The sequence below is a fragment of the Streptomyces sp. NBC_00872 genome, assembly GCF_045161915.1.
Taxonomy (GTDB): Bacteria; Actinomycetota; Actinomycetes; order Streptomycetales; family Streptomycetaceae; genus Streptomyces.
This window is the reverse complement of sequence record NZ_CP108806.1, coordinates 2585344-2643014: the sequence shown is the minus strand read 5'-3', so window position 1 is coordinate 2643014 and position 57671 is coordinate 2585344. Positions and strand designations below refer to the sequence as shown.

Genomic DNA, 57671 nt, shown 5'->3' with positions numbered 1-57671 from the left:
CTCGCCCGCGAGGACGAGGAGGTTCTCGCCGTTGCGGCGCATACGGGTCGCGAGATGGTCCAGCCGGAAGAGACTCTCCAGCTGGTCCGGATCGCCCTCGCTGTTCTCCAGCTCGGAGATGAGGGTCAACTGCCCCTCGATCAGCGACTGGTTGCGGCGGGAGAGATTGGTGAAGATCGCATTGACGTTTCCGCGGAGCATCGCCTGCTCGGCGGCGAGCCTGACCGCCTCGCGGTGGACCTGGTCGAAGGCGCGGGCGACCTCGCCGATCTCGTCGCGGGAGTCGATCGGGATCGGCTGCACCCGGGTGTCGACCCGGCCGGGCTCGGCACGGGAGAGCTGGTCGACCAGCATCGGCAGCCGCTGCTCGGCGATACCGAACGCGGCGGTGCGCAGCTCCCGCATCGAGCGGCTCATCTGCCGGGCCATCATCCCGGCCAGGATGAAGGCGGCCAGCAGGGCGATCACCACGATGGCGCCGTTGGTGACCGCGTCGTTCCTTGCGTTGTCCGAGATCTGGGCCGCGTCGGCCACGGCCTTGTCGACGAGGTCCTTCTCCAGGACCGTGTAGCCGTCGAACTTGGCGGTGGAGGCGGCCATCCAGGCCTGGGGCGTGACCCCGCGCTGCGCGAGCCGCTCGGGGCTGTCCCCGGTGGCGATCGCCGCCACCATGCCGTCCAGGACGGAGCCTTCCTGGCTCGGCGGGGCGGTGAAGTCCTCGCCCGCGGCGGCGGCCTGCTGCTGGGCCGCCGCGAGCTTTCTGGCTCCCTCGGCCGCCTTCTGCGTCATCACGTCCTGGAGCCTGACGGTGTCCTCCGACGTGCCGCCGGAGACGTACTCGCCGACGGCGATGTCCTCCAGATAGGCGTACGAGGAGAACGCGACCGTCTGGCCGTTCCTGACGTCTTCCTTCTGGCTGGGCCTGACCAGGAGGTGCATCCCGATGGAGCGCTGGAGCGACTCGGCGGCCTTCGCGAGCTGGATCGCGTAGACGGTACGTCCGTAGCTGGTGATGTTGCCGGTGCCGAGACCGAGCTCGTTGGCGAACTCCATGAGGGAGTGCTGCACCAGCACATAGCCCTCCTCGGTCGCCACGGGGCCGCCCTTGCCACCGCTCTTGTCGGCGGTCTCGACGGCCTCGATGTACGCGCTCTTCCTGATGGCGACGAGCTTCGGCTCCTCGGCCCTGAACAGGCTGAGACGGCGCTCCAGACCCTGCTTGGCGGGCATGTCCCGGACCGCCACGTCGAACTTCTTCTTCGCGGCGTCGGTGGCGGCGCGGGCCTGGACGACGACCGGTGCCTCGCCGTCGCCGGTCAGCAGCGGCTGAGCGGTGAGATCACGCTCGTTGAGCAGCGCCTGGCCGTACTCCGAGGCGGCCCGCACGACCAGCGCCGTGCGCTCGGCGTCCTGCGCCTCCTGCCAGGTGTCGATGGAGGCCTTGACCTGGAAGCCGCCCATCACCAGACCGACCAGCACGGGGATGAGGAGAATGGCGTTCAGCCGGGTGGGCACCCGCCAGTTCCGTGGCGAGAGCGCGCTGGTGCTGCCGGTGCTGCCGGGTGCCGGCGGCGAGCCGGTGGCGGCGGCGGCAGGCGGCACCGCTGCGCGCGGCGGCGGGGTGAAGTTGCCCCGCGCCTGCTGCTCCGCGGAGCTCGTCTTGCTTCGCCTCACTCGACCAACAACCTCTCGGCGTCGGCACCTACGTTTGTGCCGTGTTCTGTTCAGGGCCGTACTTCGGGAGTTGTCGAATTGCAGCACGAGGACAGGTCCCATTCCAAACAGCAGGAATCAGCCATTCCGAGTGGTCCAAGCCTCACATAAAACGGGCATAAAGAACGAGCCCCGCCAAAAGGCGGGGCTGACGTGAGCGCAGCGGCACCGGACGAGTGCGTCGGGTGTCCGGAGTCCGTGAATTCTCTGTCGAAATGTTATGAACATGGAGGCGGGCTGTGTCGAAGGACATAGCCCACCTCCAGTGGTGCCTACAGCAACTGCCGTACGCGGACGTCTACTTGAGTCGTGCCATGAGGGCGTGTTCGACGAGGGTGATGAGTCCGCTTTTGGCGTCGGCGCGGTGGCGTGCGTCGGTGGTGATGATGGGGGTGTCGGGGCCGATCTGGAGTGCTTCGCGTACTTCGTCGGGGGTGTAGGGCTGGTGTCCGTCGAAGCCGTTGAGGGCGATGACGAAGGGGAGTCCTGAGTTTTCGAAGTAGTCGACGGCGGGGAAGCAGTCGGCGAGGCGGCGGGTGTCGACGAGGACGACGGCGCCGATGGCGCCGCGGACGAGGTCGTCCCACATGAACCAGAAGCGGTCCTGTCCGGGGGTGCCGAAGAGGTAGAGGATGAGGTCTTGGTCGAGGGTGATGCGTCCGAAGTCCATGGCCACGGTGGTGGTGGTCTTGTCTCCGGTGTGGGTGAGGTCGTCGATGCCTGCGGAGGCGCTGGTCATGACGGCTTCGGTACGCAGCGGGTTGATCTCCGAGACGGCGCCGACGAACGTGGTCTTGCCCACGCCGAAGCCGCCCGCCACCACGATCTTCGCGCTGGTGGTTGAGCGGGCTGCACCGCCGCTAGAGCTTGCGAAGTCCACTGAGCACCCTTTCGAGCAGTGTCACATCCGGCGTGCCGCCGGCCTCTCCATTGCCCGGCTGATGGATCGCCACCATGCCGGCCTCCGCCAGGTCGGCCACGAGAATGCGGGCGACGCCGAGCGGCATCGTCAGCAGGGCCGACACCTCCGCCACCGACTTGACCTCACGGCACAGGTGGCAGATCCGCTGGTGCTCGGGGAGCAGGGTGGCGAGATGCGCCGGGTCTGCTGTCGTACTGACCAGCGCCTCGATGGCGAGCTGGTACCGCGGCCTCGTCCGGCCGCCGGTCATGGCGTACGGACGGACCAACGGCTGATCGCCCTCAGAACCGTACGACGCGTCCATTGAGGCGCCGTACGGATCGTGAGAGGCGGGTGGCGGGGTCATGAATCCTCCGGGCGTGACAGCAAGATGTCTGCGTGCCGTCTGACTTGGCCGGTGGGGGGCCGGTGTGGCGGCCTGACGGTGATGGAGCTGGGGCGGTGCCTGGGGAGCCTCAGTGCAGCAGGCTTCCCTGGAGCTCTGCGCGCAGGTCCGGCGTGAGGACCGTACCGGCGCGATCGACCAGGAGGGCCATCTCATACCCCACCAGGCCGATGTCGCACTCGGGGTGGGCGAGCACGGCCAGGGAGGAACCGTCCGAGACGGACATGAGGAAGAGGAAACCACGCTCCATCTCGACGACGGTCTGGTTGACCGGGCCGCCTTCGAAGATCCGGGACGCCCCCGCGGTCAGCGAGGTCAGACCGGACGCCACGGCCGCGAGCTGATCGGCGCGGTCACGGGGGAAGCCCTCGGACATGGCCAGCAGAAGTCCGTCCGCGGAGACCACCACCGTGTGGGACACCCCGGGGGTGTTGTCCACGAAGTTGGTGATCAACCAGTTCAGATTCTGCGCAGCCTGACTCATCGGACTCAACTAACGCTCCTGCTGGTGAGAGGTGCCGAGGTTGAAGCTGCCGGTCGCCGGGCCGGTGTTGCCCGCCTGACGACCCTGCTGAATACCCCGACGGAGATTGGTCAGCCGGCCGCGTACGTCAGCGGGCGCACGCGAAACCTGCGGACCGGCCTGGTTGTTCTGTTCCTGCGCGGTACCGGGCACCAGGTTGGCACGCGGCACCCGGCGCGGCAGGCCGGAGGTGGTGATACCGCCGGCCTGGGGCTTCTTGACCCGCTCGGCCTGGCGTACCAGCTCGTCGTTGGGTGACGTGCGCCAGGACGAGGTGACGCCCGCGCCGCCCCCGCCCGAACCGTTGGCACCGTCGAGACCGGGGAAGCCCGAACCGTTGGTGCCTGAGCCCTGGGAGGGCTCGCGCCGCGGGATCGGATCCCGCCGCGACTGCTGAGACTGCTGTGCGTGGGGTTGCTGTGTGTGCGGTGCCTGGTACTGCTGGCCGCCGCCCTGCTGCGAACCGTGACCGTGGAACCAGTTGGTCTCCAGGTTGTCGTACAGCGGGGTGCGGCCGTCACCGGGACCGGCCGGCGGCAGCGCCTCGGGCTGCGGCTGCGGTGGCAGACCCGGCGGACGGTAACCGCCCTGCGGAGCCGACGCCGGGGGCCGCGGAGCGTTGTAGTCCTGCTGACCGTTGTAGTCCCGCTGCGGGGCGTTGTACTCCGACGGGGTACGGAAGTCGGACTGGGCGCCGTAGTTCTGCGGGGAGTCGTACCCCGCGGGGGCGTTGAAGTCCGGACGGGGGAACTGGGCCGTGGCCGCCGCGTCCTGCGGGCCGCCGCGTCCCGTGTTCGGGTCGGGCCGGGGCCCGTCGAAGTCCGGGCGCTGGAACTCGGCCGTGGAGCCGGGTCCCTGCTGCTGCTCGCCCGGCGGCCGGACGTACAGACCGGAGGAGTCGTGCTCCTCGTGGCCGCGCGGGACGTCCAGCGAGGGGCGCTGACCGGACTGCTGGTCACTGCCCCAGCTGGTGGTCTGCGGGCGCTGCGGCTGCGGGTTGCCACCGGGCAGTTCGGCGCGCGGTCCGCCGGGCGGCGGGAGCTGCCGGCCGCGGTCGGGGGCACCGCCCTGCTGGAAGGCGTTCTGGGCACGTCCGCTGAAGCCGTTCTGGCCACCGCCCTGACCGGACCTGGCGCCCGGTGCGGGCTGGCCGTTCTGGCCGGCCGGGGCGCCGGGGTGGTCCGGCCAGCCCTGTCCCTGGCCCTGGCTGCCCTGAGCCTGACCGCCGGCCTGGCCCTGACCGCCGCCCTGTCCCTGGCCCTGGGACGGACCGTTGAACGCGTTCTGGCTGAAAATGCTGGACTGTCCCGAGCCTTGTCCCTGGCCCTGGCCCTGGCCCTGTCCCTGGCCTTGTCGCTGCGGGTCCTGCGGTCCGCCCTGCGGGCCGCCCGAGCCGTCACGGGACGGCAGCGCCGCACGCGGGCTCGCACCCGTGAGCAGACCGGCGCCACCGCCGGGGCCCGCGCCGATACCGGGACGGCCGCCACCGGCCGCACCGGGACCGCCGGTCAACTGGCCGCCCGCGGCGGGGGCCTGGCCCGCGCCGTTCTGGCCGCCGGGACCGCCGACCGCTCCGGGCCTGCCCGCGGGCGCCTTCTTGCCGCCGTGCGCGACATCGACCGGCAGCATGACCAGCGCGGTCGTACCACCCGAGTCGGAGGGACGGAGCTGAATCCTGATGCCGTGGCGCAGCGACAGCCGGCCGACCACGAACAGACCCATGCGGCGCGACACCGAGACATCCACGGTGGGCGGCGACGCGAGCCGCTCGTTGATCGCCGCGAGATCCTCGGGCGACAGACCGATACCGGTGTCGTGGATCTCGACGAGCACCCGTCCGTCGGGCAGCGCGTGACCGGTGACCCGGACCTTCGTCTGCGGCGAGGAGAACGACGTCGCGTTCTCCAGCAGCTCGGCGAGCAGGTGCACGAGGTCGTTGACGACACGTCCGGCGACCTCGGTCGCGGGGACCGAGGCCAGTTCGATGCGCTCGTACTGCTCCACCTCGGAGGCGGCGGCACGGAGGACGTCGACCAGCGGGACGGGCCTGGTCCAGCGGCGGCCCGGCTCCTCGCCCGCGAGGACGAGGAGGTTCTCGCCGTTACGGCGCATACGGGTCGCGAGGTGGTCCAGCTTGAACAGCGAGGAGAGCTGGTCCGGGTCGGCCTCACGGGACTCGAGTTCCGAGATCAGGGAGAGCTGACGCTGGATGAGGCCCTGGCTGCGGCGCGAGAGGTTGGTGAACATCGCGTTGACGTTGCCCCGCAGCAGAGCCTGCTCGGCGGCGAGGCGGACCGCCTCGCGGTGCACGTCGTCGAAGGCCGCGGCGACCTTTCCGATCTCGTCCCTGGAGTGCACACCGACCGACTCGACGGAGGTGTCGACATCCTGCGGGTCCGACTCGGAGAGCTGCTTGACCAGTTCGGGCAGCCGGTCCTGGGCGACCCTGGTCGCCGTGTCCTGGAGCCGGCGCAGCGAGCGGATCATGGACCGGGCCACCACGAAGGCGCCGACCAGCGAGACACCCAGCACCAGCAGGATGACCGCACCGTTGATGAACGCGTCGCGCTGCGACTGGTCACGCAGTTCGCGGGCCTTGCCCTCCATCTCGCCCAGCAGCGTGGCCTCGATGGTCTTCATCGCGTTGATCCGGGTGGACGCCTGGTCGGTCCAGTCCAGATACGAGCGGTTGGGCTGCTGCGCCATACCGTCCGGAGTGCCCAGCACCCGCTCGGCGTACTTCTTGGCCTGCGCGATCTCCGGGTTGCCGTTGCCGTTGAGCGGAGCCATCAGCTCCTCGGCGTCGCCGCCCATGGACTCGTACAGCGAGCTGAAGGAGGTGAGGGCGTTCTGCTCCTTGGTCGCCGCGGCCAGACCGTAGAGGCGGTCGCTGTCGGTGAGCTTGCCCTTGGTCCGCAGATCGGCCGGCAGCGCGGCGGCGATGATCGCCCGCTGGATGGAGGCGTACTCCTTGGCGGACGAGAAGGCGGCCAGCGCACGGGTCCGCTTGATCATGTCCGGGTTGCTGGTCGCCTGTGCCATGTCCTGGGAGAGGCTCAGCAGCGAGTCGATCAGTCCGCTGTACGCGTCGACGGTCAGCGAGTCCGACGCCGACGTGTACGCGCCCTTGCGGATGTCGTTGATCTTGTTGACCTGGGTGGCGATCTGGTTGACGTTGGAGCGGATGCTCTCCAGCGCCTCGTCGCCGTCGGTGTTGCCGATGTCGACCGTGGCGTCGAGGAATGCCTTCTTCGCGCGGTCGGTCTTGGTACGGCGGTCCTTGACCTTGTACTCGGTGGGCGACGTGCCGTTGGTGAGCGGACCTGCCGACTCGTCACGTTCCGCCTGGAGCGCGGCGGCGAGGCTGGTCGCCTCCTTGGTCATCTTCGTCAGCAGCTGCATGTGCTCCAGCTGCTGCATGTCGTTGAGCGACTGGTTGATACGGAGCCCGCCCAGCGAGGTCGCGGCGACCACCGGCAGCGTCAGCAGCGCCACCAGGCGAGTGCTGATGCGCCAGTTGCGCAGGGCCATCCGTGATCCGACGTCGCCCGGCACCGAGTTGGACAAGGCCGGGGGCACGGGCGAAGCCCCGCCACCACCGGCCTGTGCCGTTCCCGTGGACCCGCCTCTGCCGCCACTCTCGCCCGAGGGTGCCGGGCCCGGGTTCTGGGTGTGCTGGGGCGAGGAGCCGCGGTCGGTTCCGCCGCGGGGCTCCTGCTCCGCCGCAGCACTGCTATCCCTCTTGAAACGTCCCTGCACTAGCGTCGCAACCTCTGGACCAGGCGCCCCTCCGCGAACGGCGGGGCGGTGTCGGCGTCTTGGGGGCAGAACGCTCCCCATGGTGGTCGTGAGTGACCGGCGCTGCTCCCCTTCCCCGCCGCCACTCGGCGCTGCGTTGCGCCCCTGCGCGCCGGCTTGTAAACCCGCGGCGGTGGGGGGAATTCCAGCACAGTGCAGGATCTCCAACAAGGGCCGTGGGGTGGCGAGTGGCTTGAATGACGCGGTGTGAGCGCCGTATCACCAGCCGTAGAAATGGTTCACGGAGGAAACGGACTTTTATTGACGAGCCGCTTACGGGTGGGGGGTGTCCCAGTCCTGATGATCAGGAGCGGAATGTAACGTTCAGTAACGCAATGTCCGTTTCCATGACCATCGTATGATCGTTGCTCGCTGACCGTAATGGGGGAAATGCCCGGCGAGTCGTGAGCAAACTCACATGGAGATCGCTGATGGATCCCGGCTTCGGCGGGGAATCGGATGTTTAGCCTGGCGCTTTACAGAGACGGCACATCCGACAAGTGGCGCCCCGGCGCCCGTACTCCCGACAAGGTCTGAAACCACAGATGAAGACGACGATGATGTTCCGCACCACCGCCAACCCCCGGCGCACCACGCTGGCGCATCTGAAGGACGCCGAGGAACTGGCTCCCGCGGAGCAGCAGGAACACCCCGTCGCCCTGCCGAACCGGACCGCCAACCCCCGTCGTACGACTCTCATGGACGCACCCACCGCGCCGTAGGTTCCCGAGCGGCGCGATCGTTGATCCACTTCTGCCCGCACTGTAGTACGTGAGGTGGCCGCCCCCGGTACACGAGGCGGCCACCTCACGCGTGAGAGGGCCGGCGGCCGTCGCGGGACGGCCACCACGCGCCCCGCGCTAGCCTGGAGCGTCAGTCTCCAGCAGTACGAGCAAGCAAGCAGAGGGGCGGCAGCATCCCGTGCGCATCGCCAGATTCTCCATCGACGGCAATGTCGCCTTCGGCGCGGTCGAGGGCGAAGGCACCGACCCCGCCGGCCTTGTCCTCGACATCATCAAGGGCATCCCGTACGCCGACTTCGAACTCTCCGGCACCAAGGTCCCGCTGAGCAAGGTGCGCCTCCTGCCGCCCGTGATCGGCAACAAGATCCTGGGCCTCGGCCGCAACTACGCGGACCACGCCAAGGAACTGGGCAACGCGGTCCCCGAGGTCCCCGTGGTCTTCCTCAAGCCCACCACCTCGCTGATCGGCACCGGCGACGCGATCGAGTACCCCGCCTTCTCCGACGAGGTGCACTACGAGGCCGAACTGGCCGTCGTCATCGGCCGGATGTGCCGCGAGGTCCCGCGCGAGCGCGTCAAGGACGTGATCTTCGGCTACACCTGCGCCAATGACGTCACGGCCCGCGACGCCCAGCGCGCCGAGAACCAGTGGGCACGGGCCAAGGGCTTCGACACCTCGTGCCCGCTCGGCCCCTGGGTGGAGACCGAGCTCGATCCCTCGGACCTCACCATCCAGTGCACGGTCAACGGCGAACAGCGCCAACTCGGCCGTACGAGCGACATGATCCGCTCCGTCGAGGACATGATCGTGCACATCACCGAGGCCATGACGCTGCTCCCGGGCGATGTCATCCTCACGGGCACCCCCGCCGGGGTCGGCCCCCTCAGCGTCGGCGACGAGGTCGCCGTCACCATCGAAGGCATCGGCACTCTCACCAACAAGGTGATCAAGCGTGGCTAACGGACCCGTCCGTGTACGTTTCTGTCCCTCGCCGACCGGCAACCCCCATGTGGGCCTGGTCCGCACCGCCCTGTTCAACTGGGCGTTCGCCCGGCACAGCGGCGGCACCCTGGTCTTCCGTATCGAGGACACCGACGCGGCGCGCGACTCCGAGGAGTCGTACGTGCAGCTCCTCGACTCGATGCGCTGGCTCGGGCTCGACTGGGACGAGGGCCCCGAGGTGGGCGGGCCGCACGCGCCGTACCGGCAGTCGCAGCGGATGGATCTCTACCGCGACACCGCGGAGAGGCTGCTCGCGGCGGGGCACGCGTACCACTGCTACTGCACCACCGAGGAGCTGGACGCCCGCCGCGACGCGGCCCGCGCGGCGGGTCGCCCGTCGGGGTACGACGGCCACTGCCGCGATCTGACCGAGGAGCGGAAGGCGGCGTACGAGGCGGAGGGGCGCACCTCCATCGTCCGCTTCCGGATGCCCGACGAGCCGATCACCTTCACGGACCTGGTCCGCGGCGAGCTGACCTTCACCCCGGAGAACGTCCCGGACTACGGCATCGTCCGCGCCAACGGCGCCCCGCTCTACACGCTCGTCAACCCGGTCGACGACGCGCTGATGGAGATCACCCACGTCCTGCGCGGTGAGGACCTGCTCTCCTCCACCCCGCGCCAGATCGCGCTCTACAAGGCGCTGATCGAGCTGGGCATCGCCAAGGACATCCCGGCGTTCGGGCATCTCCCCTATGTGATGGGCGAGGGCAACAAGAAGCTCTCCAAGCGTGACCCGCAGTCGTCGCTGAACCTCTACCGGGAGCGCGGGTTCCTCCCCGAGGGTCTGCTCAACTACCTGTCCCTGCTGGGCTGGTCGCTCGCCGCGGACCGCGACATCTTCACGATGGACGAGATGGTCGCCGCGTTCGACATCGCGGACGTCAACGCCAATCCGGCCCGCTTCGACCTGAAGAAGGCCGAGGCGATCAACGCGGACCACATCCGGCTGCTGGACGTGAAGACGTTCACCGAGGCGTGCGGACCCTGGCTGAAGGCGCCGTACGCGCCGTGGCCGCCGGAGTCCTTCGACGCGGCGGCCTTCGAGGCGCTGGCCCCACTGGCCCAGACCCGGCTCACGGTGCTCTCGGACATCACCGCCAATGTCGACTTCCTCTTCCTGGCCGAGCCGGTGGCGGACGAGGCGTCCTGGGCGAAGGCGATGAAGCCGGGCACGGACGCCCTGCTGGAGACCGCCCGTACGAAGATCGCCGAGGCGGAGTGGAACACGGAGTCCCTCAAGAACGCGGTGCTCGCGGCCGGTGAGGAGCACGGCCTCAAACTGGGCAAGGCCCAGGCCCCGGTCCGGGTCGCGGTCACGGGCCGCACGGTGGGCCTGCCGCTCTTCGAGTCGCTGGAACTCCTGGGCCGCGACCGCACCCTGTCCCGTATCGACACGGCCCTGACGAAACTGCGGGCCTGACGGCCGGGGGCCAGGGGCCGGGAGCCGGGGGGCCGGGGGCGAAGACGCCCCGGGCCCCCCGGCCCGCGGCCGGCGCGGGTACCGTCTTCGGTATGCCTATTCGTGCCGTGGTCTGGGACATCGACGACACGCTCTTCGACTACACCGGCGCGGACCGCGTCGCCCTGCGGGGCCATCTCGCCGCCGAAGGACTGGGCGAGCGCTACGGCTCCGTCGACCAGGCACTCGCGCGCTGGCGGGAGATCACCGATCAGCACTGGGGGCGGTTCGCCGCGGGGGAGACGGACTTCCAGGGGCAGCGGCGCGACCGGGTCCGGTCCTTTCTCGGCGCGGAGGTGAGCGACACCGAGGCGGACGGCTGGTTCCAGCGGTACGCCGTTCACTTCGAAGCCGCCTGGACGCTGTTTCCCGACAGTGTCGCCGTGCTCGACCGGCTCGCGCCCGACTACCGGCAGGCCGTCCTGTCGAATTCCAGCCTCCGCAACCAGGACCGGAAGCTGCGCGCCCTGGGGGTGCGCGATCACTTCGAGACGGTCCTCTGCGCCGCTGAGCTGGGCGTTTCCAAGCCCGACGCCGCGGCCTTCCATGCCGCCTGCGACGCCCTCGCGCTGGATCCGCGCGAAGTGGCGTACGTGGGCAACGAGCCGGACATCGACGCGGGCGGCGCCGTCGCCGCGGGACTCGCCGGGGTCTGGCTGGACCGGGACGGCCGCGGGGGGCGTCCTGAGCTGGTACGGATCACCGATCTCGGCCAGCTTCCGGGCCTGCTGCGCGGCGATACCCGTTTTGGAGCCATGTCCGCGATCGGGTAATGTTCTTCCTGCGCCGCCCGGGAGGGCCGAGAGGTCCGGCCGGAGAGCGCAAGCCAAATAAGCCCCCGTACGGGGGTTGAGTTTTGGTGGGCTATGGTGTAATTGGCAGCACGACGGTTTCTGGTTCCGTTAGTCTAGGTTCGAGTCCTGGTAGCCCAGCGCAGATGTTCTCTGCAACGCCCCCGTTGTGTAGCGGCCTAGCACGCTGCCCTCTCACGGCAGTAGCGCCGGTTCGAATCCGGTCGGGGGTACAGATCCTTCTCTCCGATGTCTTCGGGTCGCACCCGGACACGTCGATGCAGGATCGCTAGGGCCCCCGTTGTGTAGCGGCCTAGCACGCCGCCCTCTCAAGGCGGTAGCGCCGGTTCGAATCCGGTCGGGGGTACGGGTCCGCAAGGACTGAACCACCATGGGCTATGGTGTAATTGGCAACACGACGGTTTCTGGTTCCGTTGTTCTAGGTTCGAGTCCTGGTAGCCCAGCGCAGATGTTCTCTGCAATGCCCCCGTTGTGTAGCGGCCTAGCACGCTGCCCTCTCACGGCAGTAGCGCCGGTTCGAATCCGGTCGGGGGTACAGACAAGGAAGGGCCCTTCGTACGTGAAGGGCCCTTTCCGTGTTCTCTCCCTCAACCGCCGCGCTCGATCAACCGCCGCCACCGAAGGGCCTGTTGGACCCCTCCGTCCCGCCTTCGCCATCGCCGCCGCGTCGATCCGTCCGTTCGCTCCCCGGCTCGGACCGCTCCACCATGTCCAGGTCCTCGACGCCGAGTTCACCGGCGGGACGGGATCCGGCGTGCGACCTGGACGCGGGGAGGGGGCTTCAGCCCGTGCGGCGCAGCGCCTCGCTCAGCCGGCCCGCGGCGTCGATGACGGCCTGGGCGTGCATACGGCCCGGATGCCGGGTGAGCCGCTCGATCGGTCCGGATACGGAGACGGCCGCGACCACCCGGTTCGACGGACCGCGCACGGGCGCCGAGACCGAGGCCACGCCCGGCTCGCGCTCACCGATCGACTGGGCCCAGCCCCTGCGCCGTACGCCCGAGAGCGCCGTCGCCGTGAAACGGGCCCCCTGAAGACCGCGGTGCAACCGCTCCGGTTCTTCCCAGGCCATCAGGATCTGGGCGGAGGAACCCGCCTTCATCGTCAGGGTGGAGCCGACCGGGACCGTGTCCCGCAGCCCCGAGAGACGCTCGGCGGCGGCCACGCATATCCGCATGTCACCCTGCCTGCGGTAGAGCTGCGCGCTCTCGCCGGTCACATCCCGTAGATGGGTGAGTACAGGTCCCGCCGTGGCCAGCAGCCGGTCCTCGCCGGCGGCGGCGGCCAGCTCCGCCAGCCGCGGGCCCAGAATGAACCTGCCCTGCATGTCCCTCGCCACCATCCGGTGGTGTTCCAGTGCCACGGCCAGCCGGTGGGCCGTGGGACGTGCGAGCCCGGTCGCCGCGACCAGTCCGGCGAGGGTGGCCGGACCGGACTCCAGAGCGCTCAGTACCAGAGCAGCCTTGTCGAGAACGCCGACGCCGCTAGAGTTGTCCATGAAACGATACTTGCGTCTCACTCTGTGAAACGCAAGTTCAATTTCCCGAGGAACTTGCCAACCTGTATGTACGGCCCGCGGACCACGGGTCTTCAGCCGGCGTCCGGATACGTGGGGACCGGACGCGGGTCGATATATCTCTAGGAGCGCCGGACACGACGGACCGGCCGGAGGGAAAGCGATGGGTAGGACACTCGCGGAGAAGGTCTGGGACGACCATGTCGTCCGGCGCGCAGAGGGCGAGCCCGACCTCCTCTTCATCGATCTGCACCTGCTGCACGAGGTGACCAGTCCCCAGGCGTTCGACGGCCTCCGGAAGAGCGGCCGGCCGGTCCGGCGGCTCGACCTCACCATCGCGACCGAGGACCACAACACCCCGACCATCGACATCGACAAGCCCATCGCCGACCCGGTCTCGCGGGTCCAGCTGGAGACGCTCCGCAAGAACTGCGCCGACTTCGGCGTGCGGCTGCACCCGCTGGGCGATGTCGAGCAGGGCGTCGTCCATGTCGTGGGTCCGCAGCTCGGGCTGACCCAGCCCGGCACCACCGTCGTCTGCGGTGACAGCCACACCTCCACGCACGGCGCCTTCGGCGCGCTGGCGTTCGGGATCGGCACCAGCCAGGTCGAGCATGTCCTGGCCACCCAGACCCTGCCGCTGGCCCGCCCCAAGACCATGGCCATCACGATCGAGGGCGAACTCCCCGACGGCGTCACCGCCAAGGACCTGATCCTCGCCATCATCGCCAGGATCGGCACCGGCGGCGGCCAAGGCTACATCCTCGAATACCGCGGCTCCGCCGTCGAGAAGCTCTCGATGGAAGCCCGGATGACCATCTGCAACATGTCCATCGAGGCCGGGGCACGGGCGGGCATGATCGCCCCCGACGAGACCACCTTCGCCTATCTCAAGGGCCGCGACCACGCGCCCGAGGGCGAGGACTGGGACGCGGCGGTCGCCTACTGGAAGACGCTGCGCACCGACGACGACGCGGTCTTCGACGCCGAGGTCTTCATCCAGGCCGCGGAACTGGCTCCCTTCGTCACCTGGGGCACCAACCCGGGCCAGGGCGCGCCGCTCTCCGCACACGTCCCCGACCCGGCTTCGTACGAGGACGCCTCGGAGCGCCACGCCGCGGAAAAAGCCCTGGAGTACATGGGGTTGACCGCGGGACAGGCGCTGCGCGACATCAATGTCGACACCGTCTTCGTAGGTTCCTGCACCAACGGGCGTATCGAGGACCTGCGCTCGGCGGCCTCGGTCCTGGGCGGCCGCAAAGTCGCCGACGGCGTACGGATGCTGGTGGTCCCCGGTTCGGTACGGGTCGCCCTCCAGGCCGTCGAGGAGGGCCTGGACAAGGTCTTCACCGCCGCCGGCGCGGAGTGGCGGCACGCGGGCTGCTCGATGTGCCTGGGTATGAACCCCGACCAACTCGCACCCGGCGAGCGCTCGGCGTCCACGTCCAACCGTAACTTCGAGGGCAGGCAGGGCAAGGGCGGGCGTACCCATCTGGTCTCCCCCCAGGTCGCCGCCGCCACCGCCGTGCTGGGCCATCTCGCCTCGCCGGCCGATCTGTCCGACGCCGATGCCGGCGCCCGTACGCCCGCTGGAGCGCGATAACCATGGAAGCCTTCACCACCCACACCGGCCGCGCCGTACCGCTGCGCCGCGGCAATGTCGACACCGACCAGATCATCCCGGCGCACTGGCTCAAGAAGGTCACCCGCGACGGGTTCGAGGACGGGCTGTTCGAGGCCTGGCGCAAGGACCCGGCGTTCGTCCTCAACCAGTCCGAGTACACCGGAGCGACCGTGCTGGTCGCGGGCCCCGACTTCGGTACCGGCTCCTCCCGTGAACACGCCGTCTGGGCGCTCCAGAACTACGGTTTCAAGGCCGTCATCTCCTCCCGGTTCGCCGATATCTTCCGCGGCAACTCGCTCAAGAACGGTCTGCTGACCGTGGTTCTGGAGCAGCCGGTCGTCGACGCCCTCTGGGAGATCGCGGAGAGCGACCCCAAGGCCGAGATCACCGTGGATCTCCAGACGCGCCAGGTCAGGGCCCCCGGTTCCGACGGGGCCGGACTGACGGCCGATTTCGAGCTGGACGAGAACGCCCGCTGGCGGCTGCTGAACGGTCTCGACGACATCAGCCTCACCCTTCAGAACGAAGCGGACATCGCCGCCTACGAGGCCGCCAGGCCGTCCTTCAAACCACGCACAATTACCGCCTGAGCAGCGCTTTTCCCCTACTGCACCCCCTGCCTCCCGGCAGGGGGTGCAGTTGCTTGTTGAGCCCCCCTCGGGCGACAACTCGCCCCAGATGGCACAATCGGTGCATGGAACGCGACAGCCAACTCAAGCTCTACGGGTTAGTCGCCGAACAACTGAAGGAAGCGCACACAAGGGTGCGCGCGCTGCAAGTCCCGGAGGGCGTACGGATGGCGCTCTCGCGGAAGCTGCTGGTCATCACGGCCGCGGCGAAACACGATCTCCCGGACGCGGCAAGGCGTCTGGAGCGCTTGATGAAGGACCTCGACGAGGGTCGTTTCCCCGAAGGTGAGTGACCTCCGCGGATCTCCGCCAGGTCGACTTCGTTGCGGCACTAGGGTGATTAGCCCGTTTCGTGTTTGATTTGCGGTATATATCTGCCTAACGTGCGAAAAAGCTTGAACACTTTCGTTCTGGCAATGTCTCCGAAGGGGAAGACGTGAACAAGGCGCAGCTCGTAGAAGCGATTGCGGACAAGGTCGGCGGCCGTCAGCAGGCCGCGGACGCGGTCGACGCGGTACTGGACGCCATCGTCCGCGCGGTCGTCGCAGGCGACCGGGTCTCGGTCACCGGGTTCGGCTCGTTCGAGAAGGTCGACCGCCCGGCGCGCTACGCCCGTAACCCGCAGACGGGTGAGCGCGTACGGGTCAAGAAGACCTCGGTGCCGCGCTTCCGCGCCGGTCAGGGCTTCAAGGACCTGGTCAGCGGCTCGAAGAAGCTTCCCAAGAACGACGTGGCCGTCAAGAAGGCCCCCAAGGGCAGCCTCTCGGGCGGTGTTTCCGCCCGTACGACCGTGAAGGCCGCGGCCAAGAAGGCCACCGCCAAGACGGCCGCCGCCCGCAAGACAGCGGCCAAGAAGACCACGGCGGTGAAGAAGACGGCCGCGAAGAAGACCACGGCCGCCAAGAAGACGACCGCGAAGAAGACCACGGCGGCGAAGAAGACCGCCAAGAAGGCCACGGCCACGGCCAAGAAGGCCACCGCGAAGAAGACCGCGCCGGCCAAGAAGGCGACGGCCAAGAAGGCCCCCGCCAGGAAGGCCGCCTCGCGGACCACCACCGCGAAGAAGACCGTCGCCAGGGGGCAGTGAGCGGTACAGGGTCACACGCGCCGGGCCGGGCTCCTTCCGGGGAGCCCGGCCCGCGGCGTTGTACAAGATCACTGAGATGTACGGGCCGTTCAGGACCCGGGCGGAACGGGTCCCGGCCGGGGCTCAGAACGTATACAGCGTCACCAGCGAGACGCGGCGGTCGGCGCCCTCGCCCTCGGTCTCGATCCGTACGCGCTGACCGGCACGGAGCATCCGCAGCCCGCCCGCGTCGAACGCCGAGGAGTCGAACTCCAGCGGGGTGCCGTCGTCCAGCAGCACGCTCCCGCTGCGGGTTTCGGAGTCGAAGGTGTACGAAGTGGCCTGCATGGCGGCAGCGTATCGGTCGCCGGCGCGGCTCAATGCCCCGGCCGCCGTGCGGGGAGCGGCCCGTGCGCCGCGTACCGCGGGGCCGTGTACGGGCCGAGACCCAGCTCCGCGGCCACCCGCAGATCGGCACCCGTATCCACATCCCGCCGTACGGAATCCACCCCGGCCAGGACAATTTCCACCGCCCCCGAGGACAAATGCCGGAGCCGGGACGGACCGCCGAAAGCCGGATTCAATTCCGTGCCCGGCGCCGCCGCCAGCAATGTCGTACCGATTTCGGCGGCATCCGTCAGAAAAGCACGGGGAAATGGTTCCGCCGCCGCCAGCACCCGGGCCAGCTCCGCGGGCCGCAGCGCCGGCAGATCCGCGTTGAGCGCGGCCACCGCGGCCCGGGGTCTGTGTGTCCTGACCACCCGCGCGCCATGCGCCAGCGCCGCGTTGAGACCGTCCCCCGGCGAATCCGGCACAATGCGCGCTCCCAGCGCTGCCAGCTCGGCCGCCGCCGTGGGATCGTCCGTGACGACCGCCACATCCCGGACGGCGGCGCAGGCCAGCGCCGCGGCCACGGTGTCCTGCGCGAAGGCGAGAGCGAGCCGGGGCCGCAGCGCGTCGCCCGCGGTTCCGGCGAGCCTGCTCTTGGCCAGCCGCAGCGGTTTCAGCGGAACGACCAGCGACCAGCGCCCGGTCGGGTCGGTGTCCGTGGCGAACTCTCCGTCCATGTGTATCGGCCCTCTATTGTGGCCCGGCACCGTGACGACCCGCAGGGCCGCTCCAGGAACCGGGGCGTACGGTGTTCTCGACAGAGCAGGGGCCCGGGGCGACACTTGACCCCCGGCAGCCGGGCAAAGAGCCAGGCGCGAAAAGGAAGGTGTCCGAGTGTCCCGCCGCAGAATCGGCTTCTGGTACCGCCTGGCGGCCGTCATCGCAAAACCGCCGCTGGTCGTTCTGTTCAAGCGGGACTGGCAGGGCCTGGAGCACATTCCGGCCGACGGTGGATTCATCACCGCGGTCAACCACAACTCCTATCTGGACCCCCTCTCCTACGCGCACTTCCAGTACAACACCGGACGCGTCCCACGATTCCTGGCCAAGGCGGGCCTCTTCCAGGGCTCCTTTGTCGGCATGATGCTCCGCGGCACCGGACAGATTCCCGTCTACCGCGAGACGACCGACGCGATGAACGCCTTCCGGGCCGCCGTCGCCGCCATCGAGCGCGGCGAATGCGTGGCCTTCTACCCCGAGGGCACCCTCACCCGTGATCCCGACATGTGGCCGATGACCGGCAAGACCGGTGCCGCCCGCGTCGCGCTGCTCACCAAGGCTCCCGTCATCCCCGTCGCCCAGTGGGGCGCCAATCTGGCGATGCCGCCGTACGCCAAGGAGAACCGCCTCCGGCTCTTTCCGCGCAAGACGCTGAAGGTGCTGGCCGGACCGCCGGTGGATCTCTCCCGGTTCGAGGGCCAGGAGCCCACCCCTGAACTGCTCCGTGAGGCGACCGAGGTCATCATGGCCGCCATCACGGAACTGCTCTCCGAGGTACGCGGAGAGCCGGTGCCCACGGCCCTGTACGACCATCGCAGGGTGAGGGCGGAACAGCGGCGCAAGGCCGCGGAAGAGGGGTCCAAGTGACGCGGGTCGCGGTCTTCGCAGCGGGTTCATGGGGTACGGCGTTCGCCATGATCCTCGCCGACGCGGGATGCGAGGTGACGCTCTGGGGCCGCCGCCGTGAAGTCGTGGACGCGATCAACACCACCCGGACCAACCCCGACTATCTGCCGGGCTTCGAACTCCCCGCGGGGGTACGGGCGACGACCGACCCCGCGGAGGCCGCCGACGGCGCCGACTTCACCGTACTCACCGTGCCCTCGCAGACACTGCGCGGAAATCTCGCCGTGTGGGCGCCCGTCCTGCCCTCGGACACCGTGCTCGTCTCCCTGATGAAGGGAGTCGAACTCGGCACGGCGAAGCGGATGAGCGAGGTGATCGAAGAGGTCGCCAAGGCGCCCGCCGAGCGGGTCGCGGTGGTCACGGGCCCCAATCTCGCCAAGGAGATCGCCGGCCGCATGCCGGCCGCGGCCGTTGTCGCCTGCCAGGACGAGAGCGTCGCCCAGCGGCTCCAGGCCGCCTGCCACACCTCGTACTTCCGCCCGTACACCAACACCGATGTCGTCGGCTGCGAACTCGGCGGAGCGGTCAAGAACGTGATCGGGCTCGCCGTCGGGATCGCCGACGGCATGGGCCTCGGCGACAACACCAAGGCCTCCCTGATGACCCGGGGGCTCGCCGAGACCACCCGGCTCGGCCTCGCCATGGGCGCCGACCCGCACACCTTCTCCGGTCTGGCCGGCATGGGCGATCTGATCGCCACCTGCTCCTCGCCGCTCTCCCGCAACCACACCTTCGGCACCAATCTCGGCCGGGGGATGACCCTCCAGGAGACCATCGCGGTCACCAAGCAGACCGCGGAGGGCGTCAAGTCCTGCGAGTCCGTGCTCGATCTGGCCCGGCGCCACGCCGTCGACATGCCGCTCACGGAAACGGTCGTGGACATCGTCCACAACGGGAAACCGCCGCTTGTCGCGCTGAAGGAGCTGATGTCGCGCAGCGCCAAGCCCGAGCGGCTCTGACTCGGCCGCGGCCCACGCTGACTCGGGCGCTACCAACAGGTACGCTCATCGCGATATGAGCAGCGAGAACTCCTCCCAGAGCCCTGAGCAGCAGCTCCGTAAGCCGCGCGTGGCCGTCGTCTTCGGCGGCCGTAGCTCCGAGCACGCCATTTCGGTGGTCACGGCCGGAGCCGTACTGCGGTCCATCGACCGTACGAAGTACGACGTCCTGCCCATCGGTATCACCACCGACGGGCGCTGGGCGCTGACCGCCGACGACCCCGAGCGGATGTCCATCGCCGACCGGGCGCTGCCGAGCGTCGACCAGATCGCCGAATCCACGGACGGCGGTGTCGTCCTCTCCGTCGACCCGGGCAACCGCGAGGTCGTCTACAGCGAGCCGGGCTCCGTGCCCAAGGCGCTGGGCGAGGTCGATGTCGTCTTCCCCGTACTGCACGGTCCCTACGGTGAGGACGGCACTCTCCAGGGTCTGCTGGAACTCTCCGGTGTGCCGTATGTCGGCGCGGGTGTGCTCGCCTCGGCCGTCGGACAGGACAAGGAGTACATGAAGCGGGTGTTCACCTCGTTCGGGCTGCCCGTCGGCCCGTATCTGGTGATCAGGCCCCGCGAATGGGAGCAGGTCTCCGGCGAGCGGGTCTCCGGCGAGCAGGTCTCCGGTGACGGAACCGCCGCCAAGGGCGCCGCCGCCCGCGCGAAGATCGTGGACTTCGCCGCCGAGCACGGCTGGCCGCTCTTCGTGAAGCCCGCCCGCGCCGGCTCCTCCATGGGCATCACCAAGGTCGACGGCCCCTCGGGTCTCGACGAGGCGATCGCCGAGGCGCGGCGCCACGACCCCAAGATCCTGGTCGAGTCGCTGCTGCGCGGGCGCGAGATCGAGTGCGGGGTGCTGGAGTTCGAGGACGGGCCGCGGGCCAGCGTGCCCGCCGAGATCCCGCCGGTCACGGCGCACGACTTCTACGACTTCGAGGCCAAGTACATCGACTCGGCCACCGGACTGGTGCCCGCGCCGCTCACCGAGGAGCAGACGGCCGAGGTGCGGCGGCTCGCGGTAGAGGCGTTCGAGGCCGCGTCCTGCGAGGGGCTGGTCCGCGCGGACTTCTTCCTCACCGAGGACGGCGAGTTCGTCATCAACGAGATCAACACGATGCCCGGCTTCACCCCGATCTCCATGTACCCGCGGATGTGGCAGGAGAGCGGTGTGGGCTACCCGGAGCTGATCGACCGGCTGATCCAGGCGGCGCTGCGCCGTCCGACGGGTCTGCGCTGAGCCCCGTCTCCGCGCGCCGCTCCGTTACGACCGGTTCCGGATCCTGTCTCCCGCCGTCCGTCCAGTGGGCGGACGGCGGGAGACAGGATCTACGCGTCTAGAGACTTGACGGGATCGTCTTCGCGACCGGTGCGGCGAGCCGTGCGAGCGGGGTGGAGTCATGCGCGAACCGCGCGTCCAGGGTGACTTCCACATAGGTGTCGCGGTACGTGGTGGTGAAGCGCGGTCCCGAGTCGCGTTCCTCCAGCATCCAGTTGACGCCGTCCGCCTCCACCGCCTTCGCCTGGGGATCACTCATCCCATCGGGCCGGGGGACGCCGCAGCGCAGTACGATCGCGGCGTCCCCCCACCCGGCGGTCAGTTCGGAACGCGGCTCGGGATCGTTCCTGTCGAGGTCACCGATGCTCTCCGGCAGCTCCTTGTGCAGCGCACGGCACAGCACGGTCTCTCCCGGGGACGGGGTGGGGACCGCGACCGACACCGACGCGTTCGTGGCGGAACAGCCCGCCGCTGCCGACAACAGGACGACGGCGGACGCGCGGGCGAGCAGACGGCCGGATAGCCTGCGGCGGGAACGTGTCACCGGCCAAGGGTAAACGGGGGCCAGGGCCTTTCGTTTGGATCAGGCTGGATCAGGGACTTCGGTCTGGTGCCGTGGATCGCAAGGCGGAGGAGGGAGTCCACGCGGAGCGTAGGCGACCGACGACAACGCGGCGAGGCGCGGTGCCAGGGCACGCGAGCCCAGCCAGACCCAAACGAGAGGCCCTAGAGATGCACGACCGGGCAGGTCAGGGTGCGGGTGATGCCGTCCACTTGCTGGATCTTGGCCACCACCATGCGGCCCAGCTCATCGACGGTGTCCGCCTGAGCGCGCACGATCACATCGTAGGGACCGGTGACGTCCTCGGCCTGGGTCACTCCCGGAATCTTGGCGATGGTCTCGGCGACGGTCGTCGCCTTGCCCACCTCGGTCTGAATAAGGATGTACGCCTGTACCACGGAACCTCCAGGGCGGCCACGAGGATCATGTGGGGAGAAGAGACGCCACGGTATCGCGTCGTCGCGGGCCACGGGGAGACCTGGGTGTCCGGCGGCGCGCGGGGGGGTGGCGCGTGGCAGACAGAAGTTGACGTATCTCATGACGCTACGGACAGCAGTGAGGGACCGCGAGCGCAGACGCGGCCCGACGACGAGAGGGGAGTCCCGGTGAAGGGAACCGTGGGCGAGTTGGGGGAGTTCGGACTCATCAGAGAGCTCACGTCCCGGCTCACCACCACCCCGGCGGTCCGGCTCGGGCCGGGCGACGACGCCGCGGTCGTGGCCGCGCCCGACCGCAGGGTGGTGGCGAGTACGGACCTGCTGCTGGAGGGGCGGCACTTCCGCCGTGACTGGTCGACGGCGTACGACGTGGGCCGTAAGGCCGCCGCGCAGAACCTCGCCGACATCGCGGCGATGGGCGCGGTCCCCACCGCGCTGCTGCTCGGTCTGGTCGTCCCGGCCGAACTCCCGGTCACCTGGCCCACCGAGCTGATGGACGGTATCCGTGACGAGTGCCAGGTCGCGGGCGCGGCCGTGGTCGGCGGCGATGTCGTACGCGGTGACACCATCACCATCGCCATCACCGCCCTCGGTGATCTGCGCAACCACGAGCCCGTGACCAGATCCGGCGCCCGGCCCGGCGATGTCGTCGCCTACACCGGCTGGTTGGGCTGGTCGGCGGCCGGACACGCGGTGCTCTCCCGGGGTTTCCGCTCACCGCGCGCCTTCGTCGAGGCACACCGCAGGCCGGAGCCGCCGTATCACGCGGGCCCCGCGGCGGCCGGGCTCGGCGCCACCGCCATGACCGACGTCAGTGACGGACTCGTCGCCGACCTCGGACATATCGCGGACGCCAGCAAGGTCCGTATCGATCTGCGCTCCGGACTGATCGACATCCCCTCGCAGATGAACGACATCGGCCAGGCGGTCGGGATCGATCCGCTCCAGTGGGTGCTGACCGGGGGCGAGGACCACGCGATCGTCGCCACCTTCCCGCCCGACACGAAGCTGCCGGCCCGCTGGAAGGTGATCGGCGAGGTCCTCGGCCTCTCGGCGCTTCCCCAGGTGACGGTCGACGGGGCGCCCTGGACCAGCAAGGGCGGCTGGGACCACTTCGGCGACATCGAGGATCACCAGTAGAGGCGCCCTCCGGCGGATCCGGGTCCCACCAGTAGATTCGGGTCATGGCGATATCCGAATCCCGGCCCGTGTCCCCGCCCGCGCCCGTGCCTCCCCGTGTGCTGACCGTCGCCGGATCCGACTCCGGCGGCGGGGCCGGTGTCCAGGCGGATCTGAAGACCATGCTGGCGTTCGGTGTCCACGGTATGAGTGTGATCACCGCCGTCACCGCGCAGAACTCGCTGGGTGTGCGGGGTACCTGGGAACTGCCCGTCGAGGCGGTACGGGCCCAGTACCGCGCGGTGGTCGACGACATCGGTGTGCGGGCCGTGAAGACCGGCATGCTCTCCTCCGCCGGACTGGTCGAGGCCGTCGCCGGGCTGCTCGCGGACACCGACGCCCCCGTGGTGGTCGACCCGGTCGGGGTCTCCAAGCACGGTGATCCGCTGCTGGCCGCCTCCGCGCTGGACGGCGTACGGAACCGGCTGCTGCCGGTGGCGACCGTCGCCACCCCCAATCTGGACGAGGTGGCCCAGCTCACCGGCGTACGGGTGGAGGACGAGACGGGTCTGCGGCGCGCGGCCGACGCCGTTCTCGCCTTCGGGCCCAGTTGGGCGCTGATCAAGGGCGGACATCTGCCGGGTGACGCGGTGGATCTGCTGACCGACGGCCGCGAGGAGCACTGGCTGCGGGCACCGCGCCAGGACAACCGTCATACCCATGGGACGGGCTGCACCCTCGCCTCGGCGATCGCCGCGGGGCTCGCGGGCGGGCAGGGCGTGGTGGAGGCCGTCGTGGCGGCCAAGGAGTATGTGACGGGTGCGATCGGGCACGGCTTCCCGCTGGGCGCGGGCATCGGTCCGGTGGACCACGCCTGGCGCTTCCGCCGGACGCTGACCGGGCCGACCGGACCGGCCGGGCTTACCGGGGGATGATGTCCCCGGTACGGGCGGCGGCAGGGACGGCAAAAGCCGGTCCACCGAGGTGGACCGGCTTTCAAGGCAACCGCAGGGGCTGCGCTACGACGCAGGCGTCAGCGCGAGACCTTGCCGGCCTTGATGCACGAGGTGCAGACGTTGAGCCGCTTCGGCGTCCGACCGACCACTGCACGCACGCGCTGGATGTTCGGGTTCCAGCGACGGGACGTACGGCGGTGCGAGTGCGAAATGTTGTTGCCGAAGCCCGGCCCCTTGCCGCAGACGTCGCAGTTGGCAGCCACGGGTCACTCCAAAGACTTCAGATGCACGTACAGAGATATCCGGCGTGCCGGAATCAGTGACTGATGTGGCGTTGCCGGGGGAATGGCCCGACTCTCATCGGGCAACCGCAGCAGCATACAACGCCTGCCTCGGTACAACGAAACTACCATGAGCGGGACCGGCCTCCGCCCGGCCCCGGCCCCACGGCCGTCCCACGGCTGCCGCGCCGCCCGCCCGTGGCACGCGGGCTACCCTGCGTGCAGCCCGCTTCCAGGCCGCTCAAGGAGGAGCATCAGGTGCCGCAGACCCTCGACGCCGCAGAGGTGCGGAACTGGTGCTCACTGGCGCTGGAGGCCCTCGGCCGCGAGCGTGAGGAGATCGACGCGATCAATGTCTATCCGGTCGCGGACGGTGACACCGGTACCAATCTCTATCTGACCGTGGAGTCCGCGGCGCAGGCGGTCGAGGCGGTCTTCGCCGCGCATGAGACCGGTACGTCCGAGCCCGGCCCGGCCGACGCGGTACGGGCCATGGCGCATGGCGCGCTGCTCGGCGCCCGGGGGAACTCGGGCACGATCCTGGCGCAGCTGCTGCGCGGGATGGCCGAGGTGCTGGCCGCCCCGGCGCCCGGCGGCGGGACGCGTGACGGCGGGAAGGGCGGCGGGGAGAAGGGCGGCGACGGCGGCGGGAACCGGCTCGCACCGGCGCTGCGGCGGGCCGCCGCGCTGGCCAGGGAGGCCGTCGCCCACCCCGTCGAGGGCACCATCCTCAGCGTGGCGTCCGCAGCGGCGGACGCGGCGGAACGAGCCGCGGCCGACGGCGCGGCCGACGACCGCGCGGCCACCGTACGAGCCGCGTACGCCGGAGCGCGCGCCGCGCTCGACGCGACCCCGGACCAGCTCGCCGTACTGGGCAGGGCGGGGGTCGTGGACGCCGGCGGGCGCGGACTGCTGGCGGTCCTCGGCGCCCTCGCGCAGTCCCTCACGGGCGTGGCTCCGGCCGCCTACCCGGTGCGCCCCCGCCGATACGAGGAGCCCGCGGCGCACGCGGCACCAGCGGCGCACGCACCGTCCGCCTCGGCCGCCCCGGCCGGGTCCTGCGCCGTCGAGGACGGGCCCGCCTTCGAGGTGATCTATCTGCTGGAGGCGGACGACACCGCCGTGGCCCGGCTGCGGAAGCGGCTCGACCGGCTGGGAGACTCCCTGGTCGTCGTCGGGGGCGACGGGCTGTGGAACGTCCACGTACATGTCGACGACGCGGGCGCCGCCGTCGAGGCCGGGGTCGAGGCGGGACGTCCGTACCGGATCCGTATCAGCCACTTCGGCGCCGCCGAGGAGCCGCCCGAGCGGATCCAGCGGGCCGTCGTCGCGGTGGTGCCCGGCGAAGGGCTCGCGGGACTGTGCGCCGAGGCCGGCGCGACGACCGTGCTCGCGCGCCCCGGGGAGCCGCCCGCCAGCGGTGAGCTGGTCGAGGCGATCCGGCGGGCGCACGCCCGTGAGGTGGTGCTGCTGCCGAACGACTCGGAGCTGCGCCACACCGCCGCCGCCGCCGCGGAACAGGCGCGTACCGAAGGGGTACGGGTCGCCCTGATCCCGACCCGGGCCGCCGTGCAGGGCCTCGCCGCGCTCGCCGTCCACCAGCCCGACCGCCGTTTCGACGAGGACGTGGTCGCGATGACCACGGCGGCCGGCGCCACCCGCTACGCCGAACTGGCCGTCGCCGAGCGGCAGTCCTGGACCATGGCCGGGATCTGCCAGGCCGGCGACGTTCTCGGGCTGATCGACGGGGATGTGGCGGTGATCGGCGCCGATCTCGCCGCGACGGCCGAGGCGGTGCTCTCCCGGATGCTGGCGGCCGGCGGCGAACTGGTGACCCTGGTGCTCGGCGAGGATGTGCCCGGCACCCTCGCCGACCGCCTGGAGAGATACGTACGGGACGGACACCTCGCCGTCGACACGGTGGTCTACCGGGGCGGCAGGCAGTCCGCGCCGCTGCTGGTGGGGGTGGAGTAGCGGCGCCCTCGGCACGGCCACGACCTGCGCGAACGCCGGGGTGCGCGACGTCTGTCAGTGGTTTGGTGTGCAATGGATCGCGTGTCCGCGCTGGATGAACCCCTCAAGAAGACGCTCGGCCCCGCCACCGCGAAGGTGATGGCCGAACAGCTCGACCTGCACACGGTCGGTGATCTCCTGCACCACTACCCCCGGCGGTACGAGGAGCGGGGGCAGCTCACCACGCTCGCCGATCTGCCGCTGGACGAGGACGTCACGGTCGTCGCCCAGGTCGCCGACTCCCGGATCCTGACGTTCAACCACGGCAGGGGCCAGCGTCTGGAGATCACCCTCACCGACGGCAGCGGCCGGCTCCAACTGGTCTTCTTCGGCAGGGGCATCCACAAGCCGCACAAGGAACTGCCGCCGGGCAGCCGCGGGATGTTCGCCGGCAAGGTGTCCGTCTTCAACCGCAAGCTCCAGCTCGCGCACCCCACCTATGTGCCGCTGGGCAGGGAGGGCGGGGAGGGCGGGGAGTCCGTGGAGGACACGGCGAGCGCCGTGGACGGGTTCGCGGGCAAGCTGATCCCCATCTATCCGGCCTGCAAGGGTCTGGAGTCCTGGAAGATCACCAAAGCGGTCGACGCGGTGCTGCCGAGGGCCGTGGAGGCCGCCGATCCGCTGCCGCCCGCGCTGCGGGAGGGCCGTGGCTTCGTCCCGCTGCCCGAGGCGCTGTACAAGGTCCACCGGCCCGAGACCAAGGCGGACATCGAGGACGCCCGGCAGCGGCTGAAGTGGGACGAGGCCTTCGTCCTCCAGGTCGCCCTCGCCCGGCGGCGGCACGCCGACGCGCAACTGCCCGCCGTGGCGCGCGAGCCCGTGGCGGACGGTGTGCTCGACGCCTTCGACGCGAAGCTGCCCTTCACCCTCACCGACGGCCAGCGGAAGGTCACCGCCGAGATCTTCGCGGATCTCGCCACCGAACACCCCATGCACCGGCTGCTCCAGGGAGAGGTCGGCTCGGGCAAGACACTGGTCGCGCTGCGGGCGATGCTCACGGTCGTCGACGCGGGCGGGCAGGCCGCCATGCTGGCGCCCACCGAGGTGCTCGCCCAGCAGCACCACCGCTCGGTCACCGAGATGATGGGTGAGCTCGCCCAGGGCGGGATGCTGGGCGGCGCCGAGCACGGCACCAAGGTCGTGCTGCTCACCGGCTCCATGGGCGCCGCCGCGCGCCGTCAGGCGCTGCTCGACCTGGTCACCGGCGAGGCCGGGATCGTGATCGGTACGCATGCCCTGATCGAGGACAAGGTGCGCTTCCACGATCTCGGTCTGGTCGTCGTGGACGAGCAGCACCGCTTCGGGGTGGAGCAGCGCGACGCGCTCCGCTCCAAGGGCAAGCAGCCGCCGCATCTGCTGGTCATGACGGCCACACCCATTCCCCGCACGGTCGCGATGACCGTCTTCGGTGATCTGGAGACCTCCGTCCTGGACCAGCTCCCGGCCGGGCGGTCGCCGATCGCCAGCCATGTCGTACCGGCCCAGGACAAGCCGCATTTCCTCGCCCGCGCCTGGGAGCGGGTGCGCGAGGAGGTCGGCAAGGGCCATCAGGCGTATGTCGTCTGTCCGCGGATCGGCGATGACGACGACGATGCCGGGAAGAGCGGGAAGGGCAAGCAGAAGTCCGCTCCGGGGAAGGACGCCGACGACGCGGAGAAGCGGCCGCCGCTGGCCGTGGTCGAGGTCGCCGAGCAGCTCACCCGGGGGCCGCTGGCCGGGCTGCGTATCGAGGTCCTGCACGGGCGGATGCAGCCGGACGACAAGGACGCCGTGATGCGCCGCTTCGCCGCGGGCGAGGTGGATGTGCTGGTCGCGACCACGGTCATCGAGGTCGGGGTGAACGTGCCCAATGCCACCGCGATGGTGATCATGGACGCGGACCGGTTCGGTGTCTCCCAGCTCCATCAGCTCCGCGGACGGGTCGGCCGCGGCTCGGCGCCCGGTCTCTGTCTGCTGGTGACCGACATGCCGGAGGCGAGCCCCGCCAGGGCCAGGCTCGGCGCGGTCGCCGCCACCCTCGACGGCTTCGAGCTGTCCCGTATCGACCTCGAACAGCGCCGTGAGGGCGATGTCCTCGGCCAGGCCCAGTCCGGGGCGCGCTCCTCGCTGCGGATGCTCGCGGTCATCGAGGACGAGGAGGTCATCGCGGCGGCGCGCGAGGAGGCCGTCGCGGTGGTCGCCCGGGACCCGGAGCTGACGGGCTCGCCCGAGCTGCGTACGGCGCTGGACGCGCTGCTGGACACCGAACGCGAGCAGTACCTCGACAAGGGCTGACGAGGACGGACGAGGGCTGACGGGCGACGGCGAGGGCCGACGACGGCCGACGAGCGCCGGGCCGGGGGGCACCGGCCGGGCCCGTCCGGGGCGTACGCCATATCGTGGGTGCGGAGCCGCCCCTCCGCACCACCCCGGCCCCGAGGACCTCCGCACTCCGTACTTCCGTGCCTCCCCGGAACCGCCCGCCCACGACCCGAGGACCCGACACCCATGACCCGCGTGATCGCCGGTGCCGCCGGCGGACGCCGCCTCGCCGTCCCGCCCGGCCACGGCACCCGCCCCACCTCCGACCGTGCGCGTGAAGGCCTCTTCTCCAGCTGGCAGTCGCTCCTCGGCACCCTCGACGGCATCCGCATCGCCGATCTGTACGCCGGCTCCGGCGCCGTCGGCCTGGAGGCGCTCTCGCGCGGCGCCGCGCACGCCCTGCTGGTCGAGGCCGACAGCCGCGCCGTCCGTACCGTCCGCGAGAATGTGGCGGCGCTCGGTCTGCCCGGCGCGGAGGTCCGGCTGGGCAAGGCCGAGCAGATCGTGCTGGGACCGGCCCCCGACACGCCGTACGACCTGGTGTTTCTCGATCCCCCCTACGCCGTCACGGATGACGATCTTCGGGAGATTCTGCTCACACTCCGGGCCAATGGCTGGCTCAGCGGCGATGCCGTCGCCACCGTGGAACGCAGCACCCGGGGTGGGGAGTTCGGCTGGCCGGAGGGTTTCGCGCCACTGCGGTCCCGTCGCTACGGCGAGGGAACGCTTTGGTACGGTCGCGCCGCCTCTACGTGCGAAGACACACCATGACCGGACCGGAGAGCGAGGGAGTTCAGTTGCGCCGCGCCGTCTGTCCGGGGTCCTTCGACCCCATCACCAATGGACATCTCGACATCATCGCCCGAGCCTCCAAACTGTACGACGTCGTACATGTCGCGGTAATGATCAATCAGTCCAAAAAAGGGCTGTTCGCCATCGAGGAGCGGATCGCGCTGATCCGTGAGGTCACCGCCGAGTTCGGCAATGTCGAGGTCGAGTCCTTCCACGGTCTGCTCGTCGACTTCTGCAAGCAGCGCGACATCCCCGCCATCGTGAAGGGCCTGCGGGCCGTGAGCGACTTCGACTACGAGTTGCAGATGGCCCAGATGAACAACGGCCTCTCGGGCGTCGAGACCCTGTTCGTCCCCACCAACCCCACCTACAGCTTTCTCTCGTCCTCCCTGGTCAAAGAGGTCGCGACCTGGGGCGGAGACGTCTCCCACCTGCTGCCTCCGGCCGTCCACACGGCCCTGATGGAACGCCTCGGCAAGAGCTGACGCACCGACTGCCCGTCATCCGGTGTCGGACCGGCTCGCGGTGGCCTTACAGTCGTTGCGTCCGTCTTCCAACCAGTCTGAGAGAGTGGCGAGCACCGGTGGACGTGCAGAAGAAGCTCGACGAGATCGTCGACACGGTGGGCAGTGCCCGCTCCATGCCCATGTCGGCGTCCTGCGTGGTGAACCGCGCCGAGCTGCTCGCGATGCTCGAAGAGGTACGGGAAGCGCTTCCCGGCTCGCTGGCACAGGCCCGGGAACTGCTCGGCGGCCATGAACAGCTCGCCGAGCAGGCCCGGCAGGAGGCCGAGCGCATCATCGCGACGGCCCATGCCCAGCGCACCACGCTGATCTCCGACACCGCGGTCGCCCGCCAGTCCCAGGACGAGGCCGCCCGTATCCTCGACGAGGCCCGCAGGGAGGCCGAGGAGATCCGCGCCGAGGCGGACGACTACGTCGACTCCAAGCTCGCCAATTTCGAGGTCGTCCTCACCAAGACCATCGGCTCCGTCGACCGCGGCAGGGAGAAGCTGCTCGGCCGCGGACCCGGCGCCGACGACCACGGATACGGCGCCGGTGAGGGGGACGACACCGACGACGCCCCCGAGTACAGCGCCGATCCCGACACCCTGATCAGGCGTGCCGACGACTATGTGGACGCCAAGCTCGGCGCCTTCGAGGCCGTACTGTCCAAGACCCTCGAAGCCGTCGGACGCGGCCGGCAGAAGCTCCACGGCCGTATCGCCTCGGACGATCTCGGGGCGCACATGGCGGCCCAGGACGCGGCGGGACCGCAGGGGCGCAGCAGCGACGCGGACTATCTGGCGGACCTCGCGGAGACACCCCGGGCCCCCGTGGAGCCGCCCGTACCGGCCCAGCGGCCGTACGCCGATCCCGCACCCGTTCCCAGCCCCGTCCCCGCGCCCGCCTACACCCAGCCCGCCGACGCGTACCCCGGGACCGGCTACCAGGACCCCGCGTACGCCGCCGACGGCGGTTACGGCGGCTACCAGCAGCAGGACGCGTACGCCTATCAGCAGGACCCCTACGCGTACCAGCAGCAGGACTACGGCCAGGGGCAGAACCAGGGGTACGACCCGAACTACGGCTGGCAGCAGCCGCCCGCGCCCCAGGCCCAGCTCCCGGCGCTGCCCGCGCTGCCGGCGTCCCCCGAGCAGCAGAGCGCCCTCGAAGAGACCAGCCTCTTCGACACCAGCATGATCGACATGGATCAGCTGCGCCGCTACGAACAGGGACGCTGACCCCGGCGGACCGCGGGATCCGGGCGGACGGACGGGCCGGACAGGCCGGGACGGACCGGATTGGGCCTATCGCTGCCGGTCCAGTACCCTGGCTCTTCGGCCGCGTGTATGCGCGTATGTCTGCGGGCCCGGCTGCCCGGTTCGCTTCCGCGACGGTAGCGGCCCCCACACGATCCGAAAGCGGGAAAGCCCTGAACGCGCGTCTCGACCACCGCAACCCCCTCGTGTTCGACACGCACGAACTGGGGAGGCGCCCTGGTGCGCTCCAGAGGCTGACCCGCCCGGTGCCCGCCCCCAAGGACTTCGGTATCGCGGGGGTGATCGGAGCGCCCGAGGGCGCTCCGGTGGAGCTGGAGCTCCGTCTCGAATCGGTCATGGAAGGGGTGCTCGTCACAGGCACCTCCCGTGCCGTGGCCGAGGGGGAGTGCGTAAGGTGTCTGGAGCCGTTGCGCCAAGAGGTGACAGCGGACTTCCAGGAGCTGTTCTCGTACCACGACGCCGACGACCGGGGCCGCCTCCGCGCGGAGCCGGACGCCGACGAGGACGACGAGGACAGGCTCTTCATCGAGGACGGACTCTTCGACCTCGAACCCGTGCTGCGTGACGCGGTGGTGCTCGCACTGCCGATGCAGCCGGTGTGCCGGGAGAGCTGCGCCGGTCTGTGTGCCGAATGCGGGATCAGGCTGGACGGGGACCCGGGCCACCACCATGACGCCGTCGACATCCGTTGGGCGGCACTGCAGGGACTCGCCGAGACCGTCAAGGACGGCGAGAAGGACAACATGGGCGGCGCCGAAGCGGGCGTCGACGAGAAGCAGGAGAAGTAGCCGTGGCTGTTCCGAAGCGGAAGATGTCGCGCAGCAACACGCGCCACCGCCGGTCGCAGTGGAAGGCTGCGGTCCCCACCCTGGTTGCGTGCGAGCGCTGCCAGGAGCCGAAGCTCCAGCACATCGCGTGCCCGAGCTGCGGCACCTATAACAAGCGCCAGGTCCTCGAGGTCTGAGCGGCTGGTGAGAGGCTCGATGTCTGAACTGTCCCCTGACAAGAAGCAACCAGACAATGGCAGTTCGGCCTCGTCCCACACGCTTCTGGAAGGGCGGCTCGGGTATCAGCTCGAGACCGCCCTTCTGGTGCGTGCGCTGACCCATCGTTCGTACGCGTACGAGAACGGCGGTCTGCCGACCAACGAGCGGCTCGAATTCCTCGGGGATTCGGTGCTCGGTCTGGTGGTCACGGACACGCTGTACCGCACCCACCCCGATCTGCCCGAAGGCCAACTGGCCAAATTGCGGGCCGCGGTGGTCAACTCGCGCGCACTGGCGGAAGTGGGCCGCGGCCTCGAACTCGGCTCCTTCATCCGGCTCGGCCGGGGTGAAGAGGGCACGGGTGGCCGGGACAAGGCGTCCATCCTCGCCGACACCCTTGAAGCGGTGATCGGCGCGGTCTATCTCGACCAGGGCCTCGGCGCGGCGTCGGAGCTGGTGCACCGGCTCTTCGACCCGCTGATCGAGAAGTCCTCCAACCTCGGGGCCGGCCTGGACTGGAAGACCAGTCTCCAGGAGCTGACCGCGGCGGAGAGTCTCGGGGTCCCCGAGTATCTCGTCACGGAAACGGGTCCCGATCACGAGAAGACCTTCACTGCTGCCGCCCGCGTCGGTGGTGTCTCGTACGGCACCGGCACCGGCCGCAGCAAGAAGGAGGCGGAGCAGCAGGCGGCGGAGTCCGCGTGGCGGGCCATCAAGGCCGCGGCGGAGGAACGGGCGACGGCGGAGCGTACAGCCGTCGGCGCTCCGGACGAAGCCGAAGCCGAAGCCGGCGTGGAAGCCGTGGCCCAGGTCCGGGCCCAGGCCGACAGCGAGACCGGGGCCGGAGCGGAACCCGGCGTCGAGGGTGCGGCCGATGGAGAAGGGGCCACCGACAGCCCTTCCGCCTCGCCACCGTCCTCGCCGGCCGCCCCGGCACCGGAAGAGCGGCCACCCGGCGAACCGGCCGGCGCCTGACCGTCCGTACTCCCCTTCCGGTACGCCCCTCCCGCCGCCGTCGGTGTGAGGGGCGTACACCGTTCCACGTGTCGGCCTGTTCGCCTGTCTGTCCGTTCGTCCGTTTTCCGTGGAGGAGTCCCGTGCCCGAGCTTCCCGAGGTCGAGGTCGTCCGGCGTGGACTCGAACGCTGGGTGAGCGGCAGAACGGTCGCCGAGACCGAGGTGCTGCACCCGCGCGCGGTACGGCGGCATCTCGCCGGCGCCGAGGACTTCGCGGCCCGTCTCAAGGGACACACCATCGGTACGGCCCGCCGTCGTGGCAAGTATCTGTGGCTGCCGCTCGCTGACACGGAGACCGCGGTCCTCGGCCATCTCGGGATGAGCGGCCAGCTTCTCGTCCGGCCCGAGGACGCGCCCGACGAGAAGCATCTGCGGATCCGTGTCCGCTTCGCCGACACGCTCGGCACGGAGCTGCGCTTCGTCGACCAGCGGACCTTCGGCGGTCTCTCCCTCCACGAGACCACCCCCGACGGACTGCCGGACGTCATCTCGCACATCGCCAGGGACCCGCTCGACCCCGCCTTCGTCGACGGCGACTTCCACACCGCGCTGAGGCTGCGCCGTACCACGGTCAAGCGCGCCCTGCTCGACCAGTCACTGATCAGCGGGGTCGGCAACATCTACGCCGACGAGGCGCTCTGGCGTGCCAAGGTCCACTACGAACGGCCCACCGCGACTCTCACCCGGCCGCGCTCCGTCGAGCTGCTCGGTCATGTACGGGACGTGATGAACGCGGCGCTCGCGGTCGGCGGCACCAGCTTCGACAGTCTGTACGTCAATGTGAACGGCGAATCGGGTTACTTCGACCGCTCGCTGGACGCGTACGGACGTGAGGCCGAGCCGTGCGGGCGCTGCGGGACCCCGATCCGCCGCCGGCCGTGGATGAACCGTTCCAGCTACTTCTGTCCGCGCTGTCAGCGGCCGCCGCGCGGCGTCTCGTAACGCTCCTGGGACGAGCCCGGTGGCTTCCCGGGCGGACCCTGGAAGCCGGAGTCCCGCGTCAGAAGCCGAAGTCCTGCGTCCACCAAGGGCCGCCGGAGCCGGTGTGGACACCGACGCCGAGCCGGGTGTAATCGCAGTTCAGTATGTTCGCGCGATGGCCCTCGCTGTTCATCCAGGAGTCCATCACCGCCTGGGCGGTGGCCTGCCCGCGGGCTATGTTCTCGCCGCCGAGACCCTGCACGCCCGCCGCTTCCGCGCGGTCCCAGGGAGTCCTGCCGCCGGGGTCGGTGTGGTCGAAGAAATCGCGCGCCGCCATGTCCTCGCTGAAATCCTGGGCCAGCCCGCCCAGAGCGGCATCGGCCCGCACCGGAGCGCATCCCGCCTTCGCGCGCTCCTCGTTGACCAGGCTGAGCACGGCAGCCGCCGTGGAGCCCGTCGCCGCGGGCGTCTCGACGGCACGGGTCGTGGTCTGCTCGGGGGCCGGGGTCCGGCTGACGAACGGGGACGCGCTCTGCTTCTCGGGCTCCGCCTTGGGCTTCGGCGGGGCCGGTACGGCGGTCCTGGTCCGCTGCGAGGGAATGCCGGACGGCTTCGCGGCGCCGGTGGGAGAGGCCTTCTGCGAGGCGGACCGAGGCTGTCCGGCGGACGCTGCCGGGGACGCCGGGGTCTCGCGGGTCGGCTCGGCGGACGAGCCGCCCTGCTCCTCCAGCTCCGGGGCACCCTCGGTGCGTATCTGCCCGTCGGGGGTGCCGCCGCCCACGGTGTACTCGCCGCCGCCGGGCAGCAGACCCGAGGCCACGGCGACCGCGCCCACGGCCATCGCCGCGGAGGCGCCCAGCAGGCCCGTACGGATGGGAGCGACGACCCGTCCCTTCCTGCGCGGAGCGCCCCGGTGCCGGGCCGCCGTACCGTCGTACTCCTCGGCGGCGGGCCCGCCCGCTGCGGCGGCGGGTGCGGCGGCGCGTCGATGGCGTCCCATCTGCTTGCCTTCCTCATGCTTCTCGACGGCAACGTGTCTCACCCGTTCGAGTGAGGCTCATTGCGACGGGACTGTACGGCATGACGTGTGGGGCCGCCGGGGCCACTGAGCAATTGGCTGGTTGGCTACGCGTATGACAGAACGCGTGACAGAAGACGCACGACTCACGGCCTGGGTGCGCGGCCGGGTACAGGGAGTGGGATTCCGCTGGTTCACCAGGGCGAACGCGCTGGAGATCGGTGGTCTCAAGGGTTTCGCCGTGAATCTGGACGACGGCAGGGTGCAGATCGTCGCCGAGGGGCCACGTGAGAATTGCCACCGTCTCCTGGAGTGGCTGCGCTCGCCCGACACACCCGGGCGCGTAGACGGAGTGACTGAGATCTGGGACACCCCGCGCGGCGGCTACGAGAGCTTCGCGATCCGCTGAACCCCCCTCGCCGAGGGGCCGCCCGATGAGCCGTGCACATGCCCGGGGCACCTGCCCAGGCCCGCGATGACCTGGTGGTTGCCAAGAACGGCCGACCGTGCCAGGCTGCCCGGTTAACGAAGATCTGGACGCCCTCCGGGCCCCGCGGGAGAGCCGGCGCCGCGCATGCAGCGGCCGTGTACCCCGGGCGGCCCGTCGGCACGGGCTGTGATCGTGTTGACCGTCAAACTTTTTGGTGAGAGTCTGGAATCCCCGCGCACCTTAGCTGTTTGGCAGTAAAGAACCGCAGTGAAGAACAAGCACTGCCAGGCACCGCGGGTGCGATTTCCCTCACGACCCACACCGCATCCGGTCGGTCACTCAGTGTGGAGGACCATCCATCATGGCAAAGGCGCTTCTCGGTTATGTCGGCGGTTCCGACCCGCGACTCCTCGCCGAGATGCGACGGCTTCAGCAGCGCGTCCAGGACCTCGAATCCGAACTCGTACGGATCCAGTCCGAGAACGACGCGTTGAACGCCGCCGTCGCACAGCACCCTGGAGAGTCGCTGCTCGACAGCATCGACATCGATGTTCACCAGGCGGAGCCTGCGCTCACCTGACGACAGCCCCCCTCGGGGTCGGGTGAGAAACACTCTCGCAAGAATATGCAAGGGACGCTTCGGCGTCCCTTCTTTCTTTCCATTTTCCGCTGTATGAACCATTGTTGGCGCCGCAACGACTTTCTTAACGTCTGATGTGCCCTGCGCGTTCGGCGGTGAAACCGACAGCGGACTATCGGGGCGGGGTAGAGTCCGGCGGCGTGCATCTCAAGGCCATGACCCTGCGCGGGTTCAAATCCTTCGCCTCCGCCACGACGCTGCGCTTCGAGCCCGGAATCACCTGTGTCGTCGGGCCGAACGGCTCCGGCAAGTCCAATGTGGTGGACGCGCTCTCCTGGGTCATGGGCGAGCAGGGTGCCAAGTCGCTGCGCGGCGGCAAGATGGAAGACGTGATCTTCGCCGGGACGACCGGCCGCCCGCCGCTCGGACGTGCGGAGGTCTCGCTCACCATCGACAATTCCGACGGTGCGCTGCCGATCGACTACGCGGAAGTCACGATCACCCGGATCATGTTCCGCAACGGGGGCAGTGAGTACCAGCTCAACGGTGACACGTGCAGACTGCTCGACATCCAGGAACTGCTCTCCGACTCCGGTATCGGCCGCGAGATGCATGTCATCGTCGGACAGGGCCAGCTCGACTCCGTACTGCACGCCGATCCGACCGGGCGCCGCGCCTTTATCGAGGAGGCGGCGGGCGTTCTGAAGCACCGCAAGCGCAAGGAGAAGGCGCTGCGGAAACTGGACGCGATGCAGGCGAATCTCGCCAGGGTCCAGGACCTCACCGACGAGCTGCGCCGTCAGCTCAAACCGCTCGGGCGGCAGGCCGCGGTCGCCCGGCGGGCCGCCGTCATACAGGCCGATCTGCGCGACGCGCGGCTGCGGCTGCTCGCCGACGATCTGGTGCGGCTGCGCGAGGCACTCCGTACGGAGATCGCGGACGAGGCCGAGCTGAAGCAGCGCAAGGAGGACGCGGAGCGCCGGCTCAGGGCGGCGCTCGCGCGGGAGGCGGAGCTGGAGGACGAGGTCCGGCGGCTGGCACCACGGCTCCAGCGGGCCCAGCAGACCTGGTACGAGCTGTCCCAGCTCGCGGAGCGCGTGCGCGGTACGGTCTCGCTGGCCGACGCCCGGGTGAAGAGCGCGACCGCGGCGCCCACGGAGGAGCCCAGGGGACGCGATCCCGAGGACATGGAGCGTGAGGCCGCCCGGATCCGTGAGCAGGAGGCGGAGCTGGAGGCCGCGCTGGAGGCGGCGGAGCACGCCCGGGAGGACACCGTCGCGCACCGCGCCGAGCTGGAGCGGCAACTGGCCGCGGAGGAGCGCGGACTCAAGGACGCCGCGCGGGCCATCGCCGACCGGCGCGAGGGCCTCGCCCGGCTGACCGGCCAGGTCAACGCGGCCCGCAGCAGGGCCGCCTCGGCCCAGGCGGAGATCGGCCGGCTCGCGGCGGCCCGGGACGAGGCGCGGGAGCGCGCCGCCGCCGCGCAGGAGGAGTACGAGCAGCTCAAGGCCGAGGTGGACGGACTGGACGCCGACGACCATGAACTGGCCGGGCGGTACGAGGCGGCCCGGGGCTCGCTGGCCGGGGCGGAGACCGCGCTGACGGCGGCGCGCGAGGCCGCCACCACGGCGGAGCGCACCCGCGCGGCCGTCGCCGCCCGCCATGACGCGCTCGCCCTCGGGCTGCGCCGCAAGGACGGCACGGGCGCCCTGCTCGCCGCCCGTGACCGTCTCTCCGGACTGCTCGGCCCGGCCGCCGAACTGCTCACCGTCACCCCGGGCTACGAGATCCCGGTGGCCGCGGCCCTCGGCGCCGCCGCCGACGCGATCGCGGTCGCCGGTCCCGGCACGGCGGCGGAGGCGATCCGTCTTCTGCGTAAACAGGACGCGGGCCGCGCCTCCCTGCTGCTGGCGAGCACGGCCGGGCCCGAGCCGTACCCCGGGACCCATGACGCGGCGGCCGCCGTCCCCGGCCAGGCGGGAGGTCCGGCGGGCGGACCGGTGGCGCGGCGCGGTGAGACATGGGCGGAGCCCCGGACCGGGACGGCCGCGAGCGTGCCCGGCCAGTCGGGTGACGGCGGTGAGACACCTGCCGGCGTGACCGGTACGGCCGGTACGGCTCCCGGGGTGCCCGGTCAGGCGGGGGCCGGCCCGGGTGATGGACCGGGCGGGACAGTCGATGCGGACGGCACGCGGAGCGCGGCCCGCTCCGACCCGCCCGTCCGTACCGCCGTCGCCGCGGGCGGACCGTATGCCGCCGATCTCGTACGGGGCCCCGCCGCGCTGATGGAGGCCGTACGGCACCTCGTGCGGAACACCGTTGTCGTCGGCACGCTCGAAGAGGCCGAGGACCTTGTCGCCGCGCGGCCCGGCCTGACCGCCGTGACCGCCGAGGGCGATGTCCTCGGGGCGCACTTCGCCCAGGGCGGGTCCGCGGGGGCGCCCAGTCTGCTGGAGGTGCGGGCGTCCGTCGACGAGGCCGCCGCCGAGCTGGCGGAGCTGGCCGTACGGTGCGAGGAACTGGCCGAGGAGCAGCGGCTGGCCGTCGAGCGGCGGGCCGGGTGCGCCGCGCTGGTGGAGGAGCTGGGGGAGCGGCGCCGGGCCGCCGACCGGGAGAAGTCCGCCGTGTCCGGGCGGCTCGGCCGGCTCTCCGGGCAGGCCAGGGGCGCGGTGGGCGAGGCCGAGCGGACCGCCGCCGCCGTCGCCAAGGCCCAGGACGCGCTGGAGCGCGCCACCGCCGAGGTGGCGGAGCTGGCGGAGCGGCTGCTTGTCGCCGAGGAGGCCCCGGTGGAGGAGGAGCCCGACACCTCCGTACGGGACCGGCTCGCCGCCGATGGCGCCAACGCCCGTCAGACCGAGATGGAGGCCCGGCTTCAGGTCCGTACCCACGAGGAGCGGGTGAAGGGGCTCGCGGGCCGGGCCGACGCGCTCGACCGGGGGGCGCGCGCCGAGCGTGCCGCGCGGGCGCGCGCCGAGGAGCGGCGCGCACGGCTGCGCCATGAGGCCGAGGTGGCCGGCGCGGTCGCGGCGGGCGCCCGGCAGCTTCTGGCCCATGTGGAGGTGTCGGTCGTACGGGCCGAGGCCGAGCGTGTCGCGGCCGAGGCGGCCAAGGCCGAGCGTGAGAGGGAGCTGGCCGCCGAGCGGAACCAGGGCCGCGACCTCAAGAGCGAACTGGACAAGCTCACCGACTCGGTCCACCGCGGCGAGGTGCTCGGCGCCGAGAAGCGGCTGCGGATCGAGCAGCTGGAGACCAGGGCGCTGGAGGAGCTGGGTGTCGAACCGGCCGGGCTGATCGCGGAGTACGGCCCCGACCAGCTCGTCCCCCCGTCGCCGCCCGCCGAGGGCGAGGAGCTCCCCGACGATCCCGAGCATCCGCGCAATCAGCCGAAGCCCTACGCACGGGCGGAGCAGGAGAAGCGGCTCAGGGCGGCCGAACGGGCCCATCAGCAGCTCGGAAAGGTCAATCCGCTCGCCCTTGAGGAGTTCGCGGCGCTGGAGGAGCGGCACAAGTTCCTCTCCGAGCAGCTCGAAGACCTCAAGAAGACCCGGGCCGATCTGCTTCTCGTGGTGAAGCAGGTCGACGAGCGGGTCGAGCAGGTCTTCACCGAGGCATTCCGGGACACGGCCGTTCAGTTCGAGGGCGTCTTCTCCCGGCTCTTCCCCGGCGGCGAGGGACGGCTGATCCTCACCGACCCGGAGAACATGCTCACCACCGGTGTGGATGTGGAGGCCAGGCCCCCGGGCAAGAAGGTCAAACGGCTGTCCCTGCTCTCCGGCGGTGAACGGTCGCTGACGGCCGTGGCGTTGCTCGTATCGATCTTCAAGGCCCGGCCGAGTCCGTTCTATGTGATGGACGAGGTCGAGGCGGCGCTCGACGACACCAATCTCCAGCGGCTGATCCGGATCATGCAGGAGCTCCAGGAGAGCTCCCAGCTCATCGTGATCACACATCAGAAGCGGACGATGGAGGTCGCGGACGCGCTGTACGGGGTCTCCATGCAGGGCGACGGTGTCTCCAAGGTGATCAGTCAGCGGCTGCGCTGACACTTCTTCGCGCTCTCCTCGCGCCCTCCCCACTGCCCTCCTCGCGCCTCCTCACCGGTCTCCGTGGTGACCGCGCCGGGCGGGGGCCGGGCTGTTTCCCTCTCCAGGTGGTGGGCAGCCGGGAGTTGTGCCCCACTGGAGGGGCTTGCCACATCCCCCACGCCCGGTGACGCGGCCGGGCGGCCCCAGGAGATCATGTGACCAGCACAGCGAAGCCGCCGCCGCCGACCGGAGACCGGGCCCCTCACCCGGAGCACCTCAGCCATGTCATCTTCATCACGGCGGCGGCCGCGATGGGCGGCTTCCTCTTCGGCTACGACAGTTCGGTGATCAACGGCGCTGTCGAGGCCATCCGCAGCCGGTACGACATCGGCTCCGCGGCCCTCGCCCAGGTCATCGCCGTCGCGCTGATCGGCTGTGCGATCGGCGCGGCGACGGCGGGCCGGATCGCCGACCGGATCGGCCGTATCCGCTGTATGCGGATCTCCGCGGCCCTCTTCACCATCAGCGCGGTCGGCTCGGCGCTGCCCTTCGACATCTACGACCTCGCGGTCTGGCGGATCGTCGGCGGCTTCGCGATCGGTATGGCGTCGGTGATCGGCCCCGCGTACATCGCCGAGGTCTCCCCGGCCGCCTACCGCGGCCGGCTCGGCTCCTTCCAGCAGGCGGCGATCGTCATCGGTATCGCCCTGTCCCAGCTGGTGAACTTCGGCATCCTTCAGCTCGCGGACGGCGACCAGCGCGGCAGGCTCCTGGGCCTGGAGGCCTGGCAGTGGATGCTCGGAGTGATGGTCGTCCCCGCGCTGCTGTACGGGATGCTCACCCTCGCCATCCCCGAGTCGCCGCGCTACCTGATCTCCGTGGGCCGCACCCGGCGGGCCAAGGAGGTGCTGGCCGAGGTCGAGAACAAGGAGGTCGACCTGGACGCCCGGGTCGCCGAGATCGAGCAGGCGATGCGCCGTGAGCACAAGTCGGCCTTCCGGGATCTGAGGGGCAGCCGGTTCTACTTCCTGCCCATCGTGTGGGTGGGTATCGGGCTCTCGATGTTCCAGCAACTCGTCGGGATCAATGTCGCCTTCTACTACTCGGCGACGCTCTGGCAGTCGGTCGGCGTCGACCCGTCCAGCTCGTTCTTCTACTCGTTCACGACGTCGATCGTGAACATCATCGGCACGGTGATCGCGATGGTGCTGGTGGACCGGGTCGGCCGCAGGCCGCTCGCGCTCATCGGCTCGGCCGGAATGGCGCTCGCGCTCGCCTTTGAGGCCTGGGCGTTCTCCGCCCCCCTCGTCAACGGTGAGCTGCCGGCCACCGAGGGTGCCGTCGCGCTGGTCGCGGCTCATGTGTTCGTGCTCTTCTTCGCGCTCTCCTGGGGTGTCGTCGTCTGGGTCTTCCTCGGCGAGATGTTCCCGAACCGGATCCGGGCGGCGGCGCTCGGTGTCGCAGCGGCGGCCCAGTGGATCGCCAACTGGGCGATCACGGCGAGCTTCCCGAGTCTGTCCGACTGGAATCTCTCGGGCACGTATGTGATCTACACCTGCTTCGCGGTGCTCTCCATCCCCTTCGTGCTGGTGTTCGTCAAGGAGACCAAGGGCAAGACGCTGGAGGAGATGGGCTGATCGGGCGGGCACCGTCACGGCAAAGGCTCCGCGTCGTGACGTGGGTCCCTGTGCGATCCTCTGAGCTCGGGGCCGGGACCGGCCGTGGCTGATACTGGGAGCGTTATGGAACTCGTCATCCTTGTTGTAGTCATCGCCCTGGTCGCGGTCGTCGCGATCGGCGGGCTCGTGGTCGGCAGCCGCAGAAGGAAGAAGCCGCCGCCTTCGTCACCGTCGAGTACGCCGACCATCACAGCCCCGCCCGCCGAACCGCACGTAGGCGACGAGGCCGAGGAATCGCGCGAGGAGCCGCGCCGCACGATCGAGGAGGTCGGTCTCCCCGACTCGACCGGCACCCGGGTCGTCATCGAGGAACCGGCCGCCGCCGAGCCCCTCGTGCCGGCGATCGAGATCCCCGAGCCGACGGCGGGCCGGCTGATCCGGCTGCGCGCCCGGCTCGCGCGCTCGCAGAACTCCCTCGGCAAGGGGCTGCTGACGCTGCTGTCCCGCGAGCACCTGGACGAGGAGACCTGGGAGGAGATCGAGGACACCCTCCTCACCGCGGATGTCGGTGTCGCGCCCACACAGGAACTGGTCGAGCGGCTGCGGGAGCGGGTGCGGGTACTCGGCACGCGGACGCCGGACCAGCTCCGCACCCTGCTCAGGGAGGAGCTGGTCCAGCTTCTCGGTACGGACTTCGACCGCGCGGTGAAGACCGAGAGCGGGCTCGACACCCCGGCCGTCGTGATGGTCGTCGGTGTCAACGGCACCGGCAAGACCACGACGACCGGCAAGCTGGCGCGGGTGCTGGTCGCGGACGGGCGGTCGGTGGTGCTCGGCGCGGCGGACACGTTCCGCGCCGCGGCGGCCGATCAGCTCCAGACCTGGGGGGAGCGGGTCGGCGCCCGTACCGTACGCGGTCCCGAGGGCGGCGACCCGGCGTCGATCGCCTTCGACGCGGTCAAGGAAGGCATCGCGGAGGGCGCGGATGTCGTCCTGATCGACACCGCGGGCCGGCTGCACACCAAGACCGGGCTGATGGACGAGCTGGGCAAGGTCAAGCGGGTCGTGGAGAAGCACGGGCCGCTGGACGAGGTGCTGCTCGTCCTGGACGCGACGACCGGGCAGAACGGGCTGGTGCAGGCGCGGGTGTTCGCGGAGGTCGTGGATGTCACCGGCATCGTGCTGACGAAGCTGGACGGCACGGCGAAGGGCGGCATCGTGATCGCGGTGCAGCGGGAGCTGGGCGTACCGGTGAAGCTGGTGGGGCTGGGCGAGGGCGCCGACGACCTGGCGCCGTTCGAGCCCGAGGCGTTCGTGGACGCGCTGATCGGGGACTGACCCCTCGGGGCGGAGCGGAGTGGCGCCGGGAGCGGGAGGCCGGGGAGGCCGGAGTGGCTGCCCCCGCCTCCCGCCCGCGCTTCAGGATGTCGACGAGCGATGGCAGATATACGCCAGGGTGCCCAGCAGCAGCCGGGCCTGGGGCGGATCGGCCGCGTTGTCCAGCGACGGGGGACGCAGCCAGCGGACCGGGCCCAGCCCCGGCATCTCCGAGGGCGGGGCCATGACATGGCTGCCCGGACCCAGACCGCGCAGATCCAGATCGGCGTCGTCCCAGCCCATCCGGTAGAGCAGCTCGGGCAGTTCGGCCGCGGCGCCCGGCGCGACGAAGAAGTGGGCGCGGCCCGCCGGGGTCGCCATGACCGGGCCCAGCGGCAGGCCCATCCGTTCCAGCCGCACCAGCGCGCGGCTGCCCGCGGGCTCCGCCACCTCGATGATGTCGAAACCGCGGCCCACCTGGAGCAGCACCGCCGCGCCCGGCACCTCCGACCAGAGCCGGACGACCTCGTCGAGCGTGGCGCCCGCCGGCACCTCGGGGCGGAAGTCCAGCGGATGGGCGCCCGGCGACGCGCAGTCCGCCGAGCCGCAGGAGCACACTCCGCCCACGGCCCGCGCGCCGGGAACGACGTCCCAGCCCCAGAGTCCTGTGTACTCCGCCACCGCGGTGCACTCTGTCGTCCGGCCGCGGCGCCGTGAGCCGGACCGCATCTCCCGGATGCCGCCGATCGTGAAGCCCATGCCCCCTCCAACGGGTTGAACTCGCCGGTGGTTACGTCTCGCAGTCTGCCCGTGACACTCCGTCGCCACCGGGGCGGTAAAGGCGGCGCGAAGTGGCACTTGGGGTAGTGCGACCCGATGTGCGCGCCCGGGGGCGCAGTGCTCCACGGGCCGCTGATCAATGTGTGTCAAGTCAATCGCGCCCCGTGGGAGGCGAGTTCATTCGAAGGGGTGGCGAATGGTGGCGTTTGTGGAATCACCCTCGCTGGACGGGTGATCGTAGGATTACTTTCAGTGCACGGACCGTGGGGAAAAGCACACGCGTGGGTATGCCGGGGGCAACTCGGTTTCCTGTTCGAAGGGGCGCAACCTCAGGACAGGCGGCCACCATTGACGGCATTCTGGTACCGGTTCGCGCGACAGGGCTTCAGCGGATGGGGGCGTTCCAGTGGGCGGCAGCGGCGCAGGCGGTACGAATACCGGCAAGCGTCCGAATGAGCGACTCGGCTCGTGGTTCCTGCGCAGCGGCTGGTCGAAAGGCGAACTGGCACGTCAGGTCAACCGCAGAGCGCGGCAGATGGGCGCGCACCACATCAGCACGGACACCTCGCGCGTGCGCCGCTGGCTCGACGGCGAGCAGCCGCGCGAACCGATCCCGCGTATTCTCTCCGAGCTCTTCTCCGAGCGCTTCGGCACCGTCGTCGGCATCGAGGAACTGGGACTGCGCACCGCGCATCAGTCGCCCTCGGCGTCCGGTGTCGATCTGCCCTGGGCCGGACCGCAGACGGTCGCCCTGATCAGTGAATTCTCGCGGAGCGATCTGATGCTGGCGCGGCGCGGTTTTCTCGGCACCTCATTGGGGCTCGCCGCGGGTCCCGCCCTGGTCGAGCCCATGCAGCGCTGGCTGGTGCCCATTCCGACGGGAGATCCGGGCGGACCCGAGATCGAGTCCGTCCCCTCGCACCGGCCGTCCAAGCTCTCCGGGGCCGAGCTTGAACTGCTGGAGTCGACCACCGCGATGTTCCGCCAGTGGGACGCGCAATGCGGCGGCGGCCTGCGGCGCAAGGCGGTGGTCGGTCAGCTCCACGAGGTGACCGATCTGCTCCAGGAGCCGCAGCCCGAGGCCACCGCGCGGCGGCTTTTCCGCTGCGCGGCCGAGCTGGCCGAGCTGGCCGGCTGGATGAGTTATGACGTGGGCCTCCAGCCCAATGCCCAGAAATACTTCGTACTCGCCCTGCACGCGGCCAAGGAGGCCGGCGACAAACCGCTCGGCTCGTACATCCTTTCCTCGATGAGCCGTCAGATGATTCATCTGGGCCGGCCCGATGACGCGCTGGAGCTGATCCATCTCGCGCAGTACGGCAGCCGTGACTGCGCCACCCCCCGGACCCAGGCGATGCTGTATGCGATGGAGGCGCGCGCGTACGCAAACATGGGACAGCCGAGCAAGTGCAAGCGGGCCACCAGGATGGCCGAGGACACCTTCTCCGACGCCGGGCTCGACGGTGAGTCCGAGCCCGACTGGATCCGCTTCTTCTCCGAGGCCGAACTCAACGCGGAGAACGCCCACTCGTACCGCGATCTCGCCTATGTCGCCGGCCGCAGCCCCACCTACGCCTCCCTCGCCGAACCCCTCATGCGGCGCGCCGTCGACCTCTTCGGGAAGGACGACGAGCACCAGCGTTCGTACGCGCTGAACCTGATCGGCATGGCCACCGTCCACCTCCTCAAGAAGGAGCCCGAGCAGTCCACCGCCCTGGCCCAGCAGGCCCTGAAGGTGGCGCGCAAGGTGCGCTCCGAGCGCGTCAACACCCGGCTGCGCAAGACCGTGGACACGGCGGCCAGGGACTTCGCCGACGTCACGGAGGTCACCGATCTCACCGATCTGCTCACGTCCCAGCTGCCCGAGTCCGCCGAGGCCGTCTGAAGCGGCCGGCACGCGCGACGGACATCGAAGCCCCGGCCGCGGCACCCACCCCGTACCGCCCGACACGGCTCCCCCGCCGCCAGGTCAGCAGGGTGGGGCCGCGGCCGGTTTCCGATGTCCGCAGAGGGTATCCGGGACCGCTGCGAGGTTCCGCCGGTTCATCGGCTCGTAACACGCAGGTAGCCTTCGTCACGGGTGTGAAACATCGAGCGGCACTGACGGAAACCGCGTTGCGCCAATCTCCTCAGCACAAGTCGGCCCATACCTTGAGCATCCGCACGGGCCGTTCCGACCGCGAGGAGACGCTGGCCTTGAATGGCGCAGATACCGCATTCGTACTGATCAGTGCCGCGCTCGTCATGCTGATGACGCCCGGCCTGGCATTTTTCTACGGCGGCATGGTGCGGGTGAAGAGCGCCCTCAACATGCTCATGATGTCCTTGATCTCGCTCGGTATCGTCAGTGTGCTGTGGGTGCTGTACGGCTACTCACTCACCTTTGGTGACGACATCGGCGGCGGGCTCCTGGGCAACTTCGACCACATCGGTCTGAAGGGCATTTCGGCGGAGACGCTGACCGGGGGCAAGGAAGGCATTCCCGTCTTCGCCTTCGCCCTCTTCCAGCTCATGTTCGCCGTGCTCACTCCCGCGCTGATAAGCGGTGCACTGGCCGACCGGGTGAAGTTCAGCGCCTGGGCGCTGTTCATCACCCTCTGGGTCTCCGTGGTGTACTTCCCGATCGCCCACTGGGTCTGGCAGTCCGACGGCTGGCTCTTCAAGCTCGGCGTCATCGACTTCGCCGGTGGTACCGCGGTTCATATCAACGCCGGTGTCGGAGCACTCGCGGCCGTTCTCGTCGTCGGCAAGCGGATCGGATTCAAGAAGGACCCGATGCGGCCGCACAACCTGCCGCTCGTCGTCCTCGGCGCCGCTCTGCTGTGGTTCGGCTGGTTCGGCTTCAACGCCGGTTCGGCGCTGGCCGCCAACGGCACCGCCGCCCTGATGGCCTTCAACACCCAGATCGCCACCGGCGCCGCGATGCTCGGCTGGCTGATCTACGAGCGCATCCGCCACGGCGCGTTCACCACCCTGGGTGCCGCCTCCGGCGCGGTCGCCGGCCTGGTCGCCATCACCCCGTCCGGTGCCGCGGTCAACCCCTTCGGCGCCCTGCTCATCGGTGTCGTGGCCGGTGCGGTCTGCTCCTGGGCCGTCAGCCTCAAGTTCAAGCTGGGCTACGACGACTCCCTCGACGTGGTCGGTGTCCACCTCGTCGGCGGTGTGATCGGCACCCTGCTCGTCGGTGTCCTCGCGATCGACGGCGTCGGCGGCGGTTCGCAGCTCGGCAAGCAGGCCGTCGGTGCGTTCTCGGTGATGGCGTACTCCTTCGTGGTCTCCTGGATCCTCGCGAAGATCGTCGACGCCACCATCGGCTTCCGCGCCTCCGAGGACGACGAGACCAGCGGTGTCGACATGGCCTTCCACGCCGAGACCGCGTACGACTACAGCGCGGTGGGAGGGTCTCCGTCGGGCCGTAGTAGCGTGCCCGCCGCCAACCAGGACGGGATCGCCGCGGCGACGAACAAGAAGGTGGACGCATGAAGCTCATCACCGCAGTCGTGAAGCCACACAGGCTGGACGAGATCAAGGAGGCGCTCCAGGCCTTCGGTGTCCACGGGCTCACGGTCACGGAGGCCAGCGGATACGGCCGGCAGCGCGGTCACACCGAGGTCTACCGGGGTGCGGAGTACACCGTCGACCTCGTACCGAAGATCCGCATAGAGGTGCTGGTCGAGGACGGGGACGCGGAAGAGCTCATCGATGTGGTGGTGAAGGCCGCCCGCACCGGCAAGATCGGTGACGGGAAGGTATGGAGCGTGCCGGTCGACACGGCGGTCCGGGTACGGACCGGCGAGCGCGGTCCGGACGCCCTCTAGAGACGGGAACGACTGGGTGACGAGCCTCGAAGAGACGACCGAACAGACAGACTCGGGACCCAGCGGCTATGCGGCGGCCCGGCTGCGCCTTCTCCAGGAGAAGACGCGGCCAGGGCCGCCGCGCCGTGCCGCCCTGGCCCGGCTGACCGACGACTGGCTGAACGCGCTGTTCACCACCGCCGCTCAGGAGGCCGGAGTGCGCGGCGCGGCCCTCGTGGCCGTCGGCGGCTACGGACGGGGCGAACTGTCCCCGCGCAGCGACCTCGATCTGCTCCTCCTGCACGACGGCAAATCCGGTCCGGGCGCCATCGCCGCCCTCGCCGACCGGGTCTGGTACCCGGTCTGGGACCTCGGACTCGCCCTCGACCACTCCGTACGCACCCCCGGCGAGGCCCGCAGAACCGCGGCCGAGGACCTCAAGGTGCAGCTCGGACTTCTCGACGCCCGGCATGTCGCGGGCGATCTGGGTCTGGTCACCGGGGTGCGGACCGCGATCCTCGCCGACTGGCGCAACACCGCGGTCAAGCGCCTCCCCGCCCTGGACGAACTGTGCCGGGAGCGGGCCGAGCGCCACGGCGAACTGCAATTCCTGCTGGAGCCCGACCTCAAGGAGGCCAGGGGCGGTCTGCGCGACGCCACCGCGCTGCGCGCCGTCGCCGCGTCCTGGCTCGCGGACGCGCCCCGCGAAGGGCTCGCCGACGCCCGCCGCGCGCTCCTCGACGTACGGGACGCCCTGCATCTCACGACGGGACGCGCCACCGACCGGCTCGCCCTCCAGGAACAGGACCCCGTCGCCGCGGAACTCGGCCTGCTCGACGCCGATGTCCTGCTGCGGCAGGTCTACGAGGCCGCGCGCACGGTCTCGTACGCCTCCGACGTCACCTGGCGCGAGGTCAACCGGGTGCTGCGCTCCCGGTCCGTACGCCCCCGGCTGCGGGCCATGCTGGGCAGTAAACCCGCCCCCGAACGCACCCCGCTCGCCGACGGTGTCGTGGAGATGGACGGCGAGGCCGTGCTGGCCCGGACCGCGCGCCCCGAACGGGACCCCGTACTGCCCCTGCGCGCCGCGGCCGCCGCCGCCCAGGCCGGTCTGCCGATCTCGCTGCACGCCGTACGGCGCCTGGCCACCGCCGCGAAACCGCTGCCGGTGCCCTGGCCGGCCGAGGCCCGCGAGGAACTCGTCACCCTGCTCGGCGCCGGTGAGTCCACCGTGCCGGTCTGGGAGGCGCTGGAGGCCGAGGGCCTGATCACCCAGCTGCTGCCCGACTGGGAGCGGGTGCGCTGCCGGCCCCAGCGCAACGCCGTCCACACCTGGACCGTCGACCGCCATCTCGTGGAGACCGCCGTCCAGGCCTCCTCGCTCACCCGCCGGGTGAGCCGTCCCGACCTGCTGCTCGTCTGCGCGCTGCTGCACGACATCGGCAAGGGCTGGCCCGGCGACCACTCCGTGGCCGGTGAGGTCATCGCCCGGGACGTGGCCGCCCGGATCGGCTTCGACCAGGAGGACATGGGCGTCATCGCCACGGTCGTACGCCACCATCTCCTGCTCATCGACACCGCGACCCGGCGCGATCTGGACGACCCCGCGACCGTCGCCTCGGTCGCCGCCCGTATCGGCTCCGTCAGCACGCTGGAGCTGCTGCACGCCCTCACCGAGGCCGACGCGCTCGCCACCGGACCCGCGGCCTGGTCGTCCTGGCGTGCCTCGCTCGTCGACGATCTCGTCGCACGGGTCGCCGCGGTCCTCGCGGGCGACGCGCCCGCCGAGCCCGAGCCCACCGCGCCCAGCGCCGAACAGGAACGGCTGGCCGTCGAGGCGCTGCGCACCGGCGATCCGGTGCTCTCGCTGCGCGCCCAGGCCGAGACCCGGCAGGAGGAGGACGGCACACCGGAGCCCGTGGGGGTCGAACTGCTCATCGCCCTGCCCGACCAGCCGGGCGTACTGCCCGCCGCGGCCGGGGTGCTGGCCCTGCACCGGCTCACCGTACGGGCGGCCGATCTGCGCGCCATCGAACTGCCCACGGAGCTGGGCGGCACCGCGGGACCGGGCGGCGGCACCACGGAGGTGCTGCTGCTGAGCTGGCGGGTCGCGGCCGAGTACGGCTCGCTCCCGCAGGCCGTCAGGCTCCGCGCCGATCTCGTAAGGGCCCTGGACGGTTCACTGGACATCCCCGCCAGGCTCGCCGAGCGCGAGGCGGCCTACCCGCGCCGCCGGGGTGTGCAGGCGCCGCCGCCACGGGTGACGGTCGCGCCGACGGCCTCGCAGCTCGCGACGGTCATCGAGGTCCGCGCCCAGGACGCGCCGGGGCTGCTGCACCGTATCGGGCGGGCCCTGGAGGAGGCGGCGGTACGGGTGCGCAGCGCCCATGTCTCGACGCTGGGCGCGAACGCGGTGGACACGGTCTATGTCACACGCGCGGACGGTTCCCCGCTCCCGGAGGCGGACGCGGTGGACCTGGCGAAGGGACTGGAGGCGGCCCTGAGCTGACGCCCGCGGTGACGGACGTGACGCCCGCGGTGACGGGCGTGACAGGCGCCGGCTCATGGCGGCGGGCTCGTGGCGACGGGTCCCGGGGCATCGGCCGTACGGTGGAGCGTGCCACCCGTACGGCCGTGCCCGCCGCGGGGCAGACCTCATCGCACGCGGCCGGATACCCTGGGGGACGGTCTGTCCTTCACCGAGCGGGGACGGCCCCCTCATCCGCTCCCGACCTGAGGATCCGCGACCACCGTGTTCGACACTCTCTCCGACCGCCTCTCAGCGACGTTCAAGACCCTTCGCGGCAAGGGGCGGCTGTCCGAGGCGGACATCGACGCCACCGCGCGCGAGATCCGTATCGCGCTCCTCGAAGCGGATGTCGCACTGCCCGTCGTCCGCGCCTTCATCGCGAATCTCAAGGAACGGGCCCGCGGCGCCGAGGTGTCCCAGGCGCTGAACCCGGCCCAGCAGGTCCTCAAGATCGTCAACGAGGAACTGGTCGGTATCCTCGGCGGTGAGACCCGGGTCCTGCGCTTCGCCAAGCAGCCGCCGACCGTGATCATGCTCGCGGGCCTCCAGGGCGCCGGCAAGACCACCCTGGCCGGAAAGCTCGGTCTCTGGCTCAAGGGCCAGGGCCACACCCCGCTGCTCGTCGCCTGTGACCTCCAGCGTCCCAACGCCGTCAACCAGCTCTCGGTCGTCGCGGACCGCGCGGGTGTCGCGGTGTACGCGCCGGAGCCGGGCAACGGCGTCGGCGACCCGGTCAAGGTCGCCAGGGACTCCATCGGCTACGCGAAGACCAAGCAGTACGACGTCGTCGTCGTCGACACCGCGGGCCGCCTCGGTATCGACCAGGAGATGATGAAGCAGGCCGCGGACATCCGCGACGCCGTCAGCCCCGACGAGACGCTCTTCGTCGTCGACGCGATGATCGGCCAGGACGCGGTCAACACCGCCGAGGCCTTCCGCGACGGCGTCGGCTTCGACGGTGTCGTGCTCTCCAAGCTGGACGGCGACGCCCGTGGCGGCGCGGCCCTCTCCGTCGCGCATGTCACCGGCAAGCAGATCATGTTCGCGTCGAACGGTGAGAAGCTGGAGGACTTCGACGCCTTCCACCCGGACCGTATGGCGTCCCGCATCCTCGACATGGGTGATCTGCTCACCCTGATCGAGCAGGCGGAGAAGACGTTCAGCCAGGCCGAGGCCGAGAAGATGGCCTCCAAGCTGGCGAGCAGCAAGGGCGGCAAGGACTTCACGCTGGACGACTTCCTGGCCCAGATGGAACAGGTCAGGAAGATGGGCAGCATCAGCAAGCTGCTCGGGATGCTGCCCGGTATGGGGCAGATCAAGGACCAGATCAACAACATCGACGAGCGGGACGTGGACCGTACCGCCGCGATCATCAAGTCGATGACTCCGGGCGAGCGCACTGACCCGGTCATCATCAACGGCTCGCGCCGGGCCCGTATCGCACGGGGCTCCGGGGTCGAGGTCAGCGCGGTGAAGAACCTCGTGGAGCGGTTCTTCGAGGCCCGCAAGATGATGTCGAGGATGGCGCAGGGCGGCGGGATGCCGGGGATGCCGGGCATGCCCGGGATGGGCGGCGGACCCGGGCGTACGAAGAAGAAGCAGAAGCAGGCCAAGGGCAAGCAGCGCTCGGGCAACCCGATGAAGCGGAAGGCCGAGGAGCAGGCCGCGGTCGCACGGCGCGAGGAGGCCGCCGCGCAGCCGGGCGGCGCGTTCGGTCTGCCGGCCGGGGACCAGGACAAGAACTTCGAACTGCCCGACGAGTTCAAGAAGTTCATGGGCTGACCGGTCGGCCCTAACCGGCCGGCTGGCCGAGGGCTGTTCGCCGGCGCGGTCGGGTCCCGGTGCCCCGGTGCCCCGGGGGGTCAGGAGCCGACGGGCGCGGTCCTGGTCCGTACGGCACCGTTCGCCAGGGCTCCGGTGTCCAGGCCCAGCGACTGTGCCGCCAGGGCACCGACGTCCGCCAGTGTCGGCGCGTCCGGGAGCGGTTCGGCCCCGGCCGCGCCCGGCCGGTGGATGAGCACGGGCACGTACTCACGCGTGTGATGGGCATGGCCGATCGTCGGGTCGTTGCCGTGGTCGCCGGTCACGATCAGCCGGTCGCCGGGCCGGTCCAGCAGCCCGATCAGCGCGGCCAGCCCCGCGTCGGTCCGCTCCAGGATCCGCCCGTAGCGCTCCGCGTCCTGCTGGTGTCCCGCGAGATCGGTCTCCTGCACATTGGTGACGACCAGCGCGTCGCCCGGGGCGCGCACCGCCTCCAGCGTGTGCGCGAGGACCTCCGCCGTGTCGACGGCGGGCCGCCGTACCGCCGCCTCGCAGACGAGGATGTCCGCCGCCTTGCCGACCAGGGTGACCGGGATACCCGCGCGGGCCGCCAGTTCGGGCAGCTGCCGGGTGTGGTCGAGATCCGCGCCCAGATGCCGGACCTCAAGACCGCCGTTGCGGTAGAAGCCGGAGGCCGGGGTGTCGAGCCCGACCGTACCGCCGTCCCCGTCCCGTACGTACGCGCCGAGCGGCCCGTCCGCGTGGCCGCCGACGGCGATCACACGGGCGACGGGCGCCACGGTCCGTACCGTACGCGCGACGGCGAGGATCCGGTCGAAGGGCAGATCCGTCAGCCGTCCCGAGGCGTTCCAGTTGATGCCCGGGTCGGCCTCCAGATTGTCATGGACCAGCACGGAGCCGTCGACGAGCAGCAGCGGACGGCCGTCCCACCGCTCCACCGCGTGCCCCGCGGCTCCGAGCGCCGAGGAGACCTCGTCCAGATGCTCCCCGAGCCGTGCCACCGTCACCCGGCCGAAGTCCGCGCCCATCATGGTCTGGTGCCCGGCGAAGGTGTCCGCGCCCGGATAGCCGAGCGCGGCCCGGCCCACGGCCACCGGGAGCGCAGGGCCCCTGGCCAGATCCCGGTGCGGACGGACGAGTCCGAGTCCGAGCGATCCGAGGGCGGGCAGACGCAGCGGTCGGCCGAGCGCCGACCGGCAGTGGTCGAGAACATGCCCACAGGTGTCGGCCGCGAGATCACCGGGCCGCAGCGCCCCGGCGTCCGGCATGGCGCCGATCCCGAATCCGTCGATGACGAGGACGACGGTCTTGCTCATGGCTGCTGGCTCCTTGGTCCTGACTGGACAGACTGGACAGGGCCTTGCTGATGGCCCCTCACAGGGCCCGGCCGCGTGGCCCCTCACAGGGCCCGGCCCCGGCTGTCGTACAGACCGGTCAGCCGGGGCTCGCCGGCCGAGAGACCGGAGACGACCGCGACGGTCGACCGGGTGACGAAGATCTGGGTACGGAAGGCGAGTACGGCGGTGTCCCCGGCCCGGACCGCGCCCGGCGAGGCGGGCGCCTCCAGCAGCCGGTAGTAGTCGATGTTCTCGGCGGGCGCGTCCTGCACCGCGAGGCGAGTTCCGGTGCGTGGCAGCAGGGCGTCACGGATACCCGCGCGCGGGTAGAAACCGCCGCCGTGGAGCGCGGGCCGGCCGTCCGCGAGGGTGTGCGCCACCTCGCTGACATACACATAGGCGGGCCGTTCCGGCTGGTCCGGGTCGATCGCGTGCAGCGGGGTGGTGCCGGTCAGGGCGTGGCCGGGCTCGCCATGGGTGGCGCCCAGCTCCGCCAGCAGCGGCAGGCTCGCCATGGAGGTGGCGCTGGGGGCGCTGAGCTTCAGCCCCTCATGGCCGCGCGCGGCGAGCGACTCCCGTGCCTTGAGGACCAGTTCGAAGGTGGCGGTCGGGACGGGAACACCGGTCACCGGATCGCAGAGCACACAGGGGAACGCGGTGACCCCCGCGATCCTGATGCCCGCGAGCTCTTCCGCGGCGGCGGCGAAGTCGTCCAAGGAGTCGAGCGGTACACCGCCTTCCTGGCCGGGATAGACCGATCCCGCGGCGCCCTCGATCCGTACGAGCACGTCCTGGACGAAGCCCAGTTCACGGGCGGCGTCCGAGACGGCCCGCGCGTTGGCGAGATCGAAGACGGTCACGGCCTCGGGCCGCCATACGAGCATCTCCGGCAGATCGCGGCGCGGGATCTGCACGAGATGGCCGAGGTTGCCCGCCCGCGCGCCGTTGGCGCGCAGGATCCGTGCCTCGGACGGATCGATCGCGGCGAAGCGCGGGATGTGCCGGGCGATCGCCCGGATCAGCGCGGGGTTGCGGCCGAGCTGCTTGACGACGAACCAGAGCGAGAGTCCGAGCCGTTCGGCCTCGCCGGCCAGCAGCGCCGCGTTGGCCTCGACGGCGTCGGCGTCGATGACATAGGTGTCGGGCGGGACGGTCCCGGACCGGTGCAGCGCGGTCGCCGTGCCGACGAGCGCGGGGTTACGGGTGAGGACGGTGTCGAGGAACACGGTCAGCCCTTCAGCTCGTGCAGCGAACGGCGCAGGATCTCGATGACGAGATCGGCTCCGGCCCGCATGGGGTTGATCCGTACGGCCCAGTCGGCGAGTCCGGGGGTGTCCTCCAGCGACGAGCCGGACAGCCGGTAGACGAGCGGGGCGATCTCGTAGCGGGAGTTGGAGCCCACGGGGTAGGGCGCCGCGCCGTGCCGCGCGGCGACGGCGGGCAGTTCACGGGCCACCGGCCGGTCGAGCCGTACCAGCAGACAGCGGTCCTGGGCGTTGGCGATCCGTACCTCCGCGACCCCGGGCACCTCACCGGCGGTGAGCCGGGCCGCGACCTCCTCGCCCACCTGGGACTGGAGCGCCCACATGACGGGGACATGGGTGAGGGCGCGCAGCGCGTCGAGCGCCTGCTGTCCCTGGACCTGGCCGCCGCCCGAGTAGTTGTCGGCGCGCACACGTGCGACGAGATCACGGGCGCCGACGACCGCTCCGATCCCCTCGGGGCCGTGCAGCTTGAAGAGGGAGAAGCAGGAGGCGTCCGCGCCCAGTTCCACTCCGGAGGCAGGGACACGCATCACCGCGTAGTTGTCGTCGACGACGGTACGGACCCCGGCGGCGCGGCAGAGCGCGAGGACCTCGCCCGGATCGTAGGAGTCGGCGAGCCGCTGTCTGCTGTGCTGGACGTACGCCCAGCCGAACGCGCCGGACTCCAGGGCCTCCCGTAGCGCCGTCGGGTCGTTGAAGTCGGCCTCCGTGGTGCGGACGCCGAGCCCGCGCAGGGTGGTGGCGGTGGTCCTGTAGACGGGGGCCCGGTGGATCAGCAGGGGGGCGCCGGGGGAGACGACGGCCTGGAGCGCGGCCCGGATGGCGCCCGTTCCCGCGCCCTGGACGAGCGCGGCGTCCTCGGCGCCGAAGTGGTCGGCGAGTACGGCCTCGACCCGCGCGGTGGCACGGGGCCGGCCGAGGCCCGGTACGACACCGGCGTCGGCCTCGAAGAGCTGGGGGCCCTCGAAATGGGCGGCGACACACTCCAGCAGCCGGTACTGGAGCCGGACCGCGTCCTCCAGCGCCACCGTCGCCAGTGGGAACGTCGGGGGAAGCTGTGCCGGGGAAAGCTGTACGGACATCTCAGATCTCCTCCGCGTCGGGTCCGGTGCTGGTGCTGGTGCTGGTGCCGACGTCGGTGTCGGCGCCGGTCAGAAAGCGCACCGGATTGCGGCGCGTCATCAGATCGATCAGCGAGTCGTCCACGCCCGCCGCGCGCGCCTTCGGCAGGAAGGAGCGGAAGAGATGCCCGTACCCCTGACCGCCCTCCGACTCCAGATAGCCATGGCGCGAGATGTCGCCGCTGAGCAGGATCCGGTCCGCGTGTCCTGCCTCCAGCAGCGACAGCAGCAGCCGCAGCCGGGTGTCGTCGCTCTGGTAGCTCTCCTTGCCGACGGTGTCGAACGCGACATACGCGCCGCTCGCGGCCAGTTCACGGTGGACGGCGGGGTCGTCGAGCAGATCCTGGTGGCCGAGGGAGATCCGGTGCGGTGCCAGTCCCGTACCGGTGAGCAGTTCGAGCTGGGCGAGCGCACCGCGGCCGAGCTGGGCATGGGTGGCGAGGGAGAGTCCGGTGGCGAGGGCGGCATGGGCGGAGGCGAGGAGCGCGCGGGTCTCGGGCTCGCTCGGCCGGTCGCCGTGGCTGCCGATCTCACCGAGGACACCGGGCCTGATACGGGTCTCAGCGGATCCGGCACCGACACCGGACGCGGCACCGGCGCTGGCACCGGATCCGGCACCGGCGCTGGCACCGGATCCGGATGCGGCACCGGATCCGTCGGCGAACTCGTCGGCGGGTCCGTCGGCCGACTTGTCGGAGAAGCCGTCCGTGATCTCCCTGACCAGCGTCTCGGTGAGCTGTGCCACGCTCGCGCCGCGGATCTCGTCCGGGTGGAACGGTTCGTAGTACCAGCCGGTGGCCGCGACGACCGCGACCCCGGACTCCTCGGCGATACGGGCGAGGGCGCGCGGGTCACGGCCCATACCCCGGCAGGTCAGCTCGATGACCAGGCCGAGTCCGAACTCGGCGCGCAGAGCGCACAGTTCGGCGGTGACGGCGGACCGGTGGCGCACGGTGTCCAGGACGGCGGCGCCGTCGCCCGCCCGGTCGAGATCGAGGACGAGATGTTCATGGGCGAGCGCCGGGCCGCGTACGGCGGAGACGGGCAGCGACCCGGCGACGGTGCGCAGTTGACGGCTGGTGTGGGGGGCCGGGGGATGAGCCCCGGGGTGGTGCTGCATGGTGCGGGTGCCTTCCTGGCGCGCTCTGGTCGGGGGCGTGCCTGGATCGGACGGATGGTTGGGCGGATCGGACGGTCGGACGGATCGGCAGGAGGGAGGGGCGGCCGGCCTCAGCCCTTCAGCGGGGTGAACAGATCCAGCCAGTAGAGGATGTTGAGCAGCACGCCACCGGCCAGGACCGCCGCGGGCGCCGCCGCCATCCGCACCACGGGCCTGCCCATCGCCTCGTTCAGGAGATAGAGCCCACCCACGACGAGGATGCCGAGACCGCCGCCCATGACATTGGCCGCGAGCAGGGAGCCGAAGAGGATCGCGAGCGCCAGCGTCTCGGTGATCGCGCCGCGCAGATACTCGGAGGAGTCCCGGACGCTCGGCAGCTTGCCGAGGACCTTGCCGATGGAGGACAGGGCCAGCACTTCGAGGGCGAGGACCACGGCGCCGACGACGGCCGCCAGCAGCGGGTTCGGCAGCAGATAGCCGATGGGGTAGACGAGCGTGAAACCGGCGATGCCGTACGCGCCGGAGGCGAGCGCGGTCGTCGCGATCAGCGGGACGAAGCCGAAGACCCGGTAGAAGTCGACCTGGGCCGCCTCGCTGTACTGCCCCTTGGCTATCAGAAAGCTGGTGGCCTCGCCCCCGCCGAATATGTGCATCTGCGCCAGGACGCAGATTCCGGCGCCCAGCACCATGAACAGCGGCAGATGGCGGCGCAGTCGCAGGGCGCTGGTGCTGAACAGGGAGGCCATCGGATCGACTGTGCTCTCCTGGCTCCCCTGGCTCCCCTGGCTCCCTTGGCTTCCCTGGCTCTCCTGGCTTTTCTGCCCCGGACCGGAGATCTGCTCCCCGGCCGCGAGGGCGGCGGCCCGGTCGGCCTCGCGCTGGGCCAGGTCCTTCCTGACCGCGAGGCCGATGAGCAGCAGCACCCCGGCGGCCATGGCCAGTGAACCGGCGAAGACGTTGGGCCAGAGCTTCATGGTCAGGATGACGAGCGCCAGCTCCAGCACGGCGGCCAGAGCGCCGCGCGGCCGGCCGAACTGCCTGGTGATCGCGAGCACCGGGAAGAGCGTGAAGAGGAAGAGGATCGGCGTCGACATCTGCTGCATCGCCGTCAGGAAGTCGACGGGCAGATCGTGCGCCACGTCATTGGCTCCGCCGAGTCCGAAGACGACCAGCGCGCCCCAGGCGCCGCCGAGCAGCGGCGCGAGCCACTTCCTGGGCGCGAGGATGCCGAGGATGTCGGTCGGCAGGAAGAGCAGCCACGGGTTGAGCACTCCGCTGGAGAGGGCCATCGGGGCGCCGAGCCCGA

General features: G+C 70.6%; 50 protein-coding genes and 5 tRNA genes (2 of these 55 only partly in view). 37 read left to right on the top strand and 18 right to left on the bottom strand.

Annotation, left to right across the window (positions count from 1 at the left end; all coding sequences use genetic code 11):
- The 5 genes from OG214_RS11235 to OG214_RS11215 form a co-directional block, all read right to left on the bottom strand.
- Positions 1 to 1674: the 5' portion of a nitrate- and nitrite sensing domain-containing protein gene (locus OG214_RS11235; RefSeq protein WP_405984656.1), read on the bottom strand. 1614 nt of this gene lie to the left of the window's left edge; the window shows 1674 of its 3288 coding nt (coding positions 1-1674); the start codon lies at positions 1672 to 1674; its stop codon lies beyond the left edge, outside the window.
- 337 nt (positions 1675 to 2011) lie between these two features.
- Positions 2012 to 2593 (bottom strand): ATP/GTP-binding protein, encoded by a 582-nt coding sequence (locus OG214_RS11230; protein WP_189282429.1) that lies wholly within the window; start codon positions 2591 to 2593, stop codon positions 2012 to 2014.
- Positions 2574 to 2981 (bottom strand): DUF742 domain-containing protein, encoded by a 408-nt coding sequence (locus OG214_RS11225; RefSeq protein ID WP_114621845.1) that lies wholly within the window; start codon positions 2979 to 2981, stop codon positions 2574 to 2576. The genes OG214_RS11230 and OG214_RS11225 overlap by 20 nt, the downstream gene beginning before the upstream one ends.
- A gap of 109 nt (positions 2982 to 3090) precedes the next feature.
- A complete protein-coding gene (locus tag OG214_RS11220; RefSeq protein WP_030351794.1) occupies positions 3091 to 3504 on the bottom strand; it encodes a roadblock/LC7 domain-containing protein in 414 nt (137 codons plus the stop codon).
- Positions 3505 to 3513: 9 nt separating this feature from the next.
- Entirely contained in the window at positions 3514 to 7302 is a 3789-nt protein-coding gene (locus OG214_RS11215; RefSeq protein WP_405984655.1) for a nitrate- and nitrite sensing domain-containing protein, read from the bottom strand.
- A 584-nt stretch (positions 7303 to 7886) separates the two neighbouring features.
- On the opposite strand from OG214_RS11215, the gene OG214_RS11210 reads away from it, so the two are divergent.
- The 9 genes from OG214_RS11210 to OG214_RS11170 all read left to right on the top strand — a co-directional run bounded on the left by OG214_RS11210 (position 7887) and on the right by OG214_RS11170 (position 11896).
- On the top strand, positions 7887 to 8063 hold the full coding sequence (locus OG214_RS11210) for a hypothetical protein (protein WP_169922741.1): 177 nt from the start codon (positions 7887 to 7889) through the stop codon (positions 8061 to 8063).
- Positions 8064 to 8262: 199 nt separating this feature from the next.
- On the top strand, positions 8263 to 9045 hold the full coding sequence (locus OG214_RS11205; RefSeq protein WP_363085124.1) for a fumarylacetoacetate hydrolase family protein: 783 nt from the start codon (positions 8263 to 8265) through the stop codon (positions 9043 to 9045).
- Complete coding sequence (gltX, locus tag OG214_RS11200; protein ID WP_405984654.1) at positions 9038 to 10510, top strand: glutamate--tRNA ligase; 1473 nt, start codon at positions 9038 to 9040, stop codon at positions 10508 to 10510. The genes OG214_RS11205 and gltX overlap by 8 nt, the downstream gene beginning before the upstream one ends.
- Before the next feature lie 92 nt (positions 10511 to 10602).
- Complete coding sequence (locus tag OG214_RS11195; protein WP_405984653.1) at positions 10603 to 11322, top strand: HAD family hydrolase; 720 nt, start codon at positions 10603 to 10605, stop codon at positions 11320 to 11322.
- Positions 11323 to 11409: 87 nt separating this feature from the next.
- A tRNA-Gln gene (locus tag OG214_RS11190) sits at positions 11410 to 11481 on the top strand.
- Positions 11482 to 11500: 19 nt separating this feature from the next.
- Positions 11501 to 11573, top strand: a tRNA-Glu gene (locus OG214_RS11185).
- Positions 11574 to 11634: 61 nt separating this feature from the next.
- Positions 11635 to 11707, top strand: a tRNA-Glu gene (locus tag OG214_RS11180).
- Between the two features lie 25 nt (positions 11708 to 11732).
- Positions 11733 to 11804, top strand: a tRNA-Gln gene (locus OG214_RS11175).
- 19 nt (positions 11805 to 11823) lie between these two features.
- A tRNA-Glu gene (locus OG214_RS11170) sits at positions 11824 to 11896 on the top strand.
- A 246-nt stretch (positions 11897 to 12142) separates the two neighbouring features.
- Here the strand turns inward: OG214_RS11170 and ndgR are convergent.
- Entirely contained in the window at positions 12143 to 12859 is a 717-nt protein-coding gene (ndgR, locus tag OG214_RS11165; RefSeq protein ID WP_010984119.1) for an IclR family transcriptional regulator NdgR, read from the bottom strand.
- A gap of 181 nt (positions 12860 to 13040) precedes the next feature.
- On the opposite strand from ndgR, the gene leuC reads away from it, so the two are divergent.
- From leuC to OG214_RS11145, 4 genes are all read left to right on the top strand, one after another.
- Positions 13041 to 14480, top strand: coding sequence for a 3-isopropylmalate dehydratase large subunit (gene leuC / locus OG214_RS11160; RefSeq protein WP_405984652.1), 1440 nt, complete (start codon positions 13041 to 13043; stop codon positions 14478 to 14480).
- 2 nt (positions 14481 to 14482) lie between these two features.
- Positions 14483 to 15091: a 3-isopropylmalate dehydratase small subunit gene (leuD, locus tag OG214_RS11155; RefSeq protein ID WP_405984651.1), complete on the top strand. Its 609-nt coding sequence runs from the start codon at positions 14483 to 14485 to the stop codon at positions 15089 to 15091.
- 104 nt (positions 15092 to 15195) lie between these two features.
- Positions 15196 to 15423: a hypothetical protein gene (locus OG214_RS11150; RefSeq protein ID WP_363084574.1), complete on the top strand. Its 228-nt coding sequence runs from the start codon at positions 15196 to 15198 to the stop codon at positions 15421 to 15423.
- A 143-nt stretch (positions 15424 to 15566) separates the two neighbouring features.
- A complete protein-coding gene (locus tag OG214_RS11145; protein WP_363084575.1) occupies positions 15567 to 16217 on the top strand; it encodes an HU family DNA-binding protein in 651 nt (216 codons plus the stop codon).
- Between the two features lie 123 nt (positions 16218 to 16340).
- On the opposite strand, the gene OG214_RS11140 is transcribed toward OG214_RS11145, so the two are convergent.
- A complete protein-coding gene (locus tag OG214_RS11140; RefSeq protein WP_405984650.1) occupies positions 16341 to 16544 on the bottom strand; it encodes a hypothetical protein in 204 nt (67 codons plus the stop codon).
- A gap of 29 nt (positions 16545 to 16573) precedes the next feature.
- Positions 16574 to 17263 carry a 2-phospho-L-lactate guanylyltransferase gene (cofC, locus tag OG214_RS11135; RefSeq protein ID WP_383032912.1) on the bottom strand — a complete coding sequence of 230 codons (690 nt, stop codon included), beginning with the start codon at positions 17261 to 17263 and terminating at the stop codon, positions 16574 to 16576.
- 157 nt (positions 17264 to 17420) lie between these two features.
- Here cofC and OG214_RS11130 point away from each other — a divergent pair, with 157 nt between their 5' ends.
- The 3 genes from OG214_RS11130 to OG214_RS11120 are packed head-to-tail and all read left to right on the top strand — an operon-like array spanning position 17421 to position 20438.
- The gene (locus OG214_RS11130) at positions 17421 to 18173 is read left to right on the top strand and encodes a lysophospholipid acyltransferase family protein (protein ID WP_363084578.1); all 753 of its coding nucleotides are present in this window, start codon (positions 17421 to 17423) and stop codon (positions 18171 to 18173) included.
- On the top strand, positions 18170 to 19171 hold the full coding sequence (locus OG214_RS11125; RefSeq protein WP_363084579.1) for an NAD(P)H-dependent glycerol-3-phosphate dehydrogenase: 1002 nt from the start codon (positions 18170 to 18172) through the stop codon (positions 19169 to 19171). Before OG214_RS11130 ends, OG214_RS11125 begins: the two co-directional genes overlap by 4 nt.
- 55 nt (positions 19172 to 19226) lie before the next feature.
- Positions 19227 to 20438 carry a D-alanine--D-alanine ligase family protein gene (locus OG214_RS11120; RefSeq protein ID WP_363084580.1) on the top strand — a complete coding sequence of 404 codons (1212 nt, stop codon included), beginning with the start codon at positions 19227 to 19229 and terminating at the stop codon, positions 20436 to 20438.
- A gap of 97 nt (positions 20439 to 20535) precedes the next feature.
- Here OG214_RS11120 and OG214_RS11115 read toward each other — a convergent pair whose 3' ends face one another.
- On the bottom strand, positions 20536 to 21021 hold the full coding sequence (locus OG214_RS11115; RefSeq protein ID WP_363081635.1) for a DUF3515 domain-containing protein: 486 nt from the start codon (positions 21019 to 21021) through the stop codon (positions 20536 to 20538).
- 182 nt (positions 21022 to 21203) lie between these two features.
- Positions 21204 to 21437, bottom strand: coding sequence for an Lrp/AsnC family transcriptional regulator (locus tag OG214_RS11110; RefSeq protein ID WP_046495896.1), 234 nt, complete (start codon positions 21435 to 21437; stop codon positions 21204 to 21206).
- Positions 21438 to 21644: 207 nt separating this feature from the next.
- On the opposite strand from OG214_RS11110, the gene OG214_RS11105 reads away from it, so the two are divergent.
- Both OG214_RS11105 and thiD read left to right on the top strand, forming a co-directional pair.
- Positions 21645 to 22616, top strand: coding sequence for a thiamine-phosphate kinase (locus OG214_RS11105; protein WP_405984649.1), 972 nt, complete (start codon positions 21645 to 21647; stop codon positions 22614 to 22616).
- A 44-nt stretch (positions 22617 to 22660) separates the two neighbouring features.
- Positions 22661 to 23530, top strand: coding sequence for a bifunctional hydroxymethylpyrimidine kinase/phosphomethylpyrimidine kinase (gene thiD / locus OG214_RS11100; RefSeq protein ID WP_405984648.1), 870 nt, complete (start codon positions 22661 to 22663; stop codon positions 23528 to 23530).
- A 98-nt stretch (positions 23531 to 23628) separates the two neighbouring features.
- On the opposite strand, the gene rpmB is transcribed toward thiD, so the two are convergent.
- A complete protein-coding gene (gene rpmB / locus OG214_RS11095; protein WP_003957616.1) occupies positions 23629 to 23814 on the bottom strand; it encodes a 50S ribosomal protein L28 in 186 nt (61 codons plus the stop codon).
- Positions 23815 to 24090: 276 nt separating this feature from the next.
- On the opposite strand from rpmB, the gene OG214_RS11090 reads away from it, so the two are divergent.
- From OG214_RS11090 to mutM, 9 genes are all read left to right on the top strand, one after another.
- On the top strand, positions 24091 to 25806 hold the full coding sequence (locus tag OG214_RS11090) for a DAK2 domain-containing protein (RefSeq protein WP_405984647.1): 1716 nt from the start codon (positions 24091 to 24093) through the stop codon (positions 25804 to 25806).
- A 72-nt stretch (positions 25807 to 25878) separates the two neighbouring features.
- Complete coding sequence (recG, locus tag OG214_RS11085; protein ID WP_405984646.1) at positions 25879 to 28119, top strand: ATP-dependent DNA helicase RecG; 2241 nt, start codon at positions 25879 to 25881, stop codon at positions 28117 to 28119.
- Between the two features lie 213 nt (positions 28120 to 28332).
- Positions 28333 to 28917 (top strand): 16S rRNA (guanine(966)-N(2))-methyltransferase RsmD, encoded by a 585-nt coding sequence (gene rsmD, locus OG214_RS11080; RefSeq protein ID WP_365903277.1) that lies wholly within the window; start codon positions 28333 to 28335, stop codon positions 28915 to 28917.
- A 26-nt stretch (positions 28918 to 28943) separates the two neighbouring features.
- Entirely contained in the window at positions 28944 to 29423 is a 480-nt protein-coding gene (coaD, locus tag OG214_RS11075; RefSeq protein ID WP_363081636.1) for a pantetheine-phosphate adenylyltransferase, read from the top strand.
- A gap of 98 nt (positions 29424 to 29521) precedes the next feature.
- The gene (locus OG214_RS11070; protein WP_363081629.1) at positions 29522 to 30682 is read left to right on the top strand and encodes an ATP synthase F0 subunit B; all 1161 of its coding nucleotides are present in this window, start codon (positions 29522 to 29524) and stop codon (positions 30680 to 30682) included.
- Positions 30683 to 30873: 191 nt separating this feature from the next.
- A complete protein-coding gene (locus OG214_RS11065) occupies positions 30874 to 31509 on the top strand; it encodes a YceD family protein (protein ID WP_405987473.1) in 636 nt (211 codons plus the stop codon).
- A 2-nt stretch (positions 31510 to 31511) separates the two neighbouring features.
- Positions 31512 to 31685: a 50S ribosomal protein L32 gene (gene rpmF / locus OG214_RS11060; protein WP_030753522.1), complete on the top strand. Its 174-nt coding sequence runs from the start codon at positions 31512 to 31514 to the stop codon at positions 31683 to 31685.
- A 19-nt stretch (positions 31686 to 31704) separates the two neighbouring features.
- Positions 31705 to 32682: a ribonuclease III gene (gene rnc, locus OG214_RS11055; protein ID WP_405984645.1), complete on the top strand. Its 978-nt coding sequence runs from the start codon at positions 31705 to 31707 to the stop codon at positions 32680 to 32682.
- Positions 32683 to 32804: 122 nt separating this feature from the next.
- Entirely contained in the window at positions 32805 to 33665 is an 861-nt protein-coding gene (gene mutM / locus OG214_RS11050) for a bifunctional DNA-formamidopyrimidine glycosylase/DNA-(apurinic or apyrimidinic site) lyase (RefSeq protein ID WP_405984644.1), read from the top strand.
- Positions 33666 to 33723: 58 nt separating this feature from the next.
- Here mutM and OG214_RS11045 read toward each other — a convergent pair whose 3' ends face one another.
- The gene (locus tag OG214_RS11045) at positions 33724 to 34644 is read right to left on the bottom strand and encodes a CAP domain-containing protein (protein WP_405987472.1); all 921 of its coding nucleotides are present in this window, start codon (positions 34642 to 34644) and stop codon (positions 33724 to 33726) included.
- A gap of 145 nt (positions 34645 to 34789) precedes the next feature.
- On the opposite strand from OG214_RS11045, the gene OG214_RS11040 reads away from it, so the two are divergent.
- The 5 genes from OG214_RS11040 (at position 34790) to ftsY (ending at position 42654) form a co-directional block, all read left to right on the top strand.
- Positions 34790 to 35071 (top strand): acylphosphatase, encoded by a 282-nt coding sequence (locus OG214_RS11040; protein ID WP_405984643.1) that lies wholly within the window; start codon positions 34790 to 34792, stop codon positions 35069 to 35071.
- Positions 35072 to 35453: 382 nt separating this feature from the next.
- Entirely contained in the window at positions 35454 to 35672 is a 219-nt protein-coding gene (locus OG214_RS11035; RefSeq protein ID WP_363081622.1) for a hypothetical protein, read from the top strand.
- A gap of 200 nt (positions 35673 to 35872) precedes the next feature.
- Positions 35873 to 39715, top strand: a complete 3843-nt coding sequence (locus OG214_RS11030) for an AAA family ATPase (RefSeq protein WP_405984642.1) — start codon at positions 35873 to 35875, stop codon at positions 39713 to 39715.
- Positions 39716 to 39912: 197 nt separating this feature from the next.
- A complete protein-coding gene (locus OG214_RS11025; RefSeq protein WP_405984641.1) occupies positions 39913 to 41334 on the top strand; it encodes a sugar porter family MFS transporter in 1422 nt (473 codons plus the stop codon).
- Between the two features lie 105 nt (positions 41335 to 41439).
- Positions 41440 to 42654 carry a signal recognition particle-docking protein FtsY gene (gene ftsY / locus OG214_RS11020; RefSeq protein ID WP_363081619.1) on the top strand — a complete coding sequence of 405 codons (1215 nt, stop codon included), beginning with the start codon at positions 41440 to 41442 and terminating at the stop codon, positions 42652 to 42654.
- An 81-nt stretch (positions 42655 to 42735) separates the two neighbouring features.
- Here the strand turns inward: ftsY and OG214_RS11015 are convergent, their stop codons facing one another.
- Positions 42736 to 43392, bottom strand: coding sequence for a bifunctional DNA primase/polymerase (locus tag OG214_RS11015; RefSeq protein WP_363081618.1), 657 nt, complete (start codon positions 43390 to 43392; stop codon positions 42736 to 42738).
- A 427-nt stretch (positions 43393 to 43819) separates the two neighbouring features.
- On the opposite strand from OG214_RS11015, the gene OG214_RS11010 reads away from it, so the two are divergent.
- The 5 genes from OG214_RS11010 (at position 43820) to ffh (ending at position 51522) form a co-directional block, all read left to right on the top strand.
- Positions 43820 to 45298, top strand: coding sequence for a hypothetical protein (locus OG214_RS11010; RefSeq protein WP_363081617.1), 1479 nt, complete (start codon positions 43820 to 43822; stop codon positions 45296 to 45298).
- 311 nt (positions 45299 to 45609) lie between these two features.
- Positions 45610 to 46896, top strand: a complete 1287-nt coding sequence (locus tag OG214_RS11005) for an ammonium transporter (protein ID WP_363081616.1) — start codon at positions 45610 to 45612, stop codon at positions 46894 to 46896.
- Complete coding sequence (locus OG214_RS11000; RefSeq protein WP_093593309.1) at positions 46893 to 47231, top strand: P-II family nitrogen regulator; 339 nt, start codon at positions 46893 to 46895, stop codon at positions 47229 to 47231. The genes OG214_RS11005 and OG214_RS11000 overlap by 4 nt, the downstream gene beginning before the upstream one ends.
- Before the next feature lie 16 nt (positions 47232 to 47247).
- On the top strand, positions 47248 to 49719 hold the full coding sequence (locus tag OG214_RS10995; RefSeq protein ID WP_405984640.1) for a [protein-PII] uridylyltransferase: 2472 nt from the start codon (positions 47248 to 47250) through the stop codon (positions 49717 to 49719).
- Positions 49720 to 49962: 243 nt separating this feature from the next.
- A complete protein-coding gene (gene ffh / locus OG214_RS10990; RefSeq protein ID WP_363081459.1) occupies positions 49963 to 51522 on the top strand; it encodes a signal recognition particle protein in 1560 nt (519 codons plus the stop codon).
- An 80-nt stretch (positions 51523 to 51602) separates the two neighbouring features.
- Here the strand turns inward: ffh and OG214_RS10985 are convergent, their stop codons facing one another.
- From OG214_RS10985 to OG214_RS10965, 5 genes are all read right to left on the bottom strand, one after another.
- Positions 51603 to 52838, bottom strand: a complete 1236-nt coding sequence (locus OG214_RS10985; RefSeq protein WP_405984639.1) for a phosphopentomutase — start codon at positions 52836 to 52838, stop codon at positions 51603 to 51605.
- An 83-nt stretch (positions 52839 to 52921) separates the two neighbouring features.
- A complete protein-coding gene (locus tag OG214_RS10980) occupies positions 52922 to 54085 on the bottom strand; it encodes an alanine racemase (protein WP_405984638.1) in 1164 nt (387 codons plus the stop codon).
- A gap of 2 nt (positions 54086 to 54087) precedes the next feature.
- Positions 54088 to 55206: an aminotransferase class V-fold PLP-dependent enzyme gene (locus OG214_RS10975; RefSeq protein WP_405984637.1), complete on the bottom strand. Its 1119-nt coding sequence runs from the start codon at positions 55204 to 55206 to the stop codon at positions 54088 to 54090.
- 1 nt (position 55207) lies between these two features.
- A complete protein-coding gene (locus OG214_RS10970; protein ID WP_405984636.1) occupies positions 55208 to 56365 on the bottom strand; it encodes a phosphotriesterase in 1158 nt (385 codons plus the stop codon).
- Positions 56366 to 56475: 110 nt separating this feature from the next.
- A protein-coding gene (locus tag OG214_RS10965; protein WP_405984635.1) for a YhfT family protein crosses the window boundary here: on the bottom strand, positions 56476 to 57671 show its 3' portion. It continues 217 nt past the right edge of the window; the window shows 1196 of its 1413 coding nt (coding positions 218-1413); its start codon lies beyond the right edge, outside the window; its stop codon occupies positions 56476 to 56478.

Excerpts from the sequence above, each read along its gene's own strand:
- OG214_RS11225 (WP_114621845.1), bottom strand. The coding sequence starts at position 2,981 with ATGACCCCGCCACCCGCCTCTCACGATCCGTACGGCGCCTCAATGGAC.
- OG214_RS11220 (WP_030351794.1), bottom strand. The coding sequence starts at position 3,504 with ATGAGTCAGGCTGCGCAGAATCTGAACTGGTTGATCACCAACTTCGTG.
- OG214_RS11210 (WP_169922741.1), top strand. The coding sequence starts at position 7,887 with ATGAAGACGACGATGATGTTCCGCACCACCGCCAACCCCCGGCGCACC.
- OG214_RS11195 (WP_405984653.1), top strand. The coding sequence starts at position 10,603 with ATGCCTATTCGTGCCGTGGTCTGGGACATCGACGACACGCTCTTCGAC.
- ndgR (WP_010984119.1), bottom strand. The coding sequence starts at position 12,859 with ATGGACAACTCTAGCGGCGTCGGCGTTCTCGACAAGGCTGCTCTGGTA.
- leuC (WP_405984652.1), top strand. The coding sequence starts at position 13,041 with ATGGGTAGGACACTCGCGGAGAAGGTCTGGGACGACCATGTCGTCCGG.
- leuD (WP_405984651.1), top strand. The coding sequence starts at position 14,483 with ATGGAAGCCTTCACCACCCACACCGGCCGCGCCGTACCGCTGCGCCGC.
- OG214_RS11150 (WP_363084574.1), top strand. The coding sequence starts at position 15,196 with ATGGAACGCGACAGCCAACTCAAGCTCTACGGGTTAGTCGCCGAACAA.
- OG214_RS11140 (WP_405984650.1), bottom strand. The coding sequence starts at position 16,544 with ATGCAGGCCACTTCGTACACCTTCGACTCCGAAACCCGCAGCGGGAGC.
- cofC (WP_383032912.1), bottom strand. The coding sequence starts at position 17,263 with ATGGACGGAGAGTTCGCCACGGACACCGACCCGACCGGGCGCTGGTCG.
- OG214_RS11120 (WP_363084580.1), top strand. The coding sequence starts at position 19,227 with ATGAGCAGCGAGAACTCCTCCCAGAGCCCTGAGCAGCAGCTCCGTAAG.
- thiD (WP_405984648.1), top strand. The coding sequence starts at position 22,661 with ATGGCGATATCCGAATCCCGGCCCGTGTCCCCGCCCGCGCCCGTGCCT.
- recG (WP_405984646.1), top strand. The coding sequence starts at position 25,879 with ATGGATCGCGTGTCCGCGCTGGATGAACCCCTCAAGAAGACGCTCGGC.
- rsmD (WP_365903277.1), top strand. The coding sequence starts at position 28,333 with ATGACCCGCGTGATCGCCGGTGCCGCCGGCGGACGCCGCCTCGCCGTC.
- rnc (WP_405984645.1), top strand. The coding sequence starts at position 31,705 with ATGTCTGAACTGTCCCCTGACAAGAAGCAACCAGACAATGGCAGTTCG.
- OG214_RS11045 (WP_405987472.1), bottom strand. The coding sequence starts at position 34,644 with ATGGGACGCCATCGACGCGCCGCCGCACCCGCCGCCGCAGCGGGCGGG.
- OG214_RS11035 (WP_363081622.1), top strand. The coding sequence starts at position 35,454 with ATGGCAAAGGCGCTTCTCGGTTATGTCGGCGGTTCCGACCCGCGACTC.
- ftsY (WP_363081619.1), top strand. The coding sequence starts at position 41,440 with ATGGAACTCGTCATCCTTGTTGTAGTCATCGCCCTGGTCGCGGTCGTC.
- OG214_RS11015 (WP_363081618.1), bottom strand. The coding sequence starts at position 43,392 with ATGGGCTTCACGATCGGCGGCATCCGGGAGATGCGGTCCGGCTCACGG.
- OG214_RS11000 (WP_093593309.1), top strand. The coding sequence starts at position 46,893 with ATGAAGCTCATCACCGCAGTCGTGAAGCCACACAGGCTGGACGAGATC.
- OG214_RS10985 (WP_405984639.1), bottom strand. The coding sequence starts at position 52,838 with ATGAGCAAGACCGTCGTCCTCGTCATCGACGGATTCGGGATCGGCGCC.
- OG214_RS10975 (WP_405984637.1), bottom strand. The coding sequence starts at position 55,206 with ATGTCCGTACAGCTTTCCCCGGCACAGCTTCCCCCGACGTTCCCACTG.
- OG214_RS10970 (WP_405984636.1), bottom strand. The coding sequence starts at position 56,365 with ATGCAGCACCACCCCGGGGCTCATCCCCCGGCCCCCCACACCAGCCGT.